This is a genomic window from Desulfuribacillus stibiiarsenatis, assembly GCF_001742305.1.
Lineage (GTDB): Bacteria > Bacillota > Bacilli > Desulfuribacillales > Desulfuribacillaceae > Desulfuribacillus_A > Desulfuribacillus_A stibiiarsenatis.
In genome coordinates, this window is sequence record NZ_MJAT01000022.1 from 1 (window position 1) to 57671 (window position 57671).

The following is a 57671-nucleotide window of genomic DNA, read 5'->3' on the forward strand; positions in this document are numbered from 1 at the left end:
CTTAGATGTATTTAGAAGACCATCAGGGCCTAGTGATAGATATGTTTGCCGCCATTGGTTGATGGATGCAAAGGTAACATCTAGCATAGAAGCTAAACGTCTAAGGGAACCTTCTCCACGGAGATATTTTTCTACAGCAGCTATTTTTTCTGTTCCTGATATTTTTGATTTGTGAGACACAAAAATACTCCTCCTTGTAAATAAACAGTTTTATTATTTAAACTGTCTACCACAAGGGGAGCATATCACAACGGCAAAGTCCTTTAATTATGCTAGATAAATTATACGAGATACTAATAGAGACAAATTGATATATCTCATTAGTATAAAGATAACTACTGTACTCCAGCTTTAGCAGCCTGCCAGAAACTCTCGTCTTCAAGACCTAAACGCCACATAGCAACCCCGTCTAAATTGTATTTACCGACTAGGCCAGCCTTTACTTCGATACTTGCTGGATTATCATACCATACAATGCGTTTATGCCCTTCGCTAGACGTGTAAGTGAAGAAAGGAGTCTTAGCAGTTGAGTCCCACTGAGGGGTAATATTGTTTGTGGTAATAAACGCTGGAATATTACGCCATGCAATTGCTTTGTTTCCTGTATTGTTTGTTTGGTTCCAATCATAACCGTACGCAGGCAACCCTAGTAATATTTTAGAAGATGGAATTTGAGAGACAGCGTATTGTACAACACTCTCCATCCAAGGATAGCTAGCTACTGGTCCAGGGGTTCCCCAAGGTCCATGTTGATCATAAGTCATCAATTGGATTTTGGTAGCGACTTTTCCTAAAGCAGCATAGTCGAACGCGCCAATCCATGCACTGTTAGGTGCATCCGTAGTTTTAGCACTAACGGATACGACAACTTCAAACCCCTTCGGGTTCAGTTGATTGGCAAGCTCAGTAATAAATTGCGTGAACAGTGGGCGGTCAGCAGGATACATATTCTCAAAATCAATATTGACGCCCTTGAAACTATGAGTCGTTACTAAACTATCAATATTTGCGATTAGGCGATTACGAATCGTAGAGTCTTTCAGAATAATACTAGCTATTTCAGGATCAAACTGGCCATTGTTCTCATTAGAAATCGTTGCATGGGCTCTTATATTATTTTCTTTCATTAATTGAAGCCCTAAAGTATCGGCAGACCCTAGTACAGTTCCAGTAGCAGAGGCTTTAAAAGTCACCATCGATACTTCGTTGATATAGCTTTTAAAAGAGTTGACGGCATTGTAAGAGCCTTTATCTCCGTTAAAATATACTGTGTAATACCCAAGCATTGTTTTCGGTTCAGGTAATGGAGCTGGCGGTTCTACTGGAGCTGGCTCTGGTTTAGGAGTAGGTTCTGGTTCTGGTGTAGGCGTAGGTTCCGGCGCTGGTGCAGGTAATGGAGCTGGCTCGCTAACTTTGTGTTTTGGGTTATTCACTAACCCTTTTTTAGCATCAATCGTTTGTAATGGGGTGACGAATAATAAAGCAAAAATCAGAAGAACGGTAATCAATTTAAACTGTCGATTCATGGTGTGTTTTCCCGCCTTTTCTATGATAGTGTTTTAATCAACCAATTTGAAGTTGGATACTCTTATTTTCGACGAAAAAGGAGTAAAAGATAATAGATAGCTAGTATGAAAACCCCTAGTAAATGTTTCTAGTAAAATTGAGAAAAATGATAGGAGACAATCGATGTCAAGTGGGCAAATGAATCGTCTTAGTAGTAAAATGCTGGACAAATAGGAACAATTTAAATAAAAAAATGATGTTAGGGTAGTTCGTGTCTAGTTTAGGTATATCGTTGTACAATATAAGAGATAGTTGAGCATTTTGAACTAAACAGAGGGTTATCCATAGAAAACGGTGGAAACAGGCAGTAGCGAAGTTAAAAAGATTTGACGAATTAGATCAGAAAATTTAAAATGATTATAAACTAACAATAGGAGGTTTTTGATTTGAGTACTGATAAGAATTTAAAAGAAGCATTTGCAGGGGAGTCACAAGCAAACCGTAAATATTTAGCTTTTGCAAAGAAGGCGGAAGCGGAAGGATATATTGGAGTAGCCAAACTATTTAGAGCAACTGCAGAAGCAGAAACAATCCATGCTCATAACCACTTAAAAGCTTTAGGTGCTGTTGGTTCTACTGCTGAGAATCTTAAAGAAGGTATTGATGGTGAGACTTTTGAGTTTGATAGCATGTACCCACCAATGCTTGAAGAAGCAAAAGCAGAAGGACGTAAGGATGCAGAAAGAAGTTTTCTTTTTGCAATGGAATCAGAGAAAGTTCATGCGAAACTATATGAGGAAGCGCTTGCTAACTTAGATTCGAAAGAAGATGCAGAATACCATCTTTGTACAGTGTGCGGCTACATAGAAAAAGATAAAGCTGCTGATCAGTGTCCTATCTGTGGCGTGAAAAGCAACATGTTCGTAAAATACTAGAATCGCTATAGATTCTATACACGGATAGAACCTATACGAAACCTATATGAAACAAAGAAGCTGGAAGATATGTAAAATATCTTCCAGCTTCTTTGTAGCAACTAAGGCATTCTCTTCACCACTTGGCGATGCTGAGTTTTCTATATGCAGATAGAATTGACCTGATGCAGTACTGTATCAATCTGTATTAGAAAGCCACTCAGATATTTATGGAACTTACTTGTGATTAATGAAGACCACACGATTTTTGCCAGACCGCTTGACGATATACAATGCTTCATCGGCTAATCGGATGACGTCTTTCGTTTCTTCAGCATCCGCAGGCCAAACGGCGCCACCAATGCTACAACCAATTATTATCTCGTTACCATCAATAATAAAAGGATCATTTAGGCTTGCTATGACTCGTTCTGCAATGTCTTCACCAACAGATATTGCCTTTTCTGTAGGGGAAGAGAGTATCATTACAAATTCATCTCCTCCAAGTCTAGCCACTAGATCATCCTCTCGGGTATGCTGTTTTAATCGATTGGCTACTTCTTGTAAGAGAACATCACCTGTATGATGCCCTAATGTATCGTTGACGGCTTTAAATCCATCTAAATCGAGATAAAGAAATGTCAAACTAGATTGCTGCCTTTCCACTTGGGCTTTAGCCTTTTCTAAGTGGTAATCTAAAGAAATACGATTTGGCAAACCTGTCAACTGATCATGTTGGGCTAATATCTCCATCTTTCCAAGGGCCTTCTCTGTTTGTGTTAAGCTACGAATCAGATTACGTAGTGATTCAGATAAGATTTCGATATCAGTGATCCCTTTGTGCTGCGGAATTTCAACCTGCTTACCGGCACTTAAACTGTTAGCTGCTAGTGTGATTTGGCGTAAAGGCTCAACTACACGACGAGCAATATATAAGCCAAAGGTTGCAAACAATAAGGCTACAAATAGTCCAATGTAAAGAATGACTTTTTGTAGCTTTTCAACGGATGCGTATGCAACTTCGGCTGGTTGGCGAACCAATACTGTCCAACCAAGCCCAGGGTAGTCTTTATAGCCTTTGCCGAAGGAGAAACCAGTTAAATACTCTTTACCATCGGGCCATGTTTCTAACGACCATGTATTTTCCCCCGAGCGAGCTCGATTGATACTATCAAGCTTTAGTGGTTGCCCCATGATGTCGCGGGGTCCTAAAAGCAATGTATCGTCCATTGAACTTACAATATACATTTCAAGTTGCTTTCGGTTTTGAAGAGGAACAAGTATCGACTCTTCTACCTCTCTAGCCCATTCCCAGCTTAAATGGGCCGCTAGAACGCCTACTAGATCTCCGTTTTCATTATATACGGGGGTACTTACGTCAACAAATTTCATCGCTTCTCCAGAAGGGTTTGGAAGAAGCTTAGCTAGCAATACCGCTTCATGGACATCTCCGACAAAGTGCCCTTTTAATGCTTCAAGATAAACAGGCCTTTTAGAAATGTCGGCACCTTCCAGAATTGCGTCTGTAGATGCAAGCACAATCCCGTTAGGGTCTGTGAACCCAATCCAGGCGAAGGAAGGGAAAGTGCTCTTTAATTGGTCTAATAATGCTTGAATCGCTTTAAGGTTTCGCGCCTCTTGTAACGTCTCTAATTTGCTTAAAATTAGAATTTCACCTGACCTTGCCCACATGTAGTGGTCAAGCTTATCTCCCATAAGGTACGAAACTTCCGCAAGCGAGTTACCTATTTCGGAACGCACTTCTTGGCTTGCAAATTGTCCTGTGAAGAAACTCATAAAGATGGATAAAACAATAATTAAAAAAGCAAGGGTAAACGCAAATCTTGTTCGCAAGCTAAAAGAAAAATGCATAGAATCGCTCCTGAATAGTAAAAAAGTATCATGCAAAAGAATTATATACAATCATAATAGAGATTTAAATAAGGAATTTAAGTATTTAAGTGATAATAGTCTGTAAAAGGAATAATAAACAACTATACCTGCGGCGTAGTGGTATCGTCTGCATAGCACGTCTTATTACGTCCAGTTCTTTTCGCTTGATAAAGTGCTGCATCCGCTTGTTCAATCATTGAGCGTATATCCTGATAATCAGCAGTAGGTTTAAGGCAAATCCCTATACTAATCGTTATGCGAATGTCACCTTTATTCGTTGAGAAAATATGTGATTCTATTGTTTGGCGAATTCGATTACATATAATGTGGAATTGGTCTTTGTCTACTTGGCTGAGTACGATACCGAATTCCTCGCCCCCGTATCGTCCGACAATATCACCAGTACGAACGCTAAAAAAAGCCTGTTATAGCAGTTTCGTCGTTTAGGCTTTTTTGCAAATATTCACGATCTAACACATTAATTTCAATTACGGGCCCTTCGTTGGAATTAACAATAGAACCTTCTTTATCAACAATCACGAATTTGAAATAATTAATGTCATGGTACATTTGATCCGATAGAAGGCGTGTCGCTAACGAGGAAGAAATAAAATTAGGATTGAATTGACTAAGATATAAGGCCTGTGTCCTTACATTTGTAATTCTGCCGTTAAGCCAACGTTCCAATGAATCGGCGACCTCCTGGCGATAATGGTCAGTGATGCTTAACTGTTGTTCTTTTAAAGTGTTTTCTGTAACAAACAACAAAGTGGTACTAATGCTCAGAAAGGTAACAAAGATAATGGACACAAAAGAAACGAATAAGAACAAAAATATTTTTTTTATAAAATCGGGCCATGAATTTGCTCTCCCCAAAAGTGATTGAAATTTGAATAATTTTAACACAGAAGCCATGAAAAACATAGAAAATTGTAGAATTTTGTCGAAATTTGCAGGTTAATTCAAGTTCATAATAAATAATTAGAAAAAAGAGAAAAAAGTACTACGGAATGTGATGAACGATATAGTAATATGCCAAAATTTATGTTTTAATAGCAATATATGTTTAGGACTGAGCGAATAAGAGTTATCGGAGTGATCGTATGAGTTTACTAGATTCGTTAGCGTGTAGAGAGATTATTAGCATCGATGTAAATTTTACCGTGAAGCAAGCCATCGAATTAATGCGCACTCATGAAATTAGTAGTATATTTATAGAGGAATCTAATCATTTAGTTGGCATTATAACCGAACGTGATTTAGTGCGAGTTGTCGCGTCGAATATTGACTTGCAAGTAACTACGGTACTACAGACGATGTCGAAAAATGTAATCTCTTTACCAGCAACTACGATGCTCGATGAAGCGTTAGTATTCATGGAGAAAGTTAAAATACGTCATTTACTTGTGACAAACTCTGACGGGACACCGAAGGGGGTAATTACCCATACGGATATCGTACGCAAGCTAGAGGAAGATTTCTTCAAGGCTCCCCGACCGGTGAAAGAATACATGACTAGGGTATTTGACTTTACTCCGCCAGAAACGCCTTTACAAGACGCGGTTAAGAAAATGTATGAAAAGCGGCATAGTTGCGTACTTGTTGGTAGCCGCAACGAAATTGTAGGCATTGTAACAGAAAGAGATATTGTGAGACTCATCCAACAGGGTAATGAATTTACTGCGTTAAAAATACAGGATGTAATGACTTCGCCAGTCATATCGATTCCACCAGATTTATCGTTATATGAGGCATCACGACTGATGGACGAACAGAAAATAAGGCATCTTGTAATCTGTGATAGTAATCAATGTATGGGACTTATCACAAATAGCGATGTCGTGAAATCGATTCGTGATAACTATCGTACATATTTAGAGAAAGAAGCAATGCGAACAAGAAAGATTTTAGACCTAATTCATGAAGGTGTTATAGAAATTGATGCGGATTCGTTTGCCATTGAATGGACTAACCAAACAGGTGCGAATATGCTTGGTTTTTCTTCTATAAGCGATGCGTTAGGGAAGAAGTTCCTTATTTTATTTGAAGAGCGAGATTGCAAACAACTTGAGCAGGATTTTACTAATAAAAAGGCGCGTAGCAATGTTCAATGTTCGATGAATTCAGCAGATTTGACAACAATGCTATTATCCTATGATTTTATCCAAAATGATTATAAAGATACACAAAAGACATTCATTCGTATTCTTTTGCGAGATATCACTGCAATGGTTGAAAATCGCAAGAAAATGGAAGAGAAGCTACGTAGACAAAAGGAGCAATTCCAAGCTCTTTTCGATAACACGACAGATGCCATCGTTATGTTTAATACCGAAAAAAAAATTCTAATGGCAAATCAACAGTTTCTGAATATGTTCGATTACACTATGGACAAAATTATTGAACAAGATGTATGTCAAATAGTAGATGCGGATCAGAAAAAGCGTGACCATATTGCTGAAATTATCTTTCAAGGGAAGACAGCTAGTAGAGAGACGGTGCGATATACAAGCACAGGCCGTGAAGTATGGGTGCAGTTAAAAGGCGGTCCAGTGATTGTTGATAATGAAATTACTGGTGGATATGTCGTGTATACCGATATATCGGAACGTCAGGAAATGATTACCATGCTACAAAAAAATGAAGCGAAATATAGAACACTGATTCAATCGATGAATGAGGGAATGGCCCTCCATGAATTAGTATATGATGGCGATGAAGTTGTAGATTATCGCTTCCTAGAAGTGAACGCTGCCTATGAACAGCACTTAGGCACAACTGCAAAAAAAATTAAGGGTATGTTGTCTAGTATGATACACCAGTCCTCACCATTTCTAGATGTATATAAGGAGACGGCTATTACAGGGATTCCGAATAAATTTGAGGCATTCATCAACGCAGTCAATAAACACTTCCGAATTTCCGTCTTTTCGCCACAAAAAGGATATTTTGCGACGATTTTAGAAGATATTACGGAGAATAAGCGAAAGGAAGAGCGGATTCAATACTTAATTTACCATGATTTAGTGACGGGTCTAAATAATCGAGCATACTTTGAAAAACAATTAAAAGAATTAGATACAGAAAAGGAATTGCCAATTAGCTTGATTGTTGCTGATGTAAATGGGCTCAAACTAGTAAATGACGCATTCGGCCATGAGAAAGGTGACCTTCTGATTAAAACAGCAGCAGAGGTTATTCAAGAATCGTGTAGAGATACTGACATCGTGGCTCGAACGGGTGGCGATGAATTTACAATCATTCTTCCTAAAACTACTGAAGCAGATGCATTAGTAATTATTAATAATATTCGAACCAAGAGCTCAACATTTGAAGTTGAGGGGATTCAATTAAGTATTGCGTTAGGTTGTGCTACTAAGGAAATTGCCGCAACGAATATTTATGAAGTATTAAAGATTAGCGAAGCAGAGATGTATAACCGTAAGTTGACAGAGAGTAAAGATGCGAAAAGCAAATTGGTGGATTCCCTTCTTAGTGTCTTAAGTGAGCGGACATGTGAGCCTTCCGATCATAGCGAAAATGTGGCCCAGCTAAGTACTAGGTTAGGTGAAAAACTAGGTATTAACGAGGATGGAATAGAGAAATTAAGACTATTAGCCCTATTGCATGATATTGGCAATATTATGGTTCCGCCGGATGTGCTACACAAAGAGAACCCATTAACGGTAGACGAGTGGAAAATAATCCGCAAGCATTCAGAAACTGGTTACCGAATTGCTAATGCAGTTCCTGAATTTGCAGGTGTAGCAGAGTATATCTTATGTCACCATGAGAGAAATGATGGAAGTGGTTATCCAAGAGGTCTGGAAGGCGAGGAGATTCCTCTATTCTCAAGAATCTTATCGGTAGTCGATGCATACGACGCGATGACAACTGATAAACCATATCGAAAAGCATTGACACAACAAGAAGCAATAGAAGAGTTAAGGAATCATGCTGGAACGCAGTTTGATCCGCATATTGTAGAATCATTTATAAACGATATCCTTAGACACTAACGATTGTGGTAGAATTTATAGATAGTTAATTGACATACTCAAGGACTTCCCTTACGATAAGATGATGAAATCATCATTGAAGGGGAATGTACATTGGGTTTTTTCTTTGCTTTTATGGTTGGCTTAGGATTTGCATCGGGGAATATTCTCGTCCGAAAGGGAATGAAGCAGTCGGATGAGCAAGATAATGGGGTACTTACCACTGTAATTATAAACGTTATATTTTTGGGAATTGCATGGTTGATTTACCGTCTATTGTACGTCACAGTGGAACTTAATTGGATCGGGACACTATATTATGTGTTTGCAGGTATTTTTACAACGTTTTTAGGTAGACAGACATTGTTTATGAGTTATCGGAAAATTGGAGCGCCTAGGGGCTCAGCTATTAAAAATAGTGCTCCGCTGTTTACTGCCGTTTTTGCCTTAGTGATTTTGGGTGAAACAATGGGTTGGCTACCGTTTGCGGGCTTTGTATTTGTACTACTTGGACTAGGCATTCAAGGATTATTTATGATACGGCAAGGAAATAAGCTTAGTACTGATATGCACGTGGAACGCATTGGATACTATCTTGCATTAGCATCGGCTATGTCGTTCGGAGTTGGCCAAGGGATTCGCAAATCGGGATTACTTGAACTCCCCGACCCGTATTATGGTGCTTTTATCAGCGGACTTGTTGCTTTGCTTATGACAATCCTTTGGGAAGCACGAACCGGGAATATACGAGAGAAGTTAATTGGACAAGTGAAACGATATAATCCATTCTATCTGGCAGCAGGAGTGTGTACGAGTATCGCCATGCTTTCGTTTTTTATAGCGATAACCTACATCCAAGTATCGTATGTAGCTGCAGTAGCGGCACTGGAGCCCCTTTTGACAATCATCTTGAGTAAACTGTTCCTAAAGCAAGAGGAGATTCAACGCTATACGATTGTTGCTTCGATGACGGTCTTTGCTGGGGTGTTAATGTTAATCTTATTTACGTAACATTTAAGATACATGAATATAGATCCTAAGATACGTTGGATATAACTAAGTATTTCTGAAACCACGGGGAACATACCAAGTTCCTGTAGTGGTTTTTTTGTATGAAAAAGGAAGTGCAAGTCATACTAATAAAAACTCTGATAATAATAGCTTATGCTAGGCAAAACACAGAGTAACTTTTACATAAGAGGTGTTAGTATGACATTTAGTAGACCGAATCGATCTGAAGCTATTTTGACAAGAAACCGTACTCCGAACTCGATATCTCCATTTAGCGGACTTTGTGCCTCTTGTAACGATGAATGTCCAGGTTTATGTGAGGTAGGGAAATCCGCATATCGTGGCAAAGAAGTTCTTTACCCACAACCGTTCGGCAACATTACAGCAGGTTCTGAAAAGGACTATCCAGTCGATTATAGCCACTTCAACATCATGGGAACTGCTGTTGGGGCTCAGGGTGTGGAAGCTGACTCCGATGTTGCGATTTTCCCAAATGTTGATGTATCCACGGAAATCGGCGCAGAACACAAAATTCAATTAGATACGCCAATCGTCATTGCGGGTATGGGGTCAACAAATGTTGCTGCTAAGCATTGGGAAGGTATGGCTGCAGGAGCGGCGATTACAGGCTCTATTATAGTCATTGGTGAGAACATCTGTGGTATGGACCCGAATATGGAAATGAGTCACGGAAGAGTTAGCAAGTCGCCAAACCTCGAAAAAAGGGTAAAAGATTTTCAAAATTGGTACCAAGGCAAAGGCGCTATTGTCGTGCAAGCGAACGTTGAGGATACCCGTTTAGGTGTCCAGGAATATGCTCTCGAAAAGCTTGGTATTGACACTGTTGAAATTAAGTGGGGACAAGGCGCGAAAGATATTGGTGGGGAAGTAAAAGTCAATACGTTAGAGAAAGCCCAGCAATTAAAAAGCCGCGGATACATTGTATTGCCAGACCCAGAAAGCCCATCTGTTATCAAAGCATTTCAAGCGAATGCGTTTAAAGAATTTGAGCGTCATTCTAGGGTAGGAATGGTTGAGGAAGAAGGATTCCACAAGCGTGTGGCAGAATTACGACAAGCTGGTGCGAAACAAGTGTATCTAAAGACGGGAGCATACCGTCCAGCCGACTTAGCACGGGCTGTAAAGTTTGCTTCTGATGCGAAGATTGACTTACTTACGGTGGACGCAGCAGGCGGGGGAACGGGAATGAGCCCATGGAGAATGATGAATGAGTGGGGAGTTCCAATGGTAGAACTTCATTCCTTGTTATATCAATACCTAAAACGTCTACAAGACAAAGGTAGATTCGTTCCACATGTATCAATCGCGGGTGGGTTCAGCTTAGAAGACCATATGTTTAAAGGATTTGCCATTGGTGCACCATTTGTAAAAGCTATTGGCATGTCAAGAACTGCAGTACTCGCTTCCTTTGTCGGAGAAAATATAGCAAGTAATTTAAAGGACGGCAAACTTTTTAAACAATATAGTGCCTATGGCGATAAAATCGAAGAAATATGTATTCTTGCGAGTGAGTTGAAAGAGAAATTCGGCAGCGATTTTGATCGTCTACCACCAGGTGCGCTTGGTATTTACACGTACTTTGATAGATTAAAAATGGGGCTAAAACAGTTAATGTGCGTCGCACGTAAGTTTAATTTAGGTCTCATTGAACGTAATGATATTGCTTCACTCACGAAAGAGGCAGCTGAAATCAGCGGAATCCAATATATTATGGATTTAGATCAAGAGGAAGTTGATAGGATTCTTAGCTAATAATTTATCTAAAAAGAATACCGGATGTTTATTGCGATTTTTAGGCTACCATGCGATAATAGGCATATGATACTATGCAAACATGAAAATTAGTGAATTCGCCTATGCTTAAAGGAGAAACAACATGAAGAAGATATTAATCATCGATGACGAGCCAGCAATAATCATGATTGTCAAAGAAGTATTGGAGAGTAAAGGATACCTCCTAACGACTGCTCTAGATGGTAGCGAGGCTATGAAGATTCTTAACCAAGAGCAACACGACTTAGTGATTGTCGACTATCAACTGCCTTACGTCAATGGAGTAGAAGTGATTCAAATGATGAAAGCAAACACCATGCACTCCATCACGCCAATTATATTGTGTACTGGAAATGATGGGGACATGGGGAACGTACATAAAGTTGCAAACGTTACAATATTAAAGAAGCCTTTTGAGATAGAGGAATTAGCTATACAAGTAAAGAAGTTATTAGAAAAGGAACCCTCTCACGTAATATGAGAGTGTTCCTTTTCTATATGGTCGTTCGCTAAACCGTGCATCAGAAATTGTATGGTATCTTCCATTTCTATTGTATCATCCCACTGTTGGTCCGGTAATATGAGAAATCGCGTCATTAGAAAACCAATGATTGTAGTCATAGTCATTCGGATTACAGTATCTGGAGGGAATTTTACAATCTCGCCCTTATTTTGAAAATGCAATGTGATTTTTTGGAAGCTTTGATACACGTTATCAGTGAAGATTTTTTTGCATTCGGATTGCAGCTCTGGCTGGAATGCAATTTCTTGTAAAAATATTCGAACCATAGGGATATGATTCTTAACGAAATGATAACGATTCAGTAATAATGTACGTATAAATTGTTCATAGTTTTGATGGTCTTTCTCAAATACTTCTTTTATAAAACCCTTCGCTAGAAAAGGAGCAACAACCTTTGCAAGTGTCGGTGCAACTATTGATAATAGCAGATCCTTTTTTGTCTTATAATGACGGAAAATGGTCCCTTCTGCTACGCCAGCTTTTTTTGCAATTTCGTTAGTAGAGGTCGATGCATATCCTTTTTCTGAGAATATCTCTATGGCAGCAGCTACAATCTTTTTTTGCTTTTCGCTCATTGTGTTTTCGTCATTGAGCATTAGTATTTCATCTAGCCAATTTTTATCAGACATATTCGGCTCCTATACAGAATTTCTATAACGCACGGTGTTTTTTCAAGGCAAATACATTAAGGAACATAAACACGAGAGAGAATGCCACTAGAATCAGCACATTGGTGGAAATGCTCTCCCAACCATTGCCGCGGATCATGATATCACGTAACGCATCTGCTCCGTAAGTAAGGGGCATGATTGAACCAATCGATCGTAGCCAACTTGGCATAGAAGTTAAGTCAAAGAGTCCACAAAAGAAAACCTGAGGAACAATAATAATCGGAATAAATTGTATCATTTGTAGCTCGTTGTTCGCAAATGCAGATAATAAAGTGCCGAGGGTCAGTGCTGACATCGCAAGCAAGAATGTAATCAGAATTACGTACAAGAATGTACCTTCCATCATGATATTCAGCACGGAAATGGAATACCAGGAAATTAAGCTTGCTTGAAATGTAGTAAATATACCAAAGCCGATGACATAACCAAGGACGATTTCCCATCGACGTAATGGAGTTGCTAACAATCGTTCAAGAGTTCCAGTGGTGCGTTCTCGCAAGAAGGAGACACCAGCAATAATAAATACAAAGAAAAATATAAAAAAGCCAATTAAAATGGGTCCAATCGAATCAAAAAGAGACATATTTGCTGAGCCGTATAGATAGGTAACGTCAAGAGTATTATCTGTCTCTGGAAGTGGGCTAGCAAGTGTGCTTGGCGCTGCCCCAGGAATTGCTCCAGACATAGTTAGTTGTGAAATTTTTTGAACGATTTGAAGTACCATCATGTTTTTCGCAGGATCACTTCCTTCGAGAACAACTGTGGGCTTAGGATGGCTGAAGTCAATCAAAGCGTCGATTTGGCTTGATTCTAATAGGGTATTACCCTCATCCACCGTTACGATTGTGAATGGAATCTCTAGTGTGTCTAATGCTTCATGTATGATAGTTGGGGCGTTAGCAATTCCAACATTAGGAGTAGGCTCATTATAAGAGAATACCAAATACATCAAAGAAAGTATGAACATTGGTGCGACTAACAGCAGGGCTAAAGTTCTTTTGTCGCGGATAAATTGCTTCATAATGCGCTTTATAATCGCTTGAACTCTCATCGGGCAGCACCTCCATAGGCAAGAAAAGCAGCTTCTAAAGAGCTTGCTTGCGTCTCTTCTTTCATATCATTTGGGGAACCAATGGCTATTATTTTACCATCTCGCATCATCGCTAAGCGATGGCACTTATCCGCTTCATCCATCACATGTGTTGTTACAAGAATCGTGACACCTTGTGCGCTAAGTTTTTCAAGTTCCGCCCAGATTGACTGGCGCAAAATTGGGTCTATTCCAACGGTTGGTTCATCTAAAACTAATATCTCTGGTTCATGCAGTAATGAAATTGCAAGGGATAATCTACGCTTCATGCCTCCAGAATAATTTCTAACGACTTTATTCATTTCCTCTGACAGATTGACGATTTCCATGACCCGTTTGATACGTTCTGCTTTTTTTGAACCGCGTAAACCATAGATTCCAGCAAAAAAATCTAGGTTTTCTCGTGCCGTTAATTCAGTATACAAGGCATCGGATTGCGCCATAAATCCAATACGCTGCATGATCGTTAAGTCTGGCATCGGAGTATTAAGGACAGTGACACGACCAGAACTTGGCGTATCGATTCCAGCGATCATCCGTACTAACGTGGTCTTTCCTGCACCAGATGGACCTAGGAGACCAAAAATTTCTGATGTTTGGACATTTAAGTCAATTGAGTCTAGGACTTTCTTTTTACCAAAGCTTTTGTCTACCGATTGAATAGAAATGCATGTAGATTGATTCATGTGGTAACCTCCTATAAGAGAACTTTAAAAGACAATAAAAAGTGAGTAATCACTCATTTTGTATTATTCTCAGAATACCTTATCTATGATGATATAGCAAATAAAAAATTACAAATCACAAATCACAATCACAAACCACAAACCGCAGATGGCATGCCCAAATCACAAATCGCATATAGCATATAACAACGGGATAAGAACGAAAAAAGCGAACGATGGAAAACAAGAAAAAACTATAAAACGTGGTAAGTAATGGGATATATGGCATGCTAGCACATTTTAATTGAAAGATACTGTGAAATTGCCGATAATTTAAAGAAGACTTGTGTCTTAAAGAAGATATATGTGCTAAAGAAGATATGTGTTGAGATAGTAATCATAAAGCTTGAGGATCGGTGAAATGGATGTCTAATAAAATCTTAATCATAGACGATGATTTGAATATTCATGAGGTATTACGGCTGTATTTTGCAAGAGAGGATTATCAGCTAGTATTTGCAGAAAACGGTAGCCTGGGTTTGGATAGGTTTCGTCAGGAAAAACCAGATGTCGTTATTTTAGATATTATGCTGCCAATCATCAATGGTTGGGAAGTTTGCCAATTGATTCGAAAGGATAGTAACGTCCCAATCCTGATGCTCACTTCAAAAGATACATCGGAAGATAAGCTTATGGGGTTTGATTATGGAGCAGACGACTATGTGATAAAACCCTTTGACCCGAAAGAAATTGTTGCTAGAGTTAGAGCGTTATTGAAAAGAGTGGCTAACTTTTCGGAATCTCAGTCAATGGATACGTATAATCAAAACTATAATCCTAACGTACTTAAGGCAGGAAGTATTACGGTCAATTATGAGACCTACGAAGTGTTAGTAAATCAAAAGCCTGTGGAATTGACTCCAAAAGAGATCCAGCTCCTGTTTTTTCTATTAAAGCATCCCAAAATCGTATTTACTAGAAATCAGCTACTGAATAAGGTGTGGGGAGATGAGTATTACGGAGAGACGAGAACTGTGGATGTTCATGTCAAACGCCTTCGAGAGAAACTAGGGGATACCAACGGAGTTCAATTGAAAACCGTGTGGGGCGTAGGGTATAAAATCGAGGTGATGTAATGTGTTTAGTATCTATAAAAAACTGCTGGTAGCCTATATGTTGATTCTCGCATGTATTTTACTTTTACTATCCGTCCTGTTTTATCAGTATTTCAAAGCAGATTTATTTATGAAATCGCAGAACACTTTACTAGATGCCGGACAATATATCAATACGCTACTGATTCAATTCGATAGAAACACCTTGACCCAACACGACTTGCAGCAATCGATTAATACAGTAGGCGAAATGACGAATGCTCGTATAGTTATTGTAGAGGGTAAAGAATATTTAGAGAACGAAGAATTGTTAAAAGACGTATTTCAGATTCATGATGAATCGTTGTTAACTAGTTTAAAGGAAATATTTCAAGGGAAAACGATTACGCGGCAAATCCAGCTGGCAGAAGACCTTAACTCCCATGTATTAGGGGTAGGAATGCCAATCACCATAGAGAATGAAGTGCGAGGAGCCATTGTACTATTCACTCCAGTTAGCAAACTAGAAGGCACGCTTACAAAAGTCGTGAAGATGATATTTTGGGTATCTGTTGCTTCGTTTTTAATCGGTGTGATTCTAATTTTTATCATGTCTAAAAGTATATCGAAACCAATTGAACAGGTGAGTCAAAGCGCATTACAACTAGCATCTGGAAAAGAAGTCACAGATATACCGATGACTAGAAAAGACGAAATCGGTGTGCTTGTTCAATCGTTCAATGAAATGAAACAGCAACTACAGAAAACAGAAAAAATGCGTAAAGAGTTAATTGCTGGTGTTTCTCATGAATTAAGGGCACCGCTCGCCGCCATTCGTGGGTTTGTACTCGGGATTTTAGATGGAGTGATTCCGTCCAACCAACAAGAAAAGTACTTAACAGTTATTTTAAAAGAGACGGAACATTTAACAAGAATTACTGATGATTTACTAGATTTAGCAAAGCTAGAAGCAGGCAACTTACCTATCAACAAGACTGTTTTTAATGTTTCAAGTCTTGTCAATGAAGTAATCACGATACTCAGTAAGCACAGAGTAGATAAAGGAATTACAATTAAAACTGTGTATGAAGCTGAGATATTGCTATTGGCAGACAAAGCTCGCATCAAGCAAGTTATATTGAATCTCGTAGAAAATGCGATTCGATACACAAATCCTGGCGGTAACATCTCGATTAGCATTCGAGAACTTAGTAGCACGATTAGTATATCGATATCAGATTCGGGTATAGGCATTAATGTAGAGGAGCTTCCATATATATTTGATAAATTTTATCGTGTGGAGAAGTCAAGAAATCATGCCAGTGGAGGAATTGGTCTAGGTCTAGCAATCATTAAGAACATTGTAGATCTCCATCGTGGTAGAATTGTAGTAGAAAGCGAACGGAACATAGGGAGTACGTTTACTGTCACGTTACCAAAAGAATAGATGGAACGAGGCTGCTGTTTACAAATTGTTTACAAAATGGATATTTCCCTGAAACAAATTGCTTTTATACTGTAGAAAAGTAACTGGGGAGGGGGTATTCCGAAAGGAGGAACCGTAGGTGAAACTGAAACAGAAAATATATTGCACAGGCATTGCATTGATTAGCTTGGTAATACTAGCAGGTTGCGGCGGCAACTCTCCATTATCACCCCAAAAAGCTACCTCGGTTCAAGAACGACAGAACGTGATTGTGGAACCAACAGGAAAGAATCGAGATGCTGAAGAGTTTTTTGACAAAGTGCAAGATGCAAAAGAAGCAAACGAAGTGAAAGAAGTAAATGGAATACAAGATCAAGACACAATAAACGATGACAGCAATCGCAAGACACAGAGTAAGCAACAAAATAGTACTCCAAACGAATCAAAGACAACAGGATTAATCATAAAAAGTGAAAACAAAATTGCAATCAGTTCAAAAGAAGTACTAGATCAACTTAATCAAGAAATCGAGGATTTATTAAAATCATTCGATGAAATGGATGACATCAAGCTTGACGAAATCAGTTTTTAGGAGGAGTAGAATCATGAAAAAATTTCAAGGCAGCATATGGATTCTTGTTATGATTCTATTCCTTTCCTCTGGGCAAGGAATTGCTCTAGCGAGCAAAGGACAGAGTCAAGCGTATCCTTCGAATTCAAATCAGCAGCAGAAGCAAGATCAAGTATCTCGCCAAGTGCTTCAGGAAAAGCAAAAAATGGTTCAGAAACAACAAAAGGAAATTAGACTGCTTCAGAATCAAGTAAGACAAGAGCTACAAAAAGCTCAAAAAAAGATTAATGAAATGAGTAGAAAACCAGAAATCATCACAGAAGAAAATGTTCGCGCTATTAAAGAAGTATTAAGTTTAATGCAGGATAATCGAAAACTGCTTACAGAATCTTTGCAACAAGTTCAACAGCAAAATGAGTATCGCAAAGCATTGAAAAATCGGGATATTCAAGATTACATTATATTTCTTGAGAATGTAGAATCAATCCAAGCGAAAAGGGCTGAAAGTCTACATCATCTTCAGGGTGATATAGCAAGTTTAATGGTAATACTTAAGTAAAAATGGATATTCGTAAAATGAGGAGATGACATTATGGGAAAGTTTGTGAAAGTGATTGCACTAAGTACTGTGCTTACATTTGTTTCAGGTTCAATGGTAACGGCTAATCCAGTGCAGGATACTATTAAAGGGAATTCCACAAGAGTTGTGGAATCACAAACAAATGATGCGAAAGGAAACAGACCAGCGATTGCAAAGGAAAGAGAAGGAGAACTTCAAAAACAGTATCTTTCGGCCATGCAGAAACTAAGGGCATTCGCTGTTAGCATTAAGGACGCTAAGCTAAAAGCAGAAACCATTAAAGAGATTCAAAACATTCATATTACGAAAGATACAATAGAGAATAAGTTAGCTAGAATTCCTACGCTCGAAGCCAAAATCAGAGAAAGAATTGCTCGATTACCAGGTGTTCAGCCACTTGCGTCGTCTGAGGTGGAAGAATTAAGGGAGAAACTCGACAAAGCTGCTAAGATAAAAGAAGAATTAGGAGTAGAGAAAGCCTTAGAACTTCGCAAAAAACTAGCAGATCGGAAAGTAGCGTTAGCTGCGCAAAAAGAATTAAAACAAGAACAAAAACAAGCACTGAGAGCAAGAGACGTAAAAGACCGCTTATATATTAAAGGGGCCACAATGAAGTTTGATGTTCCGCCGGTCATTCGCGAAGGAAGAACATTAGTGCCAGTGAGAGCTATTACTGAAGGCCTTGGAGCAAAAGTTGACTGGAATCCAGCTACGAAGACGATTACTATTACTAAAGATGACAAAGTCATAGTTCTTGTCCTTGGTTCTGCAACCGTAACTGTCAATGGCGTACCTGCAACAATTGATGTACCTGCTCAAGTGACAAACAACAGAACTATAGTGCCAATCCGATTTATCAGTGAAATATTGAAGGTAAGTGTAGAATACGATAATGAAACAGGTGATATAGATATTGGGCTTGATACGCTTGATAATCTAGAGCTACTGGAAGAAACAGAGGCTGTTCAGGAATTGAATGACTTAATTGAAGAAGTAGAAGCTACAATTTAAATAAATTAAGCCTTAGGAGATATGTTCTCTTAAGGCTTTTTGCTTGGCTATTTTTTCCTGTTTTTATTATCAAACTTCTTTTTGCCAGCGCTTTTCCCGCGATCAAAGTCTTTTCCACGGTCATATTCCTTGCGGTTAGGAGCACCTTTACGGTCAGTACTACGCCCTTTGCTTCCACCTTTGGAGAATTCTCTAGGCTTTTTCACGCGAAGAGGAGATTCTTCTGTAAGATTTACAGGTGTAGTGTTCGGCTCTTTCACTAATAGCTTCAACGCAGCAGATACTAGAGTTAATGAATCATGCTCATTTAATAATTCTTCAGCTAATGACTTATGAGTAAAGTCGCCTGCTTCAATAATTTCTAATATTCTTTCTACGATTTGTCTTTGCTGACCTTCAATGGCATCCACAACATTCGGAACAGATCTACGATCCATTTTACGCTTTGTAATACTTTCAATCGTACGTAGGTGGCTTACTTCTCTTGGAGTAACAAAAGTTATAGCAAGTCCAGTGTTTCCTGCACGACCAGTTCTACCGACTCTATGCACATAGCTTTCAGGATCTTGCGGAATATCAAAGTTAAACACATGACTAACTCCGCTGACATCTAAACCTCTAGCAGCTACATCAGTAGCAACAAGGATATCAATTGTGCCTTCTTTGAATTTACGAAGTACACTCTCGCGTTTCGATTGCGTTAAGTCACCGTGTATTCCCTCAGCATCATAACCACGTTTCGCTAAAGCTTCAGATAACTCATCAACTCTGCGTTTTGTTCTACCGAAGATAATCGCAAGCTCAGGCGACTCAATATCTAAAATGCGGCATAAAGCATCGAATTTTTGTCTTTCTGCTAGTTCAATGTATTGTTGAGCAATGTTAGGAACAGTAACTTCTTTGGATTTAACCTTAACAATCAATGGATTGTTCATGAACTTCTCAGCTAATGTTTGAATTCTAGGAGGCATTGTGGCTGAGAATAATAAAGTTTGTCGATCAGCTGAAAGCGCCGCAAGAATAGTCTCGATGTCTTCGATAAAACCCATCTGCAACATTTCATCTGCTTCATCAAGAACAATTGTCTTAACAGTATCAAGGCGAATTGTTTTGCGATTCATATGATCTAATAAACGACCAGGTGTTCCAACGATGATATGTGCGCGATTCTTTAGTGCGCGGATTTGTCTTTGGAAATCTTGGCCACCGTAGATAGGTACAGTCTTTACCCCTTTATATTGACCAAGCTTATTTAGTTCTTCGGCTACTTGCATTGCCAACTCTCTAGTAGGCGTTATTACTAAACACTGGACAATATTCTCTGAAACATTACATGTTTCAATTAATGGAATACCGAATGCCGCTGTTTTCCCTGTACCAGTTTGGGCTTGGCCAATTAGGTCTCTACCTTCTAAAGCCTGAGGGATTGTTTGCTCCTGGATTGGTGTTGTTGTTTCGAACCCCATGTCACTTACTGCACGTATCACATGTGGGCTTAGTCCTAAATCATAAAATGTTATCAATAGTATTAAATCTCCTTTGTATGTAGTTTAGATTACACATTAATCTATAAAATAATCATAACGAATCATTTATAGTATGTCCAATTTTTTTGCTTTTAAAAAAAGGCATATCCGAATATCGGATAATGCCTTCTTGTAGTCAATGTAGTTATGTTATAACTATACGCGAACTACGTTAGCTGCTTGTGGTCCACGGTTTCCGTCAACGATATCGAATTGTACTGATTGACCTTCTTCTAAAGTCTTGAATCCGTCTCCTTGGATAGCTGAGAAGTGAACGAATACGTCGTCACCGTTCTCGCGCTCGATGAATCCGAAACCTTTTTCTGCGTTAAACCATTTTACTTTGCCTGTCATTTGATTGGCCTCCCAAAAAATTAAAGTGTTTAAAAAGCATAATGTAACCATGTTTCCTTGCTAAACCATCTTTAGATTTTTAGAGGCCGCAAAACCAAAACGTTATCTATACTTTTCACTTTAACAGAATATCACAGTTGTAAAATAAAAGCAAATTAATATAAAGAAATATTAACAGCGAGGAAAATTGCGTTCTATTTATTGGAAAAACAGTTCAATATTTATGTTGATTCAACAGCAAGCCCATTGTATGATGAAACTAGACAATTTCAACGGAAATGGGCGACACTATGGATATTAAAAGATTAATGACATTGGGGAAGGCCAGGCAATATAAGACGGATGAGTTTGTATTTTATGAAGGCGATGTAGGGGAGGAAATGTACATTTTGCTAAAAGGCAAAGTGGGTGTTTTTACGAACAATATTAATGGTTCGAAATGTAAAATAGTAGAATTAGAATCTGGTGACTTTTTTGGCGAAATGGCTTTAATTGATGGTTCTCCACGCAGTGCCGATATATTAGCCCTCGATGATATATCAGTTTTTGTCATTACCAAAGCTAATTTCGAACAAGTCATAGTGGCATTCCCAGATTTAGCGTTGCGCATTATGAAGGGTATGAGTTTGCGCGTCAGAGAACAGAACAAAATCATTTCTAATATGAGATCTCCAGTAAAACAAATATCAAGTCTGCTGTCTAAGCAAATAACCACAGATAGTAACAACGAAGACACCCCTCAGAGACCCTCACACAATGCAGAGAAGCCAAATGAAAATGTCACTACTTTAGAAATCTCTTTAAATAGGGACGAAGAAAGTCATGTTGATGAAACAAATAATAAGAAAGAAACGAAAATTATAAATTATGATCAAATCATAGTACCAGAAAATTATAACAAATACATATTTACGGGCGATGTTGAGTGTCCAGTCTGTGACAAGAAATTTACAACAGATAAGATTCGTAACACGATGCTTAAGATGGATAAAGAAGATCGTGATTTCCGTACCAGATATAAAGAGTTTGAACCGTATTGGTATAAAATTTGGGTTTGCCCGCACTGTTATTATGCAAACTTTGATTATATCTATAATCAAGTGAGCTATCTTAAGAAAAAAACAATTCTAAGTCAAACAAAGCAATTGAAACAAAAGTATCTAATTGACGTTAGCAAGAAGCGCACTTTGAAAGACGTACTAAGGATGTTCTTTCTATGCCAAGAAATTCATCAAATTACACCAATGGATCGTCTTTCCTATGCGAAGGCATGGTTATTCTTGACTTGGATCTATGAAGATATTGGTGATACGGATATGGTTGAGGTAGCAACGGAAATGGCGTTAAATAGCTATATCGACACCCATCAGAACGATGTTCGTGGACTCGCTAACGGCCAAGAAATTAGACTTGCATTATTAATCGGAGAATTGTATATTAGGCAAAATAAGCTTGACGAGGCTGTAAAATATCTTGCTAAGGCAGTACAGATGCGCTCAGAGCCGAAGCGAATGAGGGAGCTCGCATCCGATCGAATGATAGAACTTAAAGAAAAGTTAAAAGCTGCGAAAAAGCAGGAATCAACGGATTAATTTGAGGGGAGAATCGTAACATATGTATTCATCACCATTGACTAAAGGTGCTAAAAAGATAATGTTATTAGGATCAGGGGAGTTAGGAAAGGAAGTAATCATTGAAGCGCAACGGTTGGGTATCGAAACGATAGCAGTTGACAGATACGCAAGCGCTCCTGGCATGCAGGTAGCACATCGCTCCCATGTCATCAACATGTTAGACCCTGAGCAATTATTGCAAGTTATTTACGACGAGAAACCTGACGTAATCGTCCCAGAAATTGAAGCGATAGCGACTGATGTACTTCTTGAAGTAGAAAAAGAAGGATTTCATGTAGTCCCAACCGCTAGAGCTACTCGCCTTACGATGGACAGGGAAGGTATCCGCCGCTTAGCTTCAGAAGAGCTTCAGTTGCCTACTGCTAACTATGAATTTGCTGATAGCTTAGAAGAACTTCGTAGTGCTGTGGAGAAGATTGGCACACCATGTTTTATTAAGCCGGTGATGAGTTCGTCTGGTAAAGGACAGAGTGTTTGTAAAACTTTAAATGACGTGGAAACATCTTGGAATATTGCAATGCAAGGAAGTCGCGGCAAAAGCACACGTGTGATTGTAGAAGAGTTCATTAGCTTTGAGTCGGAGATTACACTATTAACCATCCGCTCTGTTTCGGGAACAACTTTCTGTCCCCCAATCGGACATGTTCAAAAAGACGGTGACTACATCGAGTCATGGCAACCGCACGCTATGGAGGAGTGGCAGATTCAGCAGTCGATGGATATTGCCAAGAGAGTAACTGATGAGCTCGGCGGTTATGGCTTATTTGGAGTCGAGTTATTTATAGGAAAAGACAAAGTATACTTCAGTGAGGTTTCACCGCGACCACATGATACGGGAATGGTTACTTTAGCAACACAAGATTTATCGGAATTTGCATTACATGTTCGAGCAATTCTTGGTTTCCCAATTCCTACGATTCAATTGCTAAAGTCAGGAGCATCTTATACGTTAAAAGCAGATCGTGAATCAAAGAAGTTTAACATCGAGAACATCGGAGAGGCCCTACAGTTACCGAATACACAGGTTCGAATTTTCGGCAAACCGGAAACAAAAGTAGGAAGAAGAATGGCAGTAGCATTAAGCACGGCTGACACCACTGATGAGGCAAGAGCGATTGCTATGAAAGCAGCCAAGACTTTGAAAATTCAATACAACGATAACTAAGGTATTAAATTTCATATAGGCAATCGAAAGGCATCTCCTTAGGGGATGTTTTTTGTTGCCAAGACTTTCGTGAATAGTTTTCCCGATACAAGGACGGAAATATTTACAAAAACAAAAAATCCACTTATAGTAGGCTAATGAGATTATTTAGGTATGAAGTTAGGTGGTGTAATGTGAGGACTTTAATTCGATTAGAAAGGGTTACTAAACGATATGACGAGGATATCGTGATTCATCCCATCGATTTATCAATATATGAAGGGGAATTCCTGACGTTGCTTGGGCCCAGTGGTTGCGGGAAAACCACGTTATTACGAACGATTGCTGGATTTGAGCAACTAACAGATGGGGAAATCTATTTAGAGGATGAACCAATGAAGGGCCAGCCGCCATACCGAAGGAATATGAATATGGTCTTTCAGCAGTACGCACTGTTCCCGCATATGAATGTAGAAGATAATATTTTATTTGGATTAAGGATGAAGAAAGTACCGACTCAAGAGCAAGAAAAGCGTCTGGCAGAAGTACTAGAATATACGCAACTAAAAGATTATAGGAAACGGTTTCCGCAACAACTTTCTGGGGGGCAGCAACAACGGGTCGCAATTGCCCGTGCGATTATCAATAGGCCTAAAGTTTTGCTACTGGACGAGCCTTTAGGGGCACTCGATTATCAACTTCGCAAGGGTTTACAGTTGGAATTGAAGAACTTACAGAAACAACTAGGGATTACTTTCATATATGTAACTCATGATCAAGAGGAAGCACTCATGATGTCAGACAGGATTGTCATTCTAAACGCTGGGAAAATCGAACAGATTGGCACTCCGTTGGAAATCTATAATAGGCCTCGTACATTATTTGCAGCTAAATTCATTGGAGAGAACAATATTTTTCAACAAGGGAATCGGATATTCTCTGTTCGCCCAGAAGCTATTACAATATCATCGGCGAGTGAATCTACCAATAGAAACTCCCAAAAACAAGGTGAAATACTAGATGTAGTATTCACTGGAGCAACGAATAAAGTCTACATTGCCCCTAGCAATGAAACGGCAGTGATACTCGTGTATGATGCGATAAAGGGTACGCCACAGTGGAGAAAAGGACAAGCTGTCAAGTTGTCGTGGCAGGAGTTGGACGAGGTGGACTTGTCATGAAGCAAAGGCTATCAGAGGTAATGGGTAAGTTGATGGCATTACCGATTATGTTCTGGCTTATCATTTTTTTCATGCTTCCGTTTGTATTTATGCTTATTATATCGTTCTATCAACGGGGGATTTATGGGCAGCTAATTCCAGGTTTTTCACTGGACAACTATTGGAGATTTTTTGACAGTTTATATCTAGGGATTCTCCTAGATACATTAGTGGTCGCTTTCGTAACTACCATTAGTGTGTTGCTGATTGCATATCCGTTGGCATACTATATCAGTCGTCTGCCACGCGCTAACCAAGCGATTTGGTTGGTAATCGTGATGATTCCATTTTGGATTAATTTTTTAATCCGTTCTTATGCGTGGGTAATTATTTTACGCTCTCAGGGACTTGTCAATACGATACTTTTAAAACTCGGAATCATCGATGTTCCGCTTTCGTTGCTATACAATTGGCCAGCAGTTATGCTCGGTATGGTATATACGTTATTACCTTTTATGGTATTACCACTTTATGTGTCTTTAGAGAAACTAGATAGAAGAAAATTAGAGGCAGCATATGACCTAGGAGCACGCCCGTGGCAAGCATTTTGGCACATTACACTACCTTTAACGAAACCGGGAATTGCCTTAGGTTCTATCATAGTATTCGTATCTTCTATTGGGATGTTTGTTGTGCCTGACGTCATGGGAGGAGCCAAGTCGATGTTACTGGGCAATGTCATACAGAATCAGTTCTTATCAGCGCGCGATTGGCCCTTTGGCTCTGCGATATCTGTATGGTTGATGATTCTCTCAGCGATTCTAATTGCACTCTACTACAAAGCGATGCAATGGGAGCAACGCTTGGAGGACAAACTATGAAAATACTGCGTCCGCTCTCTTACTTCATCGTAGCATTCATATATATACCAATGATTGTGTTAATGGTATTCTCTTTTAATCAGTCGCGAATTAATGCCGCGTGGTCGGGATTCACTCTGGATTGGTATCGATCACTACTGGAGAACCGATTTGTATTAGATGCCCTTAGCAATAGCATGTTAGTTGCAAGCGCAACAACGGTTATCGCAACCATCATGGGGGCATTCGCAGCCTATGGATTCTACAAGTATCAGTTCCGGTGGCACTCATTATGGAGAGGATTTATATACGCTCCTTTAATTATACCTGAACTATTGATGGGTCTTTCGTTATTAATCCTATTCTCGCAATTCGATATACCACTAGGAAAAGGTACGTTGATTATAGCCCATGTGACATTTAGCATTCCATTTGTTTTCTTAATTATCTATGATCGATTGATAGAGATGGGTAAGGAACTAGAGGAAGCAGCTATGGACTTAGGGGCTTCACCCATGCAAACATTTTTCTTGATAACTTTACCGGTTCTTATGCCGAGCATATTTGCAAGTATACTACTGGTATTCACGCTTTCGTTGGATGATTTTATCATTAGCTTCTTTGTCGCAGGGCCTAACTCTACTACTTTACCAATTTACATATATGGAATGATAAAACGAGGTATATCCCCAGAAATCAATGCCTTAGCAACACTTATGATTATTTTTACGATTGTTTTTATTGCAATTGCGGAATGGATTCGCAGAAAAGGGTCTATGAAAGTGAATAAAACAAGTTAAAGAATAGAAAGGGGAAAGGTAATGAAAAAAATAGCACTTTTATTTTTAATCAGCATGATGGTGTTCACAATGTTAACAGGTTGCTTCGGAAGCAAGCAAGAGGTGCTGAATATCTATAGCTGGGCTGATAATTTTGATCCAGATGTGATTGCCGATTTCGAAAAGCAGTTTAATGTGAAGGTGAACTATGATGTGTTCTCTAGTAACGAGGAGATGCTTGCGAAGCTACAAGCTGGTGCATCGCAATATGATATTATTCAGCCATCTGATTATATGGTGGAAATTATGATCGAACTAGGATTGCTAGAAGAATTGAATAAGGATAATATTCCTAATGTGAAGAATATCGTATCGAATTTTCAAACACCGCCGTTCGACCCTCAGAAGCAGTACTCGCTTGTATATACATGGGGGGTCACAGGGATTGCGTATAATCCGAAATATGTAACAGATCCAATTACGAGTTGGAATGACCTTTGGAACGACAAGTATAAAGGTCGAGTGGTATTATTAAATGACCCGAGAGAAGTCATTGGTATGTCACTCATTAAGAATGGATTCTCGAATAGCACAGAGGATGCCAATGAATTAAAATTTGCGGTAGATGATTTAAAGCAACTACTACCCAATGTATTAGCTTTTGATACTGATACGATTAAGCAGAAGTTTATTGCAGAAGAGGCATGGATTGGGACTGTTTGGTCAGGCGATGCGGCTTTCATTGCAGAAGAGAATGAAAACATTGCATACGTAGTTCCAGAAGAAGGTGGTACAATCTGGGCAGACACAATTGCTATCCCGAAAGGTGCTAAGAATAAGGAACTTGCAGAAAAGTTTATAAATTTCCTGCTTGAACCACAGGTTAGTGTACGGAATTACGAGTCGATTGGCTATAGTAATCCAAATGAACAAGCGTATCCTCTGCATACTCAAGAGTATTTGGATAATAATATGATATTCCTAGATGAGGCTGAGTTAAACCGTACGGAGTGGTTAATTGATGTGGGTGATTTGCTACGTGAGTATGACCGCGCTTGGACAGAGTTAAGGAGCGGAAGATAAAATAGAAAAAAACCTGTAATAAGTGAGTAGTCTCTTATTACAGGTTTTTTCTTGGTACATCAGCATGTATAAAATTTGAGGTAGATAGTATAACTTTACATTAGCAGATGGAAGAGAAATAAATTTTGCAGTTAATCCATATAAAAAATCACAAGATATAGCGGCTCATCGTCTATTTGTATAGCTACAGTAGGTGGATGATTTAGTACGCCCCCCGTATTCAAGATGACATCTGTGCCTGATAGTGTATAAGTGTCAGTCGCTAAGGTAGCTCCAGGTGCAATCGTTAGAGTGATGATGGCATTTGCTGTATCGTCAATATTGCCAGCTTGTATTGCAGAAATCGTCACATTGGATGGGGGATTACCAACTGAATTCTCGAATGTCCAATTTCCAATTGTGCTGTCTAGCTGCATATAAGGAAGTTTTAGCATAATGTTTTTCGTTGTGACGTCAGTTGTAACGGAACTGCTAAGTTCAAATTCTATTATAATGCTTTGAGGTGTTGTAGTATTTTCCGTTATATCCGATTCTAAAAACAAGTCACTTATCGATGTCATGTAATATGGGAATGAATTTACTGTGCCGTGATTGATTTGCATCGTAAAGGAACTTTGTATTACATCAGATGTTCCGGTTATACCATCAGAATGACGTAATAAATACCTGCCTGATGGCAGTATTTCATTTTCGTTAATTGTTATAATAAGCGTTGCTCCAGAGGAAACAGCTACAGATGCGATTGTTTCTGGATAGTAATTAGGATCATCTAAAGATTCAATATACCATCGATTTTCATTATATGGATCTGGTACCTGGTTTAATATTAAATCTGCAAACGTCAATGTTATGGCTGCTGGTGTTGAAGAAACCTCTACAGGCGAGTCTAATTCAAATACAATTGCTCCTGACTGATTCGAAGAGAAATCTTTCGTTAGAGGTTTGTTATAGTTTGTTATATCAGAATAGGGCTGATAATCGCTCCATAAAGCAGCATTGCTGATTTCGGGATTGGCGAAAATTGTATGAATGGTGTAGGTAATCGTTTGTGTTCCATCTCCTGAGGTGACGATAATTGTATCACCTGATTGGACGGGATCTTGAACACTATCAATATCCCAGGAAGAATAACTAGACCTTAAGAGAATATTGTATAGAAAAGTTGTTCTATCAGTACCGTAAGGAACGTTAGAGATTGTTCCGATAGATCCATATTCTGCAATTGAATAATCATTAATAGAGAAAATGGTTGCATCATTTGCGTAATGAAGTGTGATGTAATACCCTTTAAGAGTAATGCCATCAGTACCCAAGACGAATAGAAAATCATGCAATTGTAGAGTGTCACTGTCGGACTTTCCAGGTAATGAAGTTATGCTATTTACCGTTGGCGTACCAGTGATATCCGATGAGTTGGTTATCTTCCACCATTGCGCATTTGCAGGTAAGTTTAAATCACTAAGAAAACTACCTACTGTTAATGATTCTGTAATTGTCCCCATACTGCTATAAATGCGATTGTCTGTGATGGATAACGAAGTTGGATGACTTAATATATCATAAAACACCGCACCTGGACCGTACTCCTTTGAAGTCAAATGAATACTTTGCACAGGTGGCGGTTGTGTAGGTGTAGAGGAGTCATCATTGTTAGAGCTTCCCCCCCCGCCACTAGATGCAGGTTGGCTTGGCTGCGTTTGTCCTGGCACTGTGGGTAAAGTTGGCTCACCGGTTGTTGATGGTGTAATTGCTATAATTTCACTATTAGTACTAGACTGGGCCTGCGTAAATTCATCAGGTGCTGGTGGTCTTGCAGCTTCTTCTTGTTGTTTTTGTTCGATAGTTTGTTGTATTACTTGTTGTACAGTTTCTCGTAGTGTCTGAGGAATGAGTTGTGGCTGAGACTGTGAGAGTTCCTGAATACGCTCTAAGAAGGCTACTTCTAAGCCCTGTAAGCTTAAAGGCTGTGGAGGTGCCTGAAGCTCCTGTGCTGTTGTCCTCTCTGTAAATGAAACCTGTTGTAAAGCTTGTACAACAAAGCTTACTGTATTTGTATTAGGTGGAGGTGTTTGCGAAGCACTAGGAGCACTTGGTGGTGGAGGAGTAGGTGGGATACTTGATACTGCAGCAGTTACCTCTACAACACCTGTGATAACACGGACATCAATTACGCCATTGTTATATTGAGTGAAAAATTCTGTGCCTCGCACACCCATTACGGCAGTTGGCGTCTTGATTTCATAGCGGGAATTATTCGCTAGAGGGTTTTTCACAGTGCTACCAACTCCGCCGGCTTGTATAGATATTGATGTCTGCTGTGAATTATTAACTCCACGCAACTCTGATAGATAAATTCGAGAATTTTCTGCAAGAGTTACAATGATAGAATTCTCTAATTCAACCTTCGCAGATGCACCTTTACCAGTAATGATGCGGTCACCCTCTGTGAGACGCATGTTAAGAAAGGCCTTAATCGGCTTGTCTCCACCACCTCGTAATACTTGAACATCGCCTTTGATTTCAATCATCTTACCGCTAGTAACGTTTGCGAGAACATGGCCGATGGGCATAAGAACACTACTAAACATTACAATAGCCATAAATAATATCATATGTTTTCTAAAACTCTTCATTGGATAGATTAAAGCCAATATAATACCTCCTTTGCCCTGAATGGGTCTTATATTATATAGGTATATCTAGATATTGTTTAAGACGATGGTTTATCCATATTCCGCACATGATCTACTTGATACACTTGTATCCCTTGGGTCTTTCCTTTTACTTGGAAGACTCCTAAATCTGTTACTTCAACGTGTTCTTTAACATATTGATAAATGGCATCACTAATTAGAATTTGCCCTGGCTTTGAGTTACTTTCTAGTCTGGCTGCAGTATTTACCGTATCGCCGATAGCGGTATAGTCCATACGGAAATGAGCACCGATATTCCCGATGACGGCAGGTCCTGTGTGAATACCGATACCGAAACGGACACTACGACCAAATCGTTTCTGTAAATCTTCTTGGAGTGGTTTAGAACCTTCGTACATAGCCCATGCGGCCTGCACAGCTCGCAATTGATGCTGTTTCACATCGAAAGGCGCGTTGAAAATCGCCATTGTAGCATCACCGATAAATTTATCTAAGGTACCGTCGTAGTCAAAAATCGATTGAGCACACAAGGTTAAGTATTCGTTCAAAATCGATACAACCTCTTCCGGTTGGGCAGCTTCAGAGAGGGGTGTAAATCCACGAATATCGACAAATAAACAACTGATTTCTCTTCGGATTCCTCCGAGCTTTAAACCATCTTCGCCTTCTGCTAAAATCTTACCGACAATTTGTGGTGCAACGTACTTGCCAAATACGTCTGTAATGCGTTTCTTTTCTAACTGTTCAGCAATAAACTGATGACCAAGGGCAACTACATATTGGGAAGTGATAAATAATGTCTGATAGATTATGCTCATCACAAAACCATTTTTATAAGCAACTATACACCCGAATATGTATCCAGCAAATATCATAATAAGAGCAATAGCGCTAATGCCTGGTCGAAAACGATAAAATATTATGAATCCCAGTAAACCTAACAGAATCATAATGATAACTTGAAAAGTCAATGGAACATCTTGATAGAATTCTTGATGTAGGAATTGTTGAATAATATTCGAATGTATCTCAATTCCAAACATCGGAACCTGGGGTGCTATTGGTGTGAAATAGTAATCATCAATACCGACAGTATACGTACCGACAAGCACGATTTTATCTCGGAAGTATTCAGCAGGAATTTCGCCTGTTAACACCAGGTGATAAGGTATACTTTCTATTGACATGGGTTCACCATAATATTTAATGATTGGACGACTCCAATAATCTAAGGGGATATTGTCAATTTGTAGTGGAGTTTTTTCGAACTTAGATGCGTACATCTGATAGATTTGCCATGCAAAACTATCAACAATGTCACCCTCATAGTTAAATTGTAGAACGGTTCTGCGCACAAGACCGTCGTTATCTAATACGGTATTTATGTGTCCGATTGTAGATGCTTCCTTTAATTCGCGGAAAGGTAAGGAGAGTTGTTTTGCCTGTAGCATACCGCGTTTCGACGACTGATCAAAGCTTCCATAGGCAGGTAGCACCACGTTACCTGCCTCTTTGACCTGTGACAAGAAATATTCATCATCCGCAGGATTAAGTGACGGTTCCGCGAAGATAAGATCAAATCCTACAACGGCAGGATTGCCCTCTGATAGCACACGAAGCAATTCTCCGTGGTAATCCCGAGGCCATGGCCAGCGTCCGAGCACTTCAAGGCTTTCATCCTCTATCGCAATAATAACGATGCGCGGATCTGTTGGAGCAGGCTTCTGGTATAAGGAATCCTGCAAGCGGTAGTCTTGAATTTCAAAGGTATGTGCTAAGAAAAAGCCAATAAATAAAACCAATAATGCACTATGAATGATATATGACCACTTTTTCAGTCTTGTCACCTCCTATAAATACTGTCATTCCTTCCCTTGCAGCTATGGATTTTGAAAAAGCCTTCTTTGCTGCTTGCTCTATGAGGCTTTGTTGGTTATCTGTACGGTTTTCTTTATGATGGAACAGCGCAAGGCACTCTACATTAGCAATATGGCTTAAACGGACCCCTTCCTCCCAAGTAGAATGACCCCATTTATATTTAGGGAATCCATCTAGTACTCCTGTATATTCGTCATTGGTATAATGGCAATCGTATATAAACAGATTGGTGTCTTTGATGAAATTAACGAACTGTTGCTCCTGATCACCTGTTATATGTTCAGTATCCGTGCAATAGACGATAGAATATTGTTTGTATTGCAGTTTGTAGGCTAAGCATCCATTGGGATGATTGACGGCAAAAGTAGTAACGGTAATTCCATCTCCTAAGTCAACGGTCTGATTTGCTGTAATTTCGTTAAATGATATAGAGGACTTCATCAGTCTCATCGTAATCGGGAAATGTGGGGACTGCATTTGCATTTCAATAATTTCCTTCAATGACAAATCATTTTTTGACTCTCCATAGAAACGGAACGTATTAAGGGGACTATATAATGGTTGAAAAAAGGGAATCCCCTGGATGTGATCCCAGTGTAAATGTGAAAAAAACACGTCGGCATTGATGCTCTTGTGATGCTTATTCAACTCATCATCACGTTCAACGGGTTTATGGAAACGCATCAATTGATTACCAAACTCTACAATTCCTGTTCCGGCATCAAATAGTATGGTACGATTATTAATTTGGGCTTGTATACAAGAAGTATTACCACCATACAACATAGTATCTTTTCCAGGAGTAGGTTTAGATCCACGCACCCCCCAAAAGGTTACCTGGATTAAATCCGTTGTGTGTTCCGTATTAGACATTTTATTTTCCTCCAGAGGTCTCAATTACTACTGCACGATGTTCGGCAACCCAGTCCACACTAAATCCTAGATTTTCAGCTAATGTACGTAATTGCACCATAGAACGACCTTGCTGCACATAAAAATCTCCCGTAGTTTCAAAAAATTCTACTATTTTCCCATTTTTCGAAACAATTACCGCCTTGCGCGTATTATCCCAGGATACATCTGCTCCCCACTGTTCAGCAATGAAGCGTACAGGTACTCTTGTACGGCCTTCTACTATTACTGGCTGAACATCAGGAAACTTTAACTCAGAACCATCTATATAAACTGGTAATTGTGATTTTTTCAATGCAAAATCAATTGCCGGACGAAGCATTTCATTCGTCACAGGAATAGAAACAATACGATTATTCCAATAATCGGCGATATATAGCGTATCTGAAACACAATGAATTCCAAACGGTCCATCAAATCGGATTATATTCTTTTGGTCCCAGTCGGAACCGCTAACACCAGCCCCAGCTACAGTAAATACTCTGCCTTCAGGGGAAACAGCTTTGATTGAATGATTCCATGCATCAGCAATGAAAAAATACCCTTCTGTGCTGTAAGTAATCCCTTTAGGAAAGTTCAATCTAGCATTCTTGCCTAAACCGTCGATATTACCGCCAACCCAATAATTGGTTTCCTTATCAATCTCAGAAACGGAACCAGCTACTAGCTCTACTCTTCCATGATTCACTCGCTTAATCTGATGATCGGCACTACTGACGATATATAATACATCGTCTTTATCAAAGGCAATGCCTGCAGGCTCATTTAATATAGTAGAATCATTCGGAGAGCCAACGTAAGTCGTAACAGTTCCTTCTCGATCAATTTTGCGGATGGAATGATTCAAGGTATCACTAACAAAGATTTCTCCTGTAGAGTTAATAGCGATTGAAGAAGGATTATTAAATAATGCTTGGATACCGTTATCATTTTTATAACCTGGAGTTCCATTCCCTGCGACGGTATATACTTTTCCATCATAAACCTTACGAATTGCATGATTCCCAGTATCTGCAATGAAGATTGCACCGTTTGGAGCGACTGCTATACCTCTAGGGCGATTAAACATTGCTTTAGCGGCATCGCCATCACGGTGGCCGCCAGCAGGAAATCCAAAACGGTCAACAAGTTCAGAGTTACCGGCTAAAGTGGCAACTCTTTTAGCAGCTATATCTAGTGTTCGTATTCTATGATTCTGATTATCTACTATGTACAGGACGTCCTTAGAAGGAGAACTAGCTAAGCCATAAGGAAACCGGAATTCAGCATTCGTATAATCCCCATCCTGGTATGAAAAGTCACCAGTTCCGATAATTAAGGCAGTTTTCTCTTGGGCAGATATTCCTAATGAACTAACGAATAAAAGCATTAAAAGCGACACAATGAACAATAGTTTATTTTCTTGAACTAATTTCTTTGTCATAACGGTAGACTCAACTCCTATAGGATTGTTTAAAATACAAATTATCAGAATATTTAGTATTATCTTGTGATTATATCAGTAATAGAATATTATTTTAATAGGAAAATAAGGTAAATTTAAAAGAGTTATAGGACGTAATGATTATTTTAATAGAAACATTCTTATAGTAGAGTATACAAAGAGGTGATACGCTTGTTAGACCATGATATTCAAATTAAGCCAAAACTAAAAAAAGAGTTAAACTCTGATGAAATGCTTAAGCTTATCTTTGATTATGCTAGTAAAATAGCAAATGAGTCAAGACTCGATAATCTATTACAATTAATGACTGACCTTGGACGGGAAATTGTCGTAGCCGATCGTTGTACGATTTGGTTGCTCGATCATGAAACGAATGAGCTATGGACGAAGGTAGCACACGGCATTCAGGAGATTCGTATTCCTGCGAGCACTGGAGTAGTAGGACATGTAGTGCAAACCGAAAAACCGTATTTTACAGATGATGCATACACGGACCCGAACTTTAACCAGAATGTTGACAAACAAACCGGATATCGAACCAAGGCGATGTTGGCACTACCTTTATATAATAATGAAGGACAAATTTTAGGGGCTTACCAAACAGTAAACAAGTTGACAAAGGAACAGGTTTTTTCTCAGAAAGATATTGATAACTTGAAAATGGTAGCTTCTTACTCAGAGAAATCGCTCGTCAATGCATTATTAAATGAAGAAATAGAAAAAACGCAAAAAGAAATTATCTTCTTAATGGCTGAAATCGGTGAAAGCCGTTCAAAGGAAACAGGAAATCACGTCAAGCGAGTTGCTGAGTACTCAAAAGAGTTAGCTCTATTGTATGGGATGAGCGAAGAAGAAGCAGAACTGATTAAGATGGCATCGCCAATGCACGATATTGGGAAGGTTGCCATACCCGATGCAGTGTTGAAAAAGCCAGGAAAACTTACGGATGAAGAGTTTGACATTATGAAAAGTCACTCAGACATTGGATATCAATTACTAGCGCACTCCAATCGTAAGATATTAAAAGCTTCCGCAATCATTGCTCATCAACACCATGAAAAATGGAATGGCAAAGGTTACCCAAATGGCCTTAAAGGGGAGGAAATACATATATATGGTAGAATCAGCGCCATAGGAGATGTATTTGACGCCCTTGCTAGCGATAGATGCTATAAGCCAGCTTGGGAGCTAGATCGTGTATATAACCTTTTTAAGGAAGAAAGCGGAGAGCACTTCGATCCTAAATTGACCCAATTATTCATTGATAACTTCGATAAATTTGTGGAAATTAAAGAGCGATATAAGGATGAAGATACTACTGCTACATTGGAAAAGGCGACCTAATATAGGTCGCCTTAAAGTGTAATAATTGCCGCGATACTTTACTTTATGCTTTTGAAAAACAAATTAAACGATGTAAGCCCTACCTCTCAAACATTCTTACGGCTCCAAAGCCGATCCAGGTGAATAATTATCAAATTGAACATGGTGGTAAAATACATTATTACGTGAGTACTTGTTTGTGCACACCGAACAAATATAGCACTAATGATAAATTATACCATAAACTTATAATAAGTCAAATCAGGTAAGAATTTAGGTCAATTTCTTAAAGTTTAGTTAAGTGAAATTAAGTAAAGTTGTAAACACAAGTTTAATATAATGATAATATTAGTAAAAAGAAACAATATACTTTGATATAATCGAGACATGAACGAAAGACATGAACGAAAGACATGAACGAAAGACATGAACGAAAGACATGAACGAAGTTGAGAAACTATACTATAAAGTATATAAAAAAATAATACAAAGTAGGATGTGGGATTATGAAGGTTAATGCGGAGCTTAAAGTTCAAGCGAAAAACAGTTTAGAAGGAAATTGGGGATTGGCAACCGGGGTAGTGGTAGTTGTCTGGTTATTAACGGCTGCTTTCATAGGAGATAATGCGAACCACTCTGATGGTGATTTTGCAAGTTTTATGTCATTGGTGAGTTTGTTACTATCCGGGCCCTTAACGTTCGGACTAAAGACAATCTATCTTAAATTTATTCGTAGACAAGAAGCGAGCTTTCCGAATATATTCGAAGGATTTACGTACTTTATTCAAACGTTCATATTGCACATTCTGAAGACTATATTCATCGTCTTGTGGTTATTGCTTCTGATTATTCCTGGTATTATAGCGATCCTGAGATATTCTATGGCATACTATATTATGGTAGACAATCCTGGCATTGGAGGATATGAGGCAATTCGTAGAAGTAAGGAAATGATGAAAGGGCATAAAGGAAGACTATTTTATCTATGGCTAAGCTTTCTTGGATGGTTTTTGCTAGGGATTATCACATTCGGCATAGGGTTTCTATATGTGGCACCTTATTACGAGGCAACTTTAGCTGCCTTTTATCAAGATTTGAAGAATCATAAAGATGATGATTGGGACGAATCATTTTAGTTTACAATCATTGCATAAATTAATATAGGCATAAATAATAAGAGTAAATATTAGGAGTAATTAATAGGCATAAAATAGAAGGATTTCACCATAAATATAGAAGGCAGTTCTTCTGTACTCCTGATTCGAGGATTGCAAATGACTGTCTTCTATTATTTTTACTAGAAAATAATCACTGAAAATGTAAGGTTTTATGACATGATTCTTTAAAATATGACAATTTCTTTGAAATTCTATCATTTTGCAATTGATAGAATAGACTAACTAATGTTAATATTAAAAAAATTCATAAAAATGTAGTAGATTCTATCTAGTTAATAATGTGAAGAATTACACAAAGGTAGAAATCATTTGCTAACATTGAAGAAAAAATAAGAGATGGGATGGTTGCAAAAAATGACACACATTGGTTTACCCCCTAAGCAAGGCTTGTACGACCCGCAATTTGAACACGATGCTTGTGGTATTGGTTTCGTTGCCAATATAAAAGGCAAGAGATCTCATGAAACAGTACGACAAGCACTACAAATTCTATTAAATCTCGACCATCGTGGCGGTCAGGGATGTGAAAAGAACACGGGTGACGGTGCAGGGATTCTGATGCAGAGTCCACATACCTTTTTTGTTAAAGAGTGTGCCAAACTAGGAATCACTCTACCGGAGTTCGGAAAATATGGCGTGGGTATGTTTTTTCTACCAAAAGAAGAGAAAGCACGTGTTAACGTAGAGAAAATTATCGAAGGTATTATTGCAGATGCGGGACAAACGCTACTAGGTTGGAGAGATGTACCAACTGATAATTCTACTTTAGGGGATACGGCAAAATCAGTAGAGCCTTGTGTACGTCAGATTTTTATTGGAGCTAATGCGAATCTAGCAGACCAAATGGCGTTCGAGAGAAAGCTATATGTCATTCGCAAGCTAGCAGAAAACAATATCCGATTTGCTAGTGTTGAAGGTGGGGAGCAATTTTATGTTCCGAGCTTGTCTAGCAAAACAATAGTATTTAAAGGAATGTTAACACCTGAGCAAGTGGATGGATATTACTTAGATCTTAGAAATCCAGAGATGGAGACAGCGTTAGCTTTAGTGCATTCGCGCTTCAGTACGAATACATTCCCTAGCTGGGAACGTGCCCATCCTTATCGATACATGATTCATAATGGGGAAATCAATACGCTTCGCGGTAACGTAAACTGGATGCATGCACGCCAGGCAATGTGTGAATCAGAGCTATTTGGCGATGATCTGAAGAAGATTCTACCGATTGTAGATAATGACGGTAGTGACTCGCAAATTTTCGATAACTGCTTAGAGTTTCTTATGTTATCAGGACGTTCATTACCTCATGCAGCGATGATGATGATTCCTGAGCCGTGGTCGAATCATGAGAGCATGAGCGATGAGAAAAAGGCATTTTATGAGTATCATAGCTGCTTAATGGAGCCGTGGGATGGCCCTGCTGCCGTAGCATTTACTGATGGTAGTATTATTGGTGCTGTACTTGATCGTAACGGACTGCGTCCTGCACGCTATTATGTAACGAAGGACGATTTAATTATCATGGCATCTGAGGTAGGAGTACTGGATATTGCGCCTGAGAATGTTGTTTGTAAGAAGCGTTTAGAGCCAGGTAGAATGCTATTAGTAGATACAGTTGCTGGCCGTATTATAGATGATGAAGAACTGAAGAGTCAGATAGCTACGGAGCATCCGTACCGTGATTGGTTAGATGAGCATTTAGTGAGCCTGGATGACCTACCAGAAGCACCGCTTGTGGCAGAGCCAGATCATGCGACAGTAACAGAGCGTCAATTAGCATTTGGTTATACATTTGAAGATTTGAAAAAGACATTAGAACCGATGGCTGTCAATGGGGTAGATCCAGTAGCTGCCATGGGTATCGATACGCCACTCGCAGTATTATCAGACAAACCGCAATTATTATATAACTATTTTAAGCAGTTGTTCGCACAGGTTACCAATCCGCCAATTGATGCATTACGCGAAGAAATCATTACGGCAAGTGATACTACCATTGGACCGGAACGTAACTTGATTCAACCGGAACCTGAAAGCTGTCGTCAAATCAGACTAAAATCACCGATTCTATCCAATGAGCAATTTGCAAAAGTTGTGCACGTACAGCGTGAAGGATTTAAAACGGTTACACTATCTGCCCTGTATAAAGTAAACGAAGGAAGCAACGGTTTAGAGAGCAAGCTGGATGAGTTATGTGCAGCTGTAGATCAGGCAATTGCTGATGGAGCCACTTTCATCGTTCTATCGGACCGCGGTGTCAATCAAGAGCTAGCGGCAATTCCTACGTTACTAGCAATTGCAGGCGTCCACCATCACTTAATTCGTCAAGGAACGCGTACTAAGGTTGCGTTAATTGCTGAAACTGGAGAAGCTCGTGAAGTACATCATTTTGCATTATTGATTGGTTATGGTGCGAGTGCGATTAATCCGTATCTTGCCTTTGAGACATTAGATGATATGATTCGCCAAGAATTGATTAGTGGTCTGAATCACGAAAAGGCAGTGAAGAATTACATCAAGGCAGCGACAAAGGGAGTTATCAAGGTATTATCAAAGATGGGGATTTCGACAATTCAAAGTTACCATGGTGCCCAAATCTTTGAGTGTGTGGGGATTGCGCAATCAGTGATTGACAAGTACTTTACATGGACGCCTTCGCGTATCGGAGGAATTGATCTTTCGGTAATTGCACAGGAAGTAGAAATGCGTCATAAGCGTGCCTATGACAAGATTGAGAGTCGAGATCGTACATTGGATAGTGGTGGAGATCACCAGTGGAGAAAAGATGGTGAACATCATTTGTTTAATCCTGAATCAATTACAATGCTACAAGATGCTTGCCGCAACGGTGAATATAAGTTATTCAAACAGTATTCAAACCAATTAAACGGAGAATCTGCAAAGCAAGCAACATTACGTGGCTTATTCGATTTCAACTTTGCAGCGAATCCAATACCAATAGAAGAAGTAGAATCTGTAGAATCGATTTGTAAGCGCTTTAAGACAGGTGCAATGTCATTCGGATCGATTAGCCAAGAGGCTCATGAGGCTCTAGCGATTGCCATGAACCGCATTGGCGGAAAGAGCAACACTGGCGAAGGTGGAGAGCATCCAAACCGTTTCACGAGAGACGCAAACGGGGATTTACGTCGTAGTGCTATTAAACAAGTAGCATCTGGACGTTTTGGTGTTACTTCAGAATATCTTGTGAATGCAGATGAGATTCAGATCAAAATGGCACAAGGTGCAAAACCTGGAGAAGGCGGACAGTTACCAGGTCGCAAAGTATATCCATTTGTAGCTGAAGTGCGTGGTACAACGGCAGGGGTAGGACTGATTTCACCTCCTCCACACCATGATATTTATTCTATTGAAGACTTAGCAGAATTAATCCATGACTTGAAGAATGCCAATCCTCGTGCTCGCATTAACGTGAAGCTTGTATCTGAAGTGGGTGTAGGTACGATTGCAGCGGGTGTTGCGAAAGGTAAGGCAGATGTTGTTCTGATTAGTGGTTATGACGGTGGAACTGGTGCATCGCCACGTACCAGCATTAAGCATGCGGGACTTCCATGGGAGCTTGGATTAGCGGAAACTCATCAGACGCTCGTAATGAATAATCTTAGAGACCGTATAGTCGTAGAAACAGACGGCAAGATGATGACAGGTAGAGATGTAGTCATTGCTGCACTTCTTGGCGCCGAGGAATATGGTTTTGCTACAGCACCACTAGTAGTACTTGGTTGCGTTATGATGCGCGTTTGTCACATGGACACTTGCCCAGTTGGGGTAGCAACACAGAACCCAGAACTACGCAAGCTGTTTAAGGGAGATCCTGCCCACGTGGTGAACTTCATGCAGTACATTGCTCAGGAAATGAGAGAATACATGGCTCAGCTTGGATTCCGTACAATCAATGAAATGGTTGGAAAAACAGACCGTTTAGCAGTGACTCGTGCGCAAGACCATTGGAAAGCAAAGGGCCTAGACTTCAAGGCAATCTTACATCAACCGGAAGTTGATCCAAGTGTACGCAAGTATTGCCAAATGGATCAGGACCATGGTTTAGATAAATCGATTGATATGCAGCAGCTTCTAGATATCTGTAAGCCAGCAATCGACAATAAGCAACCTGTGCAAGCAACACTTCCGATTTGTAACATCAACCGCGTGGTTGGTACGATTCTTGGTAGTGAAGTAACTAGAAAACACGGCGGGAAAGGCCTTCCGGAAGACACAATCAAACTAAAGTTTGAAGGATCTGCAGGTCAAAGCTTTGGAGCCTTCGTACCGAAGGGAATCACCATGTCTCTAGAAGGAGATTCGAACGACTATTTCGGTAAAGGACTATCTGGAGGGAAGCTATCGGTATATCCATCGGAAAAAGCAACATTCGTTCCTGAAGAAAACATTATTATCGGAAACGTTGCGTTCTATGGCGCGACTGCTGGGGAGGCGTATATTCGAGGCATTGCTGGAGAGCGTTTCTGTGTAAGAAATAGTGGTGTGCATGCTGTCGTTGAAGGTGTGGGCGACCATGGATGCGAGTACATGACAGGTGGTCGCGTGGTTGTGTTAGGTAAGACTGGCAGAAACTTCGCTGCAGGTATGTCAGGTGGTATCGCATACGTACTTGATACGAATAACAGCTTTAAGAATCTCTGCAATATGGAGATGGTAGGGCTTGAGACGTTAGAAACCGCGAAAGAAATTGAAGAAGTAAAGGCTATGATTGAAAAACATGTAGCATTCACTAAGAGTAGTCATGCTCAATCGATTTTAGACCGCTGGGATGAGATGGTGTCGAAGTTCGTTAAGGTCATTCCTAAGGATTTCAAGCGTATGATGGAAGCAATTGAACGTGCTCAGGAAGCAGGCCTAAGTGGAACGGAAGCGGTAATGGCAGCATTTGAAGAAAATAAAAATGATCAGTCTCGCGTCAGCGGAAACTAATGGATTGGGAGGTAGCAGAAGATGGGAAAACCAACAGGATTTTTAGATTATAATCGCGAGCTTCCAGCAGACCGTGATCCACTTGAGCGCATCAAGGACTGGCAGGAATTTCATGAATATTTTAATGAAGATAAATTGAAAGAACAGGGCGCTCGTTGTATGGATTGCGGAATCCCGTTCTGTCATACAGGTGCTATGATTGGCGGTATGGCATCAGGATGTCCAGTGAACAACTTAATCCCTGATTGGAACGATCTTGTTTACAAGGGATTATGGCATGAAGCCTTTGAACGTTTAATGAAAACGAATAACTTCCCAGAATTCACTGGAAGGGTATGCCCAGCTCCTTGCGAAGGGGCATGTACAGCAGGTTTTAATGGAGACCCTGTAACGATTAAGAATACGGAGTACTCGATTATCGAGAAGGCATACGAAGAAGGCTGGATGGCACCGAACCCTCCGGCAATGCGCACTGGGAAAAAAGTTGCTGTGGTCGGTTCAGGGCCAGCAGGACTTGCGTGTGCGGATCAATTGAACAAGGCAGGCCATACAGTAACCGTATATGAGCGTGCGGATCGTATCGGTGGTCTAATGATGTACGGTATTCCAAACATGAAACTTGACAAAAAGTATATCAAGCGCCGAGTTGATCTAATGACAGCAGAGGGTATTACGTTTGTCACGAACACAGAGATTGGGAAAGACATACCAGCGCAAAAGCTTAAAGAAGATTTTGATGCGGTAGTGTTATGTGGTGGAGCTACAAAACCTAGAGATTTACAAGCAGAGGGCCGAGAAATGAAAGGCATCCATTTTGCCATGGAGTTCCTACATGCGAACACGAAGAGCTTATTAGATTCAAGCTTAGAAGATGGCAATTATATCTCAGCAAAGGGTAAAGATGTGATTGTCATTGGTGGTGGAGACACAGGTACTGACTGTGTAGGAACATCGATACGCCACGGCTGCAATAGCGTTGTTCAACTAGAGATTATGCCAATGCCTCCGCAAGAGAGAGCAGCGAATAATCCATGGCCTCAGTTCCCAAAGGTATATAAGATGGACTATGGTCAAGAGGAAGCAAAGGAACTGTATGGAAGTGACCCACGTAAATATTGCATCATGACGAAGAAGTTTGTCGGTGATGAGAATGGTAACGTGAAAGAGTTACACACAGTGGAAATTGAATGGAAGAAAGATGAACAAGGCAGGTTTTCGCCAGTAGAAGTAGCAGGCTCTGAGAAGGTATGGCCGGCACAATTAGTATTACTTGCAATGGGTTTCCTAGGGCCAGAGGAAACAGCAATCGACCAATTAGGTGTAGAGAAGGATTCTCGTACCAACGTGAAGACGGCAGAAGGTAAATATGCAACGAATGTTCCAGGAGTATTCTCGGCAGGGGATATGCGCCGCGGACAAAGCCTTGTGGTTTGGGCGATTAGCGAAGGCCGTGGAGCAGCTAAGGAATGTGACTATTATCTCGCGGGATTGTAGGATTAATGAAAGAAATATAAAATCTTAGAATCAAACATGATCAGTAAAAGGATTGAAGCTATGGACCGTTATGGAGAGAACTCCTAACGGTCTTTTTTGTTGTGAAAAGAAAGAATGAGAAATTGATTTCAAAAACCAGGAATAGTATGATAATGAGTAGAACAAATAAAGATAGAATTTTCAAACAAGTAATACACTAAGTTGCCTGGAGGGGATCTTGGAAATGAAGTATACTGACGTGTTAGTGCAAGCGAAGGAAGTTGTTTCACAGTATTGTCGTGTGTGTAAGGACTGTAATGGGAAGGTTTGTACTGGGGAAGTTCCCGGTGTAGGTGGAAAAGCGACAGGTTCTGCTTTTACAAGAAGTCGTGAAAAATTAAATGAAGTGAAAGTAAATTTAGATACAATTGTAGAAGAGAAGCCAATTGATATGAGCGTCGAGTTATTTGGCAAACAGTTCAAATACCCAGTGTTTGCAGCACCGATTGGCGCAGTAGCATTAAATTATGGTGCACATATGGATGATTACACGTATACCCAAGCAATCGTTAAGGGCTGTCAAGAGGCAGGAGTTGCAGGGTTTACAGGCGATGGAGTTAAGGAAGAGTTCTACGATTTGCCGCTTAAAGTGATTGGAGAAAACGGCGGACACGGAATTCCAACGATCAAACCGTGGAAGAAGGAAGAGATCCTAGCGAAGATTAAAAAAGCAGAAGCAAATGGTGCAATGGCTGTGGCAATGGATATTGATGCTGCAGGGTTAGTGACGCTAGCATTATTAGGGAAACCAGTGGGAACGAAATCTGTAAAAGACTTGCAGGAGTTAATATCCGCAACGAAGTTACCTGTAATCTTAAAAGGTGTTATGACGGTAGCTGGCGCGAAGAAAGCAATGGAAGCAGGAGCATACGGCATTGTAGTATCTAATCATGGCGGTCGTGTGCTTGATCATACACCAGCAACAATTGAAGTATTATCGGACATCGCGAAAGCAGTAAAAGGGAAGTTGAAGATTTTCGTTGATGGTGGGTTTAGAAGTGGGATTGATGTATTCAAGGCATTAGCCCTTGGAGCAGATGCTGTGTTAATTGGACGTCCGTATGTATTAGCTGCTTATGGTGGCGGTTCTGAAGGCGTGAAAGTTTATACGGAGAAAATTGGGCAAGAACTTATGGAGACAATGATTATGACGGGTTGTCATACATTGAAGGACATAAATGAAGATTGCGTATTTCTAAGCAAGTAGTTGAGCTGAAATCTTAGGTGCATAAATAGCATCTAAGATTTTTTTACACTATCAGAATTAATAATAAATTAATGTTGATAGTATAAGTGCAACTAAGGCATTCTCTTCGCCAGTAGGCTTGGCGAATGCCAAGTTTTCTTTATATATGTGTTATTCGTTTGTCTAAGATTGCGGTATATCTTGAAAAGTAGATAGGGTATTTTTGCTTAGGGTATTTTTGCTGTTAAGCTTGCAATAAACAATAACCTATATGATAATATGGAGAAAATATGTTGCTGGGGAGTAGACGTTGTGAGTAATAAACCTCTGGATATTCATGAAATCGACGGTCAATTAGAGTTTGTGATTGAGCATTTAGAAGATAAAAGTAAAAAGAACAATAAAAAAGCGGCGAGCTACTATTTATATGAATCTACAATAGAGCGTATTAAAACATATGCGCAAAAATATAACATGAAAGAAAATCAGTTTATTGAAGAAGTAATGAACAAGCTAATGGATGAGATAGAGAACAAAGGTAATTCGGCAAAAGCACAAAATATACAGCCAATTAATAACCAGCCGCGACTGATGGCAGACCCACAGACAACATCATGGTCTAGAATCTTCTCAGGCAAGACGACGAGAGACCAAGAAGTCAACGACAATTCTATATCTTCAGAAAATATGGATGAAAATGTTGATGATAATATAGATAAGAAAACGGAAGAAAAGGCATTAAAACTTCCTGAGACAAGTGGTCCTGAGACAAAAACACCGAAGATAATAGACGCGCTGCAGTTAGCGGAATTAGAGGAAAAGATGTTAGAGTATATTTTCGACCAATATAAGCCTGATTATCGAATTTTATATCAGCGTTTCGAGAGTAAAATTGAAAAAGAATTAGACATAGAAGGAGAAGTAATTTTACAGATTGTACGCTCATTACATAGTAAGAAATATGTAACCCATTATACAGATTACAATTTGCTGGATATTAACAAAAAGATATTTGAAGAGAAGTTGCCAGACGTTAAAGACGTCTTAAAATTCTATGAAGACGATGATATAATAACATAATGATAACGCGATTAACTAATAATAGCTTTCCCAACTGCCCCGTCTGATGCGGGGTATTTGATTTCTTAAAAATTAGGCGATAGGTTTTTGCCACTGATACCATAATTTAACCAATATAGGAATTAAGATTGTAATGAGTACAACTCGTACTAATTGATATCCCGTCACAAAAGGAACATTCGCTTGAATCGCCTTTGCTGTGACACCCATTTCCGCGACACCTCCTGGAGCGGCACTGAGAAAACCAGTAGCCAAAGAGATATCAGGGTATATGATTGTAAGGGCATAACCAAGGCCCAATGAAATAATAATTAGCAGAATGCTTGCAATTGTAGAATACACCGCCAGTTTTTTTAAAGCAAAAATTTTAAATGGGTCAATGGATGATGCGATATGAATTCCAAGGAATATTTGTATCAAAACAAAAAGTGAAACCGGAAGTCTGGGTGCTGGAATATCTATAGACACTAAAGCCATCGTCATAAGAATTGGCGCAATTAAATGGGGCGTGGGAACTTTTATACGAATACTAATTATTGTGGCAATGGCAATTAGAATGGAGTAAATGAATAGAGCTGTCCAAGTAAATTCTAAGTTATTAAGTGTAGGTGGAAAAATATGATGTTCTGTTACTAAGAAATGAACAGTAAAAAAAGGCACAATAAACACCACTAAAAGCAAGCGTAACATATGCATCAAGGCAATGACGTTAGCGTCTAGGTGCTTAAAATCGGTGCAGATATAAACCATTTGGCTAAGTCCGCCGGGTATGCTGCCAATTAGTAAGCTGTCAAAAGATATGTTTGTTAGTTTTGAAATGATATAGGCAAACATCGCGCCGAGCAGAATCAATATAAATGTTATGAACAACATACTTGGAACTTGATACAACAATGTTTCTATGTCAGAAGCGCGAAAGGACGCGCCTAAATAGTAACCAAGGATAATGAAACTAAAGTTTCTTAATATGCTAGGCCACTCAAAGGCATAGTGAAAGACTGCTTTCGTAATTAACAAAAAGCTTAGAGGACCGAGAATCCAGGTTAGTGGTAATGAAAGATAATAAAATGTAACACCGCCTAAACTGGCAATGCTAATTGTCGTTATAACTTGTCGTAATACTCTCAAAAATTCTCACCATCAATTTTTCTGAAATATTTTACAATCGCTGCAAATAAAGGTACTATATTATATAAAGAAAACTTAGTTCAGATGGAGTTTTTACTCCACCTGAACTCTAGTTGCACTTATTTCGAAGCTTGCGGGCACTAATACTCCCGCTTATAGAAGTGGGAGTATTAGTAAACGCCGCTGAGATAATTATAACGCATGTGTCTTTTCGTTGGATACAGTGTAAAAGTAAATTGTCTAAAAGGAGTCAAAAATATGAGCTTGAATAACACAGAAATACCTGTGAACTTTATTCAAAATATTATAACGGAAGACTTAAAGGCTGCCAAGAATAATAGTCGAGTACATACACGCTTTCCACCAGAACCTAACGGATACTTACATATTGGACATGCTAAATCGATTTGTTTGAACTTTGGTTTAGCGAACGCCAATGGAGGGTTATGCAACTTGCGAATGGATGACACGAATCCTTCCAAAGAGGAAGAGGAATTTGTAGAATCCATTAAGACGGATGTAAAGTGGCTAGGGTATGACTGGGAAGACCGCATGTATTTCGCTTCTGATTATTTCGAAAAGCTATACCAATATGCTGTTCAGTTAATTCAAGCAGGCAAGGCATACGTCTGCGATTTATCAGCAGAACAAATGAGGGAATACCGAGGAACTCTAACGGAACCAGGAAAGAATAGTCCCTATAGAGATCGCTCAGTGGAAGAGAATCTTGACCTGTTTAATCGGATGCGGGCAGGAGAATTTGCCTCTGGAACAAAAGTGCTACGTGCAAAAATTGATATGACATCTGGGAATTTAAACATGCGCGATCCAGTGATTTATCGTATTATGTTTGCCCATCATCATCGCACAGGGGATGCATGGTGTATTTATCCGATGTATGACTTTGCTCATCCGTTATCCGATGCCATAGAGAACATAACACACTCGATATGCACATTGGAATTTGCTGATCACAGACCATTGTACGACTGGTTAGTAGAGAATGTCGATTATTCGGACATGGCTGATGGCCGTCCACATCAATACGAATTTGCGAGATTGAATTTAAGCTACACAGTCATGAGTAAGAGAAAACTAAAACTACTTGTGGAAGAAAATCATGTGACTGGTTGGGATGATCCAAGAATGCCTACGATTTCTGGTCTTCGTAGAAGGGGATATACACCGGAGTCGATTCGCGACTTTTGTGAACGTATTGGTGTTGCCAAAGCGAGTAGTCTAGTGGATAAAGCGCTTCTTGAGCATTGTATTCGTGAGGATTTAAATGCGAGAGCAACTCGCGCCATGGCTGTTGTTAAACCTCTAAAGCTAGTGCTTGAGAATTATCCTGAAGATCAAGTGGAATTCCTGCCAATAGAGAATAATCCTGAGCAGGAAGGATCAGGGATGAGAAACGTACCGTTTTCTAGGGAGATTTATATTGAACAAGATGACTTTATGGAAGACCCGCCGAACAAATTCTTCCGTCTTGCACCAGGAAAAGAAGTGCGTTTAAAAGGTGCCTACATTATTAAGTGTGAAGAAGTCATTAAGGATGAAAACGGAAATATTACGGAACTCCGCTGCACCTATGACCCTGAGACTAGAAGCGGTCTACCTGGTAGTGCGCGCAAGGTCAAAGGTGTGCTCCATTGGGTATCAGTCCTACATGGTATCCAGGCTGAAGTCCGTTTGTATGAAGATTTGTTTACCAAGGAACAGCCAGATATGGAGGAAGAAGGGTCGGATTTCCGTGCCAATATTAACCCGGATTCTTTAGCGATAATACAATCCTGCATCGTAGAACCAATCTTAGCAACAGCGACGAAGGATGACAGATTTCAATTTATGAGACAGGGATATTTTTGCATCGATTCCGTAGACTCGAAACCACATCAGCTAGTCTTTAATCGTATTGTATCCTTGAAGGATAGCTACGTAAAAGTGAAATAGAACGTAAAAAGGACTGCCTTGGCAGCCCTTTTAATTTTTACTATCGAAAGTATAAGTTTTTATATTAATTTTTCGACTATCTGAATATTATGCGACGTCAACATTGATAAGATTCTGATGAGAGTTGTGAGGTATGAACTGAATAGCTAATGCAAATCAAGGTAATCCTGTAACAAAATCTAATTTTGTTAGGGAGAGCATTCATGATTCATCAAAAGATTCTATTCAAGCTATTATGTGTGTATATGTTATCTGTTATGGATTACATAATTACTAGGACAGCACTAGCAAAAGGTGCAATCGAAGCGAATCCAATCCTTGCCCCAATCATTGAAAGTCCAATAGGAATGACAATAAAACTTATGGCTCCATTAATAGTGTTAGCTTACTTATGGTATCGAAGAAACTCGAATCCATTTCGTGTGAACTATACTGCCGCTTTTTTAGTTTTGTTTTATAGCCTAGTCGTAACATGGAATGTATCCGTATATGTCTTTTATTTAATTTAAGAAGGTAAAATTTGTTAAATCTCACAACTCCTAGATTATGATTGCATTTCATGAATTTAGGAGTTGTTTATTTTTATACTAATTCCCGCACTGGCTTAAATAAACGCAAACGCATCGTATTCATAACGACAGAAACAGAACTAAAGGCCATCGCTGCAGCTGCGAGCATAGGATTCATGAGGACACCCCAGACTGGCCATAGGATTCCAGCAGCTACAGGGATTAAAATGATGTTATAAGCGAACGCCCAGAATAGATTCTGCCAAATCATCCGCATTGTTGCCTTCGACAACTGAATAGCTGTTGGCACACCCCGTAAATCACCGGAAATCAGCGTTACATCGGAAGCTTCCATTGCTACATCAGTACCAGTTCCAATGGCTATCCCTACATTCGCTTGGGCTAAAGCTGGTGCATCGTTAATGCCATCACCTACCATTGCCACGATTTTCCCATTATCCTGTAGCTCTTTCACTTTTAGAGACTTGTGCTCGGGAAGTACCTCGGCAAACAGTCGCGTTATCCCAACTTGCTTCGCAATAGCCGCTGCTGTTCTTTGATTATCGCCAGTTAGCATGATTACTTCTATCCCTTGACGTTGTAGACTTTGAATCGCACGGTATGAATTCTCTTTCACGGTATCTGCTACAGCAATTACCCCTGTTGGGTGATTGTTGATTGCAATGTACATAGGAGTCTTACCTTCGGAGGCTAACTGATCAGAAGACGATAATAACTCTTCTGGGAATCTTACTTCGTTTGCTTCCATTAGTCGTTGGTTTCCAATTAAAATATGATTATCTAAAACTGTAGCTTGTAGTCCTTGCCCAGGAATTGCTTCGAACGTCTCAGGTTCTAGCAAATCTAATCCGCGTTCTTTGGCAGCTTTAACAATGGATTGCCCTAGAGGATGCTCAGAAGCTGTCTCGATAGAAGCTACTAAGCGCAAGAATTGATTTTCGTCTAAAGTAATATCGCTTTCTGGAATCATAGTATTAAGAATTATATCTGTTAACGATGGCTCTCCTACAGTTATTGTACCTGTCTTATCTAGTACGACGGTATTGATTTTATGGGCCATTTCAAGACTATGTGCATCTTTAATGAGGATTCCATTCTCTGCGCCTTTCCCTGTACCAACCATAATTGCAGTTGGAGTAGCTAGGCCTAGAGCACAAGGGCATGCAATAATCAGAACTGCTATAAAGGTCGTAAGGCCAAACACCAATGAAGGATCTGGTCCGAAAATCCACCATAATAAGAAGCTTGCAATAGCAGTAACCACTACAAAAGGAACAAAATAAGCGGCAACCTTATCTACAATTTTTTGGATAGGCGCTTTAGAGCCTTGGGCATCCTCGACTAATTGAATGATTTGTGCAAGCATTGTATCTTTACCAATTTTCGTGGCGCGGAAACGGAAAGAGCCTGTTTTGTTCATAGTAGCACCTATGACCTCATCATCGACAGTCTTATCTACTGGGATGCTTTCGCCTGTTAACATCGATTCGTCAATTGTCGAGCGACCACTAATGATTACGCCATCAACAGGTATTTTTTCACCGGGACGGACAACCAAGATATCTCCTACAACTAACTCTTCAATAGGTAAGTCAAGCTCCATATCGTTGCGGATCACTCGAGCCGTTTTCGATTGCATACCCATCAGCCTGCGGATTGCCTCGGAAGTCTTTCCCTTGGCCTTAGCTTCCATAATTCTACCTAGCAAGATTAATGTAGTGATAACTGTCGCTACGTCATAGTACAACTGGTAAGGGAAGCCAATCGATGTTAAAAAGTCAGGGAAAAGTGTCATGGCAGCACTATACAACCACGCAGAACTTGTTCCCATCGCCACAAGTACATTCATATCGCTTGTGCCATGAGATAAAGCAGCATAAGCTCCTTTATAAAAACGCCAACCGGAAAAGAATTGCACAGGTGTTGTAAACAGTAACAACGTTATTGGTAAAGTTAAGAAATGTGGAACCCAATCGCCCCAACCTGGCAGCATGTGCGGTAAAGAGCCGATTAATACAATTGTAGTTAGAATCGCGCCAAACAAGAAATCTTTGCTAAGTCTTTTCATCTCTTGTTCTCGTTGTTTCTGTTCTCGGTCTTCTGTAGTTTCGCGTTCAATTTCAAACACTTGAAAGCCCAAAGACACAATCTTTTGTTGAATCATAGGGTATGTGGTTTCACTGCTGTCGTAATCGACCACAGCTTTGTGTGTTGCTAGATTTACCGCGACCGCGTGTACACCACTAAGCTTTAGAACTGCTTTTTCTATGCGATTCACGCAAGCAGCACAAGACATTCCACCAATCGGAATCGTGATTTTCTCCAATTGGGCGGGAGCTGCAGTAAATCCCATCTTTTCAATCGCAGCTATCATGTCTGCTGGTGCCACTTTTGTATTGTCATAGGTAATCGTAGCGCGATGAGTACTCAAGTTCACATTTGCTTCTGCAACACCATCGAATTTTAACAAACGCTTTTCTATTCTACTGACACAAGCAGCGCAAGACATCCCACCAATTTTTAATATAGTCTTCATCGATATCCCCTCAATTCTGGTTATAATAAGATAACAAAAATAAACTAAAATTATAATTCATCTTAAATATAGGATACCCCCCTATACTATAAATGTCAAGGGTGTGAATCATTATTTCATTAGTTTACTAACCGTTTTTACTAATTCAGGAATAACTTCTAAATCTCCTTGCTGTATTCTTCGAGTTACGCACGTTTTCATATGATTTTCTATTAACAATTTCCCGACTCCATTTAGGGCTGCTTGAATGGAGGCTATTTGATTCAAGACATCATCACAATATACATCTTTCTCAATTAAACCTTTGACTCCACGAATTTGTCCTTCTATACGATTTAATCTGTTAATTAAACTTTCTTTCATTTCATTTGTATGATTACTTTTGAGAGAATCTTTTGATTGGGTCATATGACGTTTCTCCTTTAATAATTAGTAAACAGCTAAAGATTAACAGTATTTCTATATTGACAATCATTAAAAAAGCAACTACTACATAATGGTTTCTTTCGGCAAAATTGTTTGGCATGTTCAACGATCAATGCATGATATTCGTTGTAGATATTGTGGTTGACTTCTAATTGATTTTCAAACAACTCACGAAAAGCATCATAATCTTTAGGGACATCCATGCCCAAGCGGTCAAAAATTCGTCGTGAGTAAGCATCGATGACGAAGATGGGTTTATTCACAGCATATAAAATGATAGAATCGGCAGTTTCTTTGCCTATGCCGTTAATGGACAACAACTGATGGCGTAAATCAGCAATGTCCATCTTTTGTAGAACATCAATAGAAAACTTATGTGTCAGGAACCACGCTAAAAAGTTTTTTAACCTTCGCGTTTTCACTGTAAAAAAACCGCTAGGACGGATTAATTCTGCTAGCTGAGAATCTTCCATAGCAATTATTATCTCTGGTTTTAAGTAAGGTCGGAGATTATGTATTGCTTTCTCTACATTTTGCCATGACGTGTTTTGGGTTAAGATTGCACCAACCATCACTTCGAAAGGGGAATCGGCAGGCCACCAATTTAAGTGTCCATAGTGGTATAAAAGTCGGTCATAGGTTGATGGGATGAGTGATAATTCTGTAGATTGATTCGGCACCATGGCGATAACTCCTCGTATAGTTTAGCTCTTTTTTAGATTGCTTTTTTTAAAAAGATAAACTCTTTTTATATAGTACTTCTCTTTATGAGATCCTTTTACAACTAAAAGTATAGAAGATTTGTTTCCTAACGCTTATTGTAGGTAGGAATAGTTAATCCATATTGTAACATAAAATATTTGAAATACGCATCTCGGAACGCATTGACTAAGGGTGCTTTCGGCAGTACAATAGCCAAATAAGTAATTGCTTATTATATAGATAGAAGTGGTAAGGGGACAGAGTGTATGGATGCGCAGTCATCATGTGAAGTTGTGAAAGAGCAACGACTAGGGGTTATGTACGCTGTATTAGCCTATGTGCTTTGGGGTGTTCTTCCACTATATTGGAAGATGCTAGATTACATTCCAACGGGCGAGATTTTAGCACATCGCGTGTTTTGGTCGTGTGTGTTCATGTTTGGAGTCATTGCTGTATTTAAGCTGTGGAATCCATTGAAAGAAGTAGTTGTGGTTCGAAGAAAAAGAATATCAATATTTTTCTGCGCCATTTTTATAAGTATAAACTGGTTCACATATATAGGGGCAGTAAATAGTGACCAATTAGTAGAAGCTAGTTTTGGTTATTTTATCACGCCTATTTTTAGTGTACTTCTTGCAGTTGTCGTCCTAAAGGAGCGTTTGAATTTCTGGCAAGGCGTTGCATTGGGACTAGTTTGTATAGGGGTATTGGTTATGATTTTTCAATATGGAAGAATGCCTTGGATGGCATTAGTCTTAGCATCGTCTTTTGCAATGTATGGATTAATTAAGAAAAAGGCAAATATTGACTCTATTGTTGGGTTAACAATTGAAACGGCGTATGTTACGCCAATTGCAATCTTATATTTATTAGTCTTACAAGTAACGGGGAAACAATCGTTTCATATGGCAATTGACTCTACGAATCTACTATTAATAGGTGCAGGGGCTGCCACGGCGTTACCACTTATATATTTTGCACAAGCGGCAAAACGGGCGTCTTTAGCAACCCTTGGTTTTACTCAGTATCTTGCTCCGTCGATAAGCCTAGGTATTGGAGTGCTTCTTTTTAAAGAGCCGTTTACATTAATCCATGGAATTAGCTTTGGCTTTATATGGTGCGCCCTATTCTTCTATAGCTTTGCGAAGGCAGAATGGATGCTACGTGTAAGAAATCAAATATTTGCGACATTTCTTAGGAAGACAGTAGCAGTGCCGCCGATAGTGGCGCAACAAGTTGTGCAACCAGTAGTGGGACAACAAATAATTGTACAGTCAGCAGACTCTATTAAGCAAATTGCAGACTAAGTCTGATATAAAATCTTATAGCACACCGGATATATCCATACAGCATTAATTTGTATGGATTTTCTTATTCAACCTGTGTTCTACCATTTAAAAAATAGAGGGAATCATTTATGATAGTTATAATGGAGGGGAATTTATGAAATCTAATAAACATTCATTTGTTATGAAAAGCAGCACCTTATTATTAATAGCGTTCTTAAGCTTTACTATAATCGGTTGTTCAAAAGATACAGAAGCAGTAGTAGACATAACGAAACCTGTAAAAACGATGGCGGTTCACTCGGAAGAGAGAATTGTGGAACTTATCTATATCGGAATCGTCGAAGCTGAAGATATTAAGAAGCTTAGCTTTGGCACAGGTGGGTTAATCGAAAAGATATATGTAAAGAAACATGATACAATTCGCCCTGGGCAGCTATTAGCAACAGTCAGCACGAAAGACTTGCAGTTCGCTGTACGAGAAGCAAAGGCGCAAGTGGATATGGCGAATGCGCAGTACCGTTTGGCATTGCAAGGGGCAGCAAATGAAGATGTCAATCAAGCCCTACTAGCGATTCAAAAGGCGGAAGATGCTTATGATTATACATTCAATCAGTTAGAGCGAATGAGAAGTCTCTATGAACAAGGGGCAATACCTAAGGTCGAACTAGAGAAAGTGGAGTTTGAATTCAACTTGCGCACGACTGAAAAGGCCCAAGCAGAAGCACAATTGAAAAAGGTAGAAAATGCTGTGCGTATGGAAGAAAAGGAAGCGTTATTAGCGCAATTGGAGCGGGCGCAAGTGGACTATGAATACAAAAGCAGTATGCTAAAAGATGCCGAGATTCATTCCCATAGCGGTGGGTACGTGTTAGATATCGTAGCAAAAGAAGGAGAACGGGTCGGTTCGGGACATCCGGTCATTCTCATACAAAATACGAATCAAGTTGTAACTGTAGGAGTAACGAACCGAGATCTTCAGAACATCAAGCCAGGTCTTGATGTAAGTGTGAATGCCAATGGAGTTCATACATCAGGAAAGGTTATCAGCATAGCGGCAAACCCAGACCCAACCACACGTACTTACGCTGTGAAGATTCAATTGCAGCAAGAAAAGGATGCTTACGCGATCGGAACTGTTGTTCAAGTGAAATTTGCGATTGGAAAAGAAAAAGGGATCTGGATTCCGATTTCCTCCATTATGGCAGAAGCTTTCGATTACGTGTATACCGTAGATCGTGATATCGCGTATAAAACAGACGTTGTGTTAGGTGCTGTTATGGGCAATGAAATTAAGGTAGAAGGTTTAGAAGATGGGGCGTTGCTAGTGATAGAGGGTGCCAAAAGACTTTCACATCAAGAGCAAGTAAAGCTACAACAGTAGGTGGAGGTATATGATGCTTCAAACAGCGATTCGGGCAGTCATTCAATATAGGAAAATTACGATGTTCACCGTTGTCGCCTTAGCGATTTTTGGAATGTATAGCTATTACGTGACTCCTAAACAAGAAGCACCAGAAATCAACGTGCCAATAGCTGTGATTACAACAATCTATCCTGGTGCAACTCCTGAGGATGTTGAAACCTTAATCACACGCAAAATAGAAGACGAGATCTCAACAATCAACGGTTACGATTATTCGGAGTCAACATCGAAGGAAGGCGTATCTGCAATAGCGATGCGTCTCAGCCAAGATGCGGATATAGATAAAGCGTGGACAGATTTGCGACAGAAAATGAATGATCTTCAAAGCAAACTTCCTACAGGTGCGAAAGAAATTCAAATTAACACAGAACTATCAGATTCCGCAGGTATTATTCTCAGTGTATCTAGCAATCAATATACACAACAGGAATTAGTGTATTATGGAGAGTTAATGAAACAGGAGTTGCAAAAGGTATCGGGGATCTCAAGGTTCGAAATTATCGGTGAACAGGCCAGAGAAATTCAGGTAGTTGTTGATTTGGCACAATTGCAATACTTGCCACTTTCTCTAAAGGATATTGCCGCCTCCTTACAGGCGCAAAACACAGAATTACCTTCAGGGAAAATTGAAGACGGAACACATAAAATTAACGTCAATACACCTCCAACTTTTGAAACGATAGAAGATATAGGCAATACGATTCTGTTAGTATCAAGGGAAAATGGCTCTGTCGTACGATTGAAAGATATTGCAGAGATCCATTATGTGCAATCTGAAGACGATCCCAATGCAACTCACAATGGTGAACAAGCGATTCTGTTAGCTGGTTATTTTAAAAACAACAAAAACATTGTCGATGTTGGTGCGGAAATCGATCAGCAATTAGTGAAATTTCAGTCCAAGCTACCATTGGATATAACGGTTTCCTATGTCCTCAATCAACCGAAGGATGTTCATAAATCAGTCAATCAATTTGTGCTTAACTTATTACAAGGGATGGCGTTTGTGATTTTTGTAGTATTCGTGGGTATGGGAATCAGGAATGCCGTCATTGTAACGGCAGCTATCCCATTGTCGATTTTGATTACCCTGAGTGCGATGAATGTATTAGACATTCAAATTCATCAAATTTCTATAACAGCCCTCATCATTGGACTAGGAATGTTAGTAGATAATGCAATTGTTGTCAGTGATACGATTCAAGTCCGTCTAGATGAAGGACAAGAACGTCTTCAGGCTTGCATAGATGGCGTAAGGGAAGTAGCAATGCCAATCTTTACATCAACACTTACGACAATTGGCGCGTTTATACCACTGCTTGTACTACCTTCCGTTGCTGGAGAATATATTAAAAGCCTTCCGCAGATTGTTATGATAGCGCTTATTGCATCCTATGTTGTGGCTTTATTCGTAACTCCTGTCATGGCGTTTTTATTTTTCAAGAAGAGTGTGGAGGCAGAAAGGCGTCATCTCATTCGTGGTATTTTCGCAGGGACATTAAAGCTCGGTATGCGCTGGAAAACAACGACGTTTGTTATTTTGATTCTAGCCACAGTCGGCGCTGGACTTTTAGTGACGACACTAGGGTTGCAATTTTTCCCGAAAGCCGATAAGAATATTATCCACATTGATATTACTGCTGAACGCACAAGTGATGTACAATTAACGCAATCGATAGTTAATCAAGTAGAAGATATCCTGCAAAACTATACAGAGGTCGCTAGTTATACGACTGTAGTGGGTGGCGGTCTGCCAAAATTTTATAATACTCTTCCGGTGTATACTGCGTCGCAAAGTGTTGCACAGATCCTGGTGGAAGTTGATTTGCATGAGAGTACTTTCAAACGCAACACACACTTAGTCAACGAACTTCAACGTGCTGTTGATGCCCAAGTAACAGGTGGCACAGCATTGGTTAAGGAACTAGAGCAGGGTGAGCCTATTGGCGCACCAGTAAGATTGAGAGTATATGGCGATGATATGGATCAGTTATATGAAGTAGCTCTACAAATCCAGAATCTCCTGAAAGATATTGATGGAACTACGAATATTGATAACGACTTTCCGAAAAAAGTCTATGAGTTTCAAGTAGATGTCAACAATCAGCAAGCAAGCATCATGGGAGTTTCGAAATATGATATTCAAAGAGAGATTCATTACGCGTTGCGTGGAACAGAAGCTACGCTTCTAAAGCAACAAGGAAATGAATACCCGATTATCGTAAAGGGAAATATTGAATCTTTATCGGATTTAGA

Annotated in this window: 44 protein-coding genes and 1 pseudogene (1 of these 45 running past the window's edge); 27 read left to right on the forward strand and 18 right to left on the reverse strand. The window is 39.5% G+C overall.

Annotated features, from left to right (window positions below; genetic code table 11):
* The coding region (locus tag BHU72_RS07880) for a helix-turn-helix domain-containing protein (RefSeq protein WP_141709208.1) at positions 1–180 on the reverse strand (180 nt) is incomplete at its 3' end.
* 155 nt (positions 181–335) lie between these two features.
* Complete coding sequence (locus tag BHU72_RS07885; RefSeq protein ID WP_069702088.1) at positions 336–1526, reverse strand: glycosyl hydrolase family 18 protein; 1191 nt, start codon at positions 1524–1526, stop codon at positions 336–338.
* 426 nt (positions 1527–1952) lie between these two features.
* Here BHU72_RS07885 and BHU72_RS07890 point away from each other — a divergent pair, with 426 nt between their 5' ends.
* The gene (locus BHU72_RS07890) at positions 1953–2441 is read left to right on the forward strand and encodes a rubrerythrin family protein (RefSeq protein WP_069702089.1); all 489 of its coding nucleotides are present in this window, start codon (positions 1953–1955) and stop codon (positions 2439–2441) included.
* Positions 2442–2657: 216 nt separating this feature from the next.
* Here the strand turns inward: BHU72_RS07890 and BHU72_RS07895 are convergent, their stop codons facing one another.
* From BHU72_RS07895 to BHU72_RS07900, 3 genes and pseudogenes are all read right to left on the reverse strand, one after another.
* On the reverse strand, positions 2658–4292 hold the full coding sequence (locus BHU72_RS07895; RefSeq protein WP_069702090.1) for a sensor domain-containing diguanylate cyclase: 1635 nt from the start codon (positions 4290–4292) through the stop codon (positions 2658–2660).
* Between the two features lie 122 nt (positions 4293–4414).
* Positions 4415–4714, reverse strand: a pseudogene (locus BHU72_RS15455) (GGDEF domain-containing protein); the annotation flags it as partial.
* A 10-nt stretch (positions 4715–4724) separates the two neighbouring features.
* A complete protein-coding gene (locus BHU72_RS07900) occupies positions 4725–5000 on the reverse strand; it encodes a hypothetical protein (RefSeq protein ID WP_069702091.1) in 276 nt (91 codons plus the stop codon).
* A gap of 416 nt (positions 5001–5416) precedes the next feature.
* Here BHU72_RS07900 and BHU72_RS07905 point away from each other — a divergent pair, with 416 nt between their 5' ends.
* From BHU72_RS07905 to BHU72_RS07920, 4 genes are all read left to right on the forward strand, one after another.
* Positions 5417–8332 carry a CBS domain-containing protein gene (locus tag BHU72_RS07905; protein ID WP_069702092.1) on the forward strand — a complete coding sequence of 972 codons (2916 nt, stop codon included), beginning with the start codon at positions 5417–5419 and terminating at the stop codon, positions 8330–8332.
* A 93-nt stretch (positions 8333–8425) separates the two neighbouring features.
* On the forward strand, positions 8426–9322 hold the full coding sequence (locus tag BHU72_RS07910; protein WP_069702093.1) for a DMT family transporter: 897 nt from the start codon (positions 8426–8428) through the stop codon (positions 9320–9322).
* Between the two features lie 198 nt (positions 9323–9520).
* Positions 9521–11095, forward strand: a complete 1575-nt coding sequence (locus BHU72_RS07915) for an FMN-binding glutamate synthase family protein (RefSeq protein WP_069702094.1) — start codon at positions 9521–9523, stop codon at positions 11093–11095.
* A gap of 124 nt (positions 11096–11219) precedes the next feature.
* Positions 11220–11597: a response regulator gene (locus BHU72_RS07920; RefSeq protein ID WP_069702095.1), complete on the forward strand. Its 378-nt coding sequence runs from the start codon at positions 11220–11222 to the stop codon at positions 11595–11597.
* Here BHU72_RS07920 and BHU72_RS07925 read toward each other — a convergent pair.
* The 3 genes from BHU72_RS07925 to BHU72_RS07935 are packed head-to-tail and all read right to left on the reverse strand — an operon-like array spanning position 11585 to position 14086.
* A complete protein-coding gene (locus tag BHU72_RS07925; RefSeq protein WP_069702096.1) occupies positions 11585–12268 on the reverse strand; it encodes a TetR/AcrR family transcriptional regulator in 684 nt (227 codons plus the stop codon). The genes BHU72_RS07920 and BHU72_RS07925 overlap by 13 nt on opposite strands.
* A gap of 22 nt (positions 12269–12290) precedes the next feature.
* Complete coding sequence (locus tag BHU72_RS07930) at positions 12291–13361, reverse strand: ABC transporter permease (protein WP_069702097.1); 1071 nt, start codon at positions 13359–13361, stop codon at positions 12291–12293.
* Complete coding sequence (locus BHU72_RS07935) at positions 13358–14086, reverse strand: ABC transporter ATP-binding protein (protein WP_069702098.1); 729 nt, start codon at positions 14084–14086, stop codon at positions 13358–13360. The genes BHU72_RS07930 and BHU72_RS07935 overlap by 4 nt, the downstream gene beginning before the upstream one ends.
* Before the next feature lie 404 nt (positions 14087–14490).
* Here BHU72_RS07935 and BHU72_RS07940 point away from each other — a divergent pair, with 404 nt between their 5' ends.
* The 5 genes from BHU72_RS07940 to BHU72_RS07960 all read left to right on the forward strand — a co-directional run bounded on the left by BHU72_RS07940 (position 14491) and on the right by BHU72_RS07960 (position 18747).
* Positions 14491–15201, forward strand: a complete 711-nt coding sequence (locus BHU72_RS07940) for a response regulator transcription factor (RefSeq protein ID WP_069702344.1) — start codon at positions 14491–14493, stop codon at positions 15199–15201.
* Between the two features lies 1 nt (position 15202).
* Positions 15203–16606 carry a sensor histidine kinase gene (locus BHU72_RS07945; protein ID WP_069702099.1) on the forward strand — a complete coding sequence of 468 codons (1404 nt, stop codon included), beginning with the start codon at positions 15203–15205 and terminating at the stop codon, positions 16604–16606.
* A gap of 118 nt (positions 16607–16724) precedes the next feature.
* Complete coding sequence (locus BHU72_RS07950) at positions 16725–17177, forward strand: hypothetical protein (RefSeq protein WP_069702100.1); 453 nt, start codon at positions 16725–16727, stop codon at positions 17175–17177.
* A gap of 13 nt (positions 17178–17190) precedes the next feature.
* Positions 17191–17715 (forward strand): hypothetical protein, encoded by a 525-nt coding sequence (locus BHU72_RS07955; RefSeq protein ID WP_069702101.1) that lies wholly within the window; start codon positions 17191–17193, stop codon positions 17713–17715.
* A gap of 33 nt (positions 17716–17748) precedes the next feature.
* On the forward strand, positions 17749–18747 hold the full coding sequence (locus BHU72_RS07960; protein ID WP_069702102.1) for a copper amine oxidase N-terminal domain-containing protein: 999 nt from the start codon (positions 17749–17751) through the stop codon (positions 18745–18747).
* A 47-nt stretch (positions 18748–18794) separates the two neighbouring features.
* Here BHU72_RS07960 and cshA read toward each other — a convergent pair whose 3' ends face one another.
* Both cshA and BHU72_RS07970 read right to left on the reverse strand, forming a co-directional pair.
* On the reverse strand, positions 18795–20270 hold the full coding sequence (cshA, locus tag BHU72_RS07965; RefSeq protein WP_069702103.1) for a degradosome RNA helicase CshA: 1476 nt from the start codon (positions 20268–20270) through the stop codon (positions 18795–18797).
* A 159-nt stretch (positions 20271–20429) separates the two neighbouring features.
* Positions 20430–20627, reverse strand: coding sequence for a cold shock domain-containing protein (locus tag BHU72_RS07970; protein WP_069702104.1), 198 nt, complete (start codon positions 20625–20627; stop codon positions 20430–20432).
* A 308-nt stretch (positions 20628–20935) separates the two neighbouring features.
* On the opposite strand from BHU72_RS07970, the gene BHU72_RS07975 reads away from it, so the two are divergent.
* The 6 genes from BHU72_RS07975 to BHU72_RS08000 all read left to right on the forward strand — a co-directional run bounded on the left by BHU72_RS07975 (position 20936) and on the right by BHU72_RS08000 (position 27287).
* Positions 20936–22219, forward strand: a complete 1284-nt coding sequence (locus tag BHU72_RS07975) for a DUF2225 domain-containing protein (protein ID WP_176720440.1) — start codon at positions 20936–20938, stop codon at positions 22217–22219.
* A gap of 22 nt (positions 22220–22241) precedes the next feature.
* Positions 22242–23426, forward strand: a complete 1185-nt coding sequence (purT, locus tag BHU72_RS07980; RefSeq protein WP_069702106.1) for a formate-dependent phosphoribosylglycinamide formyltransferase — start codon at positions 22242–22244, stop codon at positions 23424–23426.
* Positions 23427–23599: 173 nt separating this feature from the next.
* Positions 23600–24586: an ABC transporter ATP-binding protein gene (locus tag BHU72_RS07985; RefSeq protein WP_069702107.1), complete on the forward strand. Its 987-nt coding sequence runs from the start codon at positions 23600–23602 to the stop codon at positions 24584–24586.
* A gap of 20 nt (positions 24587–24606) precedes the next feature.
* Positions 24607–25446: an ABC transporter permease gene (locus BHU72_RS07990; RefSeq protein ID WP_176720454.1), complete on the forward strand. Its 840-nt coding sequence runs from the start codon at positions 24607–24609 to the stop codon at positions 25444–25446.
* Positions 25443–26225 (forward strand): ABC transporter permease, encoded by a 783-nt coding sequence (locus BHU72_RS07995; protein WP_069702109.1) that lies wholly within the window; start codon positions 25443–25445, stop codon positions 26223–26225. The genes BHU72_RS07990 and BHU72_RS07995 overlap by 4 nt, the downstream gene beginning before the upstream one ends.
* 21 nt (positions 26226–26246) lie before the next feature.
* Positions 26247–27287: a polyamine ABC transporter substrate-binding protein gene (locus BHU72_RS08000; protein WP_069702110.1), complete on the forward strand. Its 1041-nt coding sequence runs from the start codon at positions 26247–26249 to the stop codon at positions 27285–27287.
* A 131-nt stretch (positions 27288–27418) separates the two neighbouring features.
* Here BHU72_RS08000 and BHU72_RS08005 read toward each other — a convergent pair whose 3' ends face one another.
* From BHU72_RS08005 to BHU72_RS08020, 4 genes are read right to left on the reverse strand one after another with little or no spacing between them, the layout of a single operon-like run.
* Positions 27419–29938 (reverse strand): FecR domain-containing protein, encoded by a 2520-nt coding sequence (locus BHU72_RS08005; RefSeq protein ID WP_069702111.1) that lies wholly within the window; start codon positions 29936–29938, stop codon positions 27419–27421.
* A gap of 59 nt (positions 29939–29997) precedes the next feature.
* Entirely contained in the window at positions 29998–31788 is a 1791-nt protein-coding gene (locus BHU72_RS08010) for a CHASE2 domain-containing protein (protein ID WP_069702112.1), read from the reverse strand.
* Positions 31751–32692, reverse strand: a complete 942-nt coding sequence (locus BHU72_RS08015) for an MBL fold metallo-hydrolase (RefSeq protein ID WP_069702113.1) — start codon at positions 32690–32692, stop codon at positions 31751–31753. The genes BHU72_RS08010 and BHU72_RS08015 overlap by 38 nt, the downstream gene beginning before the upstream one ends.
* A gap of 1 nt (position 32693) precedes the next feature.
* On the reverse strand, positions 32694–34154 hold the full coding sequence (locus BHU72_RS08020) for an NHL domain-containing protein (protein WP_069702114.1): 1461 nt from the start codon (positions 34152–34154) through the stop codon (positions 32694–32696).
* Between the two features lie 183 nt (positions 34155–34337).
* On the opposite strand from BHU72_RS08020, the gene BHU72_RS08025 reads away from it, so the two are divergent.
* The 6 genes from BHU72_RS08025 (at position 34338) to BHU72_RS08050 (ending at position 45428) form a co-directional block, all read left to right on the forward strand.
* Positions 34338–35519 (forward strand): HD domain-containing phosphohydrolase, encoded by a 1182-nt coding sequence (locus BHU72_RS08025; RefSeq protein WP_436796454.1) that lies wholly within the window; start codon positions 34338–34340, stop codon positions 35517–35519.
* Between the two features lie 485 nt (positions 35520–36004).
* On the forward strand, positions 36005–36634 hold the full coding sequence (locus tag BHU72_RS08030; RefSeq protein WP_069702115.1) for a DUF975 family protein: 630 nt from the start codon (positions 36005–36007) through the stop codon (positions 36632–36634).
* 396 nt (positions 36635–37030) lie between these two features.
* Positions 37031–41629 (forward strand): glutamate synthase large subunit, encoded by a 4599-nt coding sequence (gene gltB, locus BHU72_RS08035; RefSeq protein WP_069702116.1) that lies wholly within the window; start codon positions 37031–37033, stop codon positions 41627–41629.
* A gap of 21 nt (positions 41630–41650) precedes the next feature.
* The gene (locus BHU72_RS08040; RefSeq protein ID WP_069702117.1) at positions 41651–43123 is read left to right on the forward strand and encodes a glutamate synthase subunit beta; all 1473 of its coding nucleotides are present in this window, start codon (positions 41651–41653) and stop codon (positions 43121–43123) included.
* Between the two features lie 223 nt (positions 43124–43346).
* Complete coding sequence (locus BHU72_RS08045; protein ID WP_069702346.1) at positions 43347–44369, forward strand: alpha-hydroxy-acid oxidizing protein; 1023 nt, start codon at positions 43347–43349, stop codon at positions 44367–44369.
* 291 nt (positions 44370–44660) lie between these two features.
* Positions 44661–45428 carry a hypothetical protein gene (locus BHU72_RS08050; protein ID WP_069702118.1) on the forward strand — a complete coding sequence of 256 codons (768 nt, stop codon included), beginning with the start codon at positions 44661–44663 and terminating at the stop codon, positions 45426–45428.
* 72 nt (positions 45429–45500) lie between these two features.
* On the opposite strand, the gene BHU72_RS08055 is transcribed toward BHU72_RS08050, so the two are convergent.
* Positions 45501–46556: an AbrB family transcriptional regulator gene (locus BHU72_RS08055; RefSeq protein ID WP_069702119.1), complete on the reverse strand. Its 1056-nt coding sequence runs from the start codon at positions 46554–46556 to the stop codon at positions 45501–45503.
* Positions 46557–46814: 258 nt separating this feature from the next.
* Between BHU72_RS08055 and BHU72_RS08060 the strand changes: the two genes are divergently transcribed.
* Both BHU72_RS08060 and BHU72_RS08065 read left to right on the forward strand, forming a co-directional pair.
* Positions 46815–48509, forward strand: a complete 1695-nt coding sequence (locus tag BHU72_RS08060) for a glutamine--tRNA ligase/YqeY domain fusion protein (protein ID WP_069702120.1) — start codon at positions 46815–46817, stop codon at positions 48507–48509.
* 203 nt (positions 48510–48712) lie between these two features.
* A complete protein-coding gene (locus BHU72_RS08065; protein WP_069702121.1) occupies positions 48713–49018 on the forward strand; it encodes a DUF5658 family protein in 306 nt (101 codons plus the stop codon).
* 73 nt (positions 49019–49091) lie between these two features.
* Here the strand turns inward: BHU72_RS08065 and BHU72_RS08070 are convergent, their stop codons facing one another.
* The 3 genes from BHU72_RS08070 to BHU72_RS08080 form a co-directional block, all read right to left on the reverse strand.
* On the reverse strand, positions 49092–51575 hold the full coding sequence (locus BHU72_RS08070; protein WP_069702122.1) for a heavy metal translocating P-type ATPase: 2484 nt from the start codon (positions 51573–51575) through the stop codon (positions 49092–49094).
* A gap of 111 nt (positions 51576–51686) precedes the next feature.
* On the reverse strand, positions 51687–51983 hold the full coding sequence (locus tag BHU72_RS08075; protein ID WP_069702123.1) for a metal-sensitive transcriptional regulator: 297 nt from the start codon (positions 51981–51983) through the stop codon (positions 51687–51689).
* 32 nt (positions 51984–52015) lie between these two features.
* Positions 52016–52684 (reverse strand): endonuclease III domain-containing protein, encoded by a 669-nt coding sequence (locus BHU72_RS08080; protein ID WP_069702124.1) that lies wholly within the window; start codon positions 52682–52684, stop codon positions 52016–52018.
* A 285-nt stretch (positions 52685–52969) separates the two neighbouring features.
* Between BHU72_RS08080 and rarD the strand changes: the two genes are divergently transcribed.
* The 3 genes from rarD to BHU72_RS08095 form a co-directional block, all read left to right on the forward strand.
* Positions 52970–54010: an EamA family transporter RarD gene (gene rarD / locus BHU72_RS08085; RefSeq protein ID WP_069702125.1), complete on the forward strand. Its 1041-nt coding sequence runs from the start codon at positions 52970–52972 to the stop codon at positions 54008–54010.
* A gap of 136 nt (positions 54011–54146) precedes the next feature.
* A complete protein-coding gene (locus BHU72_RS08090; protein WP_069702126.1) occupies positions 54147–55373 on the forward strand; it encodes an efflux RND transporter periplasmic adaptor subunit in 1227 nt (408 codons plus the stop codon).
* 13 nt (positions 55374–55386) lie between these two features.
* Positions 55387–57671, forward strand: partial view of an efflux RND transporter permease subunit gene (locus BHU72_RS08095; RefSeq protein ID WP_069702127.1) — the 5' portion only. Its footprint extends 793 nt past the window's final position; 2285 of the gene's 3078 nt are visible here — the first part of the coding sequence; it begins with the start codon at positions 55387–55389; its stop codon lies off the right edge, out of view.

Excerpts from the sequence above, each read along its gene's own strand:
- BHU72_RS07885 (WP_069702088.1), bottom strand. The coding sequence starts at position 1,526 with ATGAATCGACAGTTTAAATTGATTACCGTTCTTCTGATTTTTGCTTTA.
- BHU72_RS07895 (WP_069702090.1), bottom strand. The coding sequence starts at position 4,292 with ATGCATTTTTCTTTTAGCTTGCGAACAAGATTTGCGTTTACCCTTGCT.
- BHU72_RS07905 (WP_069702092.1), top strand. The coding sequence starts at position 5,417 with ATGAGTTTACTAGATTCGTTAGCGTGTAGAGAGATTATTAGCATCGAT.
- BHU72_RS07915 (WP_069702094.1), top strand. The coding sequence starts at position 9,521 with ATGACATTTAGTAGACCGAATCGATCTGAAGCTATTTTGACAAGAAAC.
- BHU72_RS07920 (WP_069702095.1), top strand. The coding sequence starts at position 11,220 with ATGAAGAAGATATTAATCATCGATGACGAGCCAGCAATAATCATGATT.
- BHU72_RS07925 (WP_069702096.1), bottom strand. The coding sequence starts at position 12,268 with ATGTCTGATAAAAATTGGCTAGATGAAATACTAATGCTCAATGACGAA.
- BHU72_RS07930 (WP_069702097.1), bottom strand. The coding sequence starts at position 13,361 with ATGAGAGTTCAAGCGATTATAAAGCGCATTATGAAGCAATTTATCCGC.
- BHU72_RS07935 (WP_069702098.1), bottom strand. The coding sequence starts at position 14,086 with ATGAATCAATCTACATGCATTTCTATTCAATCGGTAGACAAAAGCTTT.
- BHU72_RS07940 (WP_069702344.1), top strand. The coding sequence starts at position 14,491 with ATGTCTAATAAAATCTTAATCATAGACGATGATTTGAATATTCATGAG.
- BHU72_RS07955 (WP_069702101.1), top strand. The coding sequence starts at position 17,191 with ATGAAAAAATTTCAAGGCAGCATATGGATTCTTGTTATGATTCTATTC.
- BHU72_RS07960 (WP_069702102.1), top strand. The coding sequence starts at position 17,749 with ATGGGAAAGTTTGTGAAAGTGATTGCACTAAGTACTGTGCTTACATTT.
- BHU72_RS07970 (WP_069702104.1), bottom strand. The coding sequence starts at position 20,627 with ATGACAGGCAAAGTAAAATGGTTTAACGCAGAAAAAGGTTTCGGATTC.
- BHU72_RS07975 (WP_176720440.1), top strand. The coding sequence starts at position 20,936 with ATGACATTGGGGAAGGCCAGGCAATATAAGACGGATGAGTTTGTATTT.
- purT (WP_069702106.1), top strand. The coding sequence starts at position 22,242 with ATGTATTCATCACCATTGACTAAAGGTGCTAAAAAGATAATGTTATTA.
- BHU72_RS07990 (WP_176720454.1), top strand. The coding sequence starts at position 24,607 with ATGGGTAAGTTGATGGCATTACCGATTATGTTCTGGCTTATCATTTTT.
- BHU72_RS07995 (WP_069702109.1), top strand. The coding sequence starts at position 25,443 with ATGAAAATACTGCGTCCGCTCTCTTACTTCATCGTAGCATTCATATAT.
- BHU72_RS08000 (WP_069702110.1), top strand. The coding sequence starts at position 26,247 with ATGAAAAAAATAGCACTTTTATTTTTAATCAGCATGATGGTGTTCACA.
- BHU72_RS08015 (WP_069702113.1), bottom strand. The coding sequence starts at position 32,692 with ATGTCTAATACGGAACACACAACGGATTTAATCCAGGTAACCTTTTGG.
- BHU72_RS08020 (WP_069702114.1), bottom strand. The coding sequence starts at position 34,154 with ATGACAAAGAAATTAGTTCAAGAAAATAAACTATTGTTCATTGTGTCG.
- BHU72_RS08030 (WP_069702115.1), top strand. The coding sequence starts at position 36,005 with ATGAAGGTTAATGCGGAGCTTAAAGTTCAAGCGAAAAACAGTTTAGAA.
- gltB (WP_069702116.1), top strand. The coding sequence starts at position 37,031 with ATGACACACATTGGTTTACCCCCTAAGCAAGGCTTGTACGACCCGCAA.
- BHU72_RS08040 (WP_069702117.1), top strand. The coding sequence starts at position 41,651 with ATGGGAAAACCAACAGGATTTTTAGATTATAATCGCGAGCTTCCAGCA.
- BHU72_RS08045 (WP_069702346.1), top strand. The coding sequence starts at position 43,347 with ATGAAGTATACTGACGTGTTAGTGCAAGCGAAGGAAGTTGTTTCACAG.
- BHU72_RS08060 (WP_069702120.1), top strand. The coding sequence starts at position 46,815 with ATGAGCTTGAATAACACAGAAATACCTGTGAACTTTATTCAAAATATT.
- BHU72_RS08065 (WP_069702121.1), top strand. The coding sequence starts at position 48,713 with ATGATTCATCAAAAGATTCTATTCAAGCTATTATGTGTGTATATGTTA.
- BHU72_RS08070 (WP_069702122.1), bottom strand. The coding sequence starts at position 51,575 with ATGAAGACTATATTAAAAATTGGTGGGATGTCTTGCGCTGCTTGTGTC.
- BHU72_RS08075 (WP_069702123.1), bottom strand. The coding sequence starts at position 51,983 with ATGACCCAATCAAAAGATTCTCTCAAAAGTAATCATACAAATGAAATG.
- BHU72_RS08080 (WP_069702124.1), bottom strand. The coding sequence starts at position 52,684 with ATGGTGCCGAATCAATCTACAGAATTATCACTCATCCCATCAACCTAT.
- rarD (WP_069702125.1), top strand. The coding sequence starts at position 52,970 with ATGGATGCGCAGTCATCATGTGAAGTTGTGAAAGAGCAACGACTAGGG.
- BHU72_RS08090 (WP_069702126.1), top strand. The coding sequence starts at position 54,147 with ATGAAATCTAATAAACATTCATTTGTTATGAAAAGCAGCACCTTATTA.